General features: G+C 71.9%; 53 protein-coding genes (1 of these 53 only partly in view). 24 read left to right on the top strand and 29 right to left on the bottom strand.

Going from position 1 to position 53730, the window contains the following annotated elements; translation table 11 throughout:
- Positions 1–96: 96 nt before the first annotated feature.
- The 4 genes from ABEA93_RS23165 to ABEA93_RS23150 form a co-directional block, all read right to left on the bottom strand.
- Positions 97–243 carry a hypothetical protein gene (locus ABEA93_RS23165; RefSeq protein ID WP_345677618.1) on the bottom strand — a complete coding sequence of 49 codons (147 nt, stop codon included), beginning with the start codon at positions 241–243 and terminating at the stop codon, positions 97–99.
- 297 nt (positions 244–540) lie between these two features.
- Positions 541–1911, bottom strand: a complete 1371-nt coding sequence (locus ABEA93_RS23160) for a protein-L-isoaspartate O-methyltransferase family protein (protein ID WP_345677617.1) — start codon at positions 1909–1911, stop codon at positions 541–543.
- Between the two features lie 90 nt (positions 1912–2001).
- The gene (locus ABEA93_RS23155; protein WP_345677616.1) at positions 2002–2946 is read right to left on the bottom strand and encodes a helix-turn-helix domain-containing protein; all 945 of its coding nucleotides are present in this window, start codon (positions 2944–2946) and stop codon (positions 2002–2004) included.
- Positions 2947–3129: 183 nt separating this feature from the next.
- Entirely contained in the window at positions 3130–3801 is a 672-nt protein-coding gene (locus ABEA93_RS23150) for a hypothetical protein (RefSeq protein WP_345677615.1), read from the bottom strand.
- A gap of 511 nt (positions 3802–4312) precedes the next feature.
- Between ABEA93_RS23150 and ABEA93_RS23145 the strand changes: the two genes are divergently transcribed.
- A complete protein-coding gene (locus tag ABEA93_RS23145; protein WP_345677614.1) occupies positions 4313–5317 on the top strand; it encodes an alpha/beta hydrolase in 1005 nt (334 codons plus the stop codon).
- Position 5318: 1 nt separating this feature from the next.
- On the top strand, positions 5319–5519 hold the full coding sequence (locus ABEA93_RS23140) for a hypothetical protein (RefSeq protein ID WP_345677613.1): 201 nt from the start codon (positions 5319–5321) through the stop codon (positions 5517–5519).
- A gap of 150 nt (positions 5520–5669) precedes the next feature.
- Here the strand turns inward: ABEA93_RS23140 and ABEA93_RS23135 are convergent, their stop codons facing one another.
- The 5 genes from ABEA93_RS23135 to ABEA93_RS23115 all read right to left on the bottom strand — a co-directional run bounded on the left by ABEA93_RS23135 (position 5670) and on the right by ABEA93_RS23115 (position 10467).
- On the bottom strand, positions 5670–6230 hold the full coding sequence (locus ABEA93_RS23135; protein ID WP_345677611.1) for a GNAT family N-acetyltransferase: 561 nt from the start codon (positions 6228–6230) through the stop codon (positions 5670–5672).
- A 62-nt stretch (positions 6231–6292) separates the two neighbouring features.
- Positions 6293–7183 (bottom strand): ATP-grasp domain-containing protein, encoded by an 891-nt coding sequence (locus ABEA93_RS23130; protein ID WP_345677610.1) that lies wholly within the window; start codon positions 7181–7183, stop codon positions 6293–6295.
- Positions 7184–7388: 205 nt separating this feature from the next.
- Positions 7389–8435, bottom strand: coding sequence for an alcohol dehydrogenase catalytic domain-containing protein (locus tag ABEA93_RS23125; RefSeq protein ID WP_345677609.1), 1047 nt, complete (start codon positions 8433–8435; stop codon positions 7389–7391).
- Positions 8436–8440: 5 nt separating this feature from the next.
- Positions 8441–9238: an SDR family NAD(P)-dependent oxidoreductase gene (locus tag ABEA93_RS23120; protein ID WP_345677608.1), complete on the bottom strand. Its 798-nt coding sequence runs from the start codon at positions 9236–9238 to the stop codon at positions 8441–8443.
- Positions 9235–10467, bottom strand: coding sequence for an LLM class flavin-dependent oxidoreductase (locus ABEA93_RS23115; protein ID WP_345677607.1), 1233 nt, complete (start codon positions 10465–10467; stop codon positions 9235–9237). Before ABEA93_RS23115 ends, ABEA93_RS23120 begins: the two co-directional genes overlap by 4 nt.
- Before the next feature lie 161 nt (positions 10468–10628).
- Between ABEA93_RS23115 and ABEA93_RS23110 the strand changes: the two genes are divergently transcribed.
- The 7 genes from ABEA93_RS23110 (at position 10629) to ABEA93_RS23080 (ending at position 17228) form a co-directional block, all read left to right on the top strand.
- A complete protein-coding gene (locus tag ABEA93_RS23110) occupies positions 10629–11615 on the top strand; it encodes a helix-turn-helix domain-containing protein (RefSeq protein ID WP_345677606.1) in 987 nt (328 codons plus the stop codon).
- Positions 11616–11770: 155 nt separating this feature from the next.
- A complete protein-coding gene (locus ABEA93_RS23105; RefSeq protein WP_345677605.1) occupies positions 11771–12049 on the top strand; it encodes a hypothetical protein in 279 nt (92 codons plus the stop codon).
- Positions 12046–12291, top strand: coding sequence for a hypothetical protein (locus ABEA93_RS23100; RefSeq protein WP_345677604.1), 246 nt, complete (start codon positions 12046–12048; stop codon positions 12289–12291). Before ABEA93_RS23105 ends, ABEA93_RS23100 begins: the two co-directional genes overlap by 4 nt.
- A gap of 211 nt (positions 12292–12502) precedes the next feature.
- The gene (locus ABEA93_RS23095) at positions 12503–14188 is read left to right on the top strand and encodes an ABC-F family ATP-binding cassette domain-containing protein (protein ID WP_345677603.1); all 1686 of its coding nucleotides are present in this window, start codon (positions 12503–12505) and stop codon (positions 14186–14188) included.
- Between the two features lie 59 nt (positions 14189–14247).
- Positions 14248–14967, top strand: coding sequence for a flavodoxin family protein (locus ABEA93_RS23090; protein WP_345677602.1), 720 nt, complete (start codon positions 14248–14250; stop codon positions 14965–14967).
- Positions 14968–15066: 99 nt separating this feature from the next.
- Positions 15067–15873 (top strand): exodeoxyribonuclease III, encoded by an 807-nt coding sequence (locus ABEA93_RS23085; protein WP_345677601.1) that lies wholly within the window; start codon positions 15067–15069, stop codon positions 15871–15873.
- 140 nt (positions 15874–16013) lie between these two features.
- Complete coding sequence (locus ABEA93_RS23080) at positions 16014–17228, top strand: PP2C family protein-serine/threonine phosphatase (RefSeq protein WP_425585051.1); 1215 nt, start codon at positions 16014–16016, stop codon at positions 17226–17228.
- Positions 17229–17309: 81 nt separating this feature from the next.
- Here the strand turns inward: ABEA93_RS23080 and ABEA93_RS23075 are convergent, their stop codons facing one another.
- A complete protein-coding gene (locus ABEA93_RS23075; RefSeq protein ID WP_345677599.1) occupies positions 17310–18407 on the bottom strand; it encodes a zinc-dependent alcohol dehydrogenase in 1098 nt (365 codons plus the stop codon).
- Positions 18408–18523: 116 nt separating this feature from the next.
- The gene (locus ABEA93_RS23070) at positions 18524–19858 is read right to left on the bottom strand and encodes an aromatic ring-hydroxylating oxygenase subunit alpha (protein WP_345677597.1); all 1335 of its coding nucleotides are present in this window, start codon (positions 19856–19858) and stop codon (positions 18524–18526) included.
- Between the two features lie 306 nt (positions 19859–20164).
- Here ABEA93_RS23070 and ABEA93_RS23065 point away from each other — a divergent pair, with 306 nt between their 5' ends.
- From ABEA93_RS23065 to ABEA93_RS23045, 5 genes are all read left to right on the top strand, one after another.
- Complete coding sequence (locus ABEA93_RS23065) at positions 20165–20767, top strand: TetR/AcrR family transcriptional regulator (RefSeq protein ID WP_345677596.1); 603 nt, start codon at positions 20165–20167, stop codon at positions 20765–20767.
- Between the two features lie 148 nt (positions 20768–20915).
- Positions 20916–22148 carry a cytochrome P450 gene (locus tag ABEA93_RS23060; protein WP_345677595.1) on the top strand — a complete coding sequence of 411 codons (1233 nt, stop codon included), beginning with the start codon at positions 20916–20918 and terminating at the stop codon, positions 22146–22148.
- A 441-nt stretch (positions 22149–22589) separates the two neighbouring features.
- Positions 22590–23249 carry a maleylpyruvate isomerase N-terminal domain-containing protein gene (locus tag ABEA93_RS23055; protein ID WP_345677594.1) on the top strand — a complete coding sequence of 220 codons (660 nt, stop codon included), beginning with the start codon at positions 22590–22592 and terminating at the stop codon, positions 23247–23249.
- Between the two features lie 135 nt (positions 23250–23384).
- Complete coding sequence (locus ABEA93_RS23050; protein ID WP_345677593.1) at positions 23385–24026, top strand: hypothetical protein; 642 nt, start codon at positions 23385–23387, stop codon at positions 24024–24026.
- Between the two features lie 171 nt (positions 24027–24197).
- The gene (locus ABEA93_RS23045; protein ID WP_345677592.1) at positions 24198–24836 is read left to right on the top strand and encodes an excalibur calcium-binding domain-containing protein; all 639 of its coding nucleotides are present in this window, start codon (positions 24198–24200) and stop codon (positions 24834–24836) included.
- A 13-nt stretch (positions 24837–24849) separates the two neighbouring features.
- Here ABEA93_RS23045 and ABEA93_RS23040 read toward each other — a convergent pair whose 3' ends face one another.
- A complete protein-coding gene (locus ABEA93_RS23040; RefSeq protein ID WP_345677591.1) occupies positions 24850–26310 on the bottom strand; it encodes an MFS transporter in 1461 nt (486 codons plus the stop codon).
- Between the two features lie 103 nt (positions 26311–26413).
- Here ABEA93_RS23040 and ABEA93_RS23035 point away from each other — a divergent pair, with 103 nt between their 5' ends.
- Together ABEA93_RS23035 and ABEA93_RS23030 are read left to right on the top strand one after the other, a co-directional pair.
- Entirely contained in the window at positions 26414–27427 is a 1014-nt protein-coding gene (locus ABEA93_RS23035; protein WP_345677590.1) for a helix-turn-helix transcriptional regulator, read from the top strand.
- Positions 27428–27600: 173 nt separating this feature from the next.
- On the top strand, positions 27601–27777 hold the full coding sequence (locus ABEA93_RS23030; RefSeq protein WP_345677589.1) for a hypothetical protein: 177 nt from the start codon (positions 27601–27603) through the stop codon (positions 27775–27777).
- Positions 27778–27867: 90 nt separating this feature from the next.
- Here ABEA93_RS23030 and ABEA93_RS23025 read toward each other — a convergent pair whose 3' ends face one another.
- Positions 27868–28347, bottom strand: coding sequence for a DUF3037 domain-containing protein (locus ABEA93_RS23025; protein WP_345677588.1), 480 nt, complete (start codon positions 28345–28347; stop codon positions 27868–27870).
- A complete protein-coding gene (locus tag ABEA93_RS23020; RefSeq protein WP_345677587.1) occupies positions 28344–29123 on the bottom strand; it encodes a HipA family kinase in 780 nt (259 codons plus the stop codon). Before ABEA93_RS23020 ends, ABEA93_RS23025 begins: the two co-directional genes overlap by 4 nt.
- Before the next feature lie 363 nt (positions 29124–29486).
- Here ABEA93_RS23020 and ABEA93_RS23015 point away from each other — a divergent pair, with 363 nt between their 5' ends.
- Positions 29487–30311, top strand: coding sequence for an ATP-grasp domain-containing protein (locus ABEA93_RS23015; RefSeq protein ID WP_345677586.1), 825 nt, complete (start codon positions 29487–29489; stop codon positions 30309–30311).
- A gap of 91 nt (positions 30312–30402) precedes the next feature.
- On the opposite strand, the gene ABEA93_RS23010 is transcribed toward ABEA93_RS23015, so the two are convergent.
- Both ABEA93_RS23010 and ABEA93_RS23005 read right to left on the bottom strand, forming a co-directional pair.
- Positions 30403–32022, bottom strand: coding sequence for an ABC transporter substrate-binding protein (locus tag ABEA93_RS23010; protein WP_345677585.1), 1620 nt, complete (start codon positions 32020–32022; stop codon positions 30403–30405).
- A gap of 242 nt (positions 32023–32264) precedes the next feature.
- A complete protein-coding gene (locus ABEA93_RS23005; RefSeq protein WP_345677584.1) occupies positions 32265–32759 on the bottom strand; it encodes a L,D-transpeptidase in 495 nt (164 codons plus the stop codon).
- 433 nt (positions 32760–33192) lie between these two features.
- Between ABEA93_RS23005 and ABEA93_RS23000 the strand changes: the two genes are divergently transcribed.
- Positions 33193–33429: a hypothetical protein gene (locus ABEA93_RS23000; RefSeq protein WP_345677583.1), complete on the top strand. Its 237-nt coding sequence runs from the start codon at positions 33193–33195 to the stop codon at positions 33427–33429.
- Positions 33430–33472: 43 nt separating this feature from the next.
- Positions 33473–34030 carry a DUF4291 domain-containing protein gene (locus ABEA93_RS22995; RefSeq protein WP_345677582.1) on the top strand — a complete coding sequence of 186 codons (558 nt, stop codon included), beginning with the start codon at positions 33473–33475 and terminating at the stop codon, positions 34028–34030.
- A 492-nt stretch (positions 34031–34522) separates the two neighbouring features.
- On the opposite strand, the gene ABEA93_RS22990 is transcribed toward ABEA93_RS22995, so the two are convergent.
- On the bottom strand, positions 34523–35722 hold the full coding sequence (locus ABEA93_RS22990; protein WP_345677581.1) for an FAD-dependent monooxygenase: 1200 nt from the start codon (positions 35720–35722) through the stop codon (positions 34523–34525).
- Between the two features lie 134 nt (positions 35723–35856).
- On the opposite strand from ABEA93_RS22990, the gene ABEA93_RS22985 reads away from it, so the two are divergent.
- Entirely contained in the window at positions 35857–36588 is a 732-nt protein-coding gene (locus tag ABEA93_RS22985) for a TetR/AcrR family transcriptional regulator (protein ID WP_345677580.1), read from the top strand.
- 985 nt (positions 36589–37573) lie between these two features.
- On the opposite strand, the gene ABEA93_RS22980 is transcribed toward ABEA93_RS22985, so the two are convergent.
- The 5 genes from ABEA93_RS22980 to ABEA93_RS22960 all read right to left on the bottom strand — a co-directional run bounded on the left by ABEA93_RS22980 (position 37574) and on the right by ABEA93_RS22960 (position 43041).
- Positions 37574–38140: an NUDIX hydrolase gene (locus ABEA93_RS22980; RefSeq protein ID WP_345677579.1), complete on the bottom strand. Its 567-nt coding sequence runs from the start codon at positions 38138–38140 to the stop codon at positions 37574–37576.
- A 292-nt stretch (positions 38141–38432) separates the two neighbouring features.
- Positions 38433–39455, bottom strand: coding sequence for a hypothetical protein (locus ABEA93_RS22975; RefSeq protein WP_345677578.1), 1023 nt, complete (start codon positions 39453–39455; stop codon positions 38433–38435).
- A gap of 604 nt (positions 39456–40059) precedes the next feature.
- On the bottom strand, positions 40060–41319 hold the full coding sequence (locus tag ABEA93_RS22970; RefSeq protein WP_345677632.1) for a glycosyltransferase: 1260 nt from the start codon (positions 41317–41319) through the stop codon (positions 40060–40062).
- 682 nt (positions 41320–42001) lie between these two features.
- A complete protein-coding gene (locus ABEA93_RS22965; RefSeq protein ID WP_345677577.1) occupies positions 42002–42574 on the bottom strand; it encodes a dihydrofolate reductase family protein in 573 nt (190 codons plus the stop codon).
- A 107-nt stretch (positions 42575–42681) separates the two neighbouring features.
- Positions 42682–43041, bottom strand: coding sequence for a DUF6204 family protein (locus tag ABEA93_RS22960; RefSeq protein WP_345677576.1), 360 nt, complete (start codon positions 43039–43041; stop codon positions 42682–42684).
- Between the two features lie 204 nt (positions 43042–43245).
- Between ABEA93_RS22960 and ABEA93_RS22955 the strand changes: the two genes are divergently transcribed.
- From ABEA93_RS22955 to ABEA93_RS22945, 3 genes are all read left to right on the top strand, one after another.
- Positions 43246–43680: a hypothetical protein gene (locus ABEA93_RS22955; RefSeq protein ID WP_345677575.1), complete on the top strand. Its 435-nt coding sequence runs from the start codon at positions 43246–43248 to the stop codon at positions 43678–43680.
- Between the two features lie 467 nt (positions 43681–44147).
- Positions 44148–44573, top strand: coding sequence for a DJ-1/PfpI family protein (locus ABEA93_RS22950; RefSeq protein WP_345677574.1), 426 nt, complete (start codon positions 44148–44150; stop codon positions 44571–44573).
- Between the two features lie 343 nt (positions 44574–44916).
- On the top strand, positions 44917–45105 hold the full coding sequence (locus ABEA93_RS22945; protein ID WP_345677573.1) for a hypothetical protein: 189 nt from the start codon (positions 44917–44919) through the stop codon (positions 45103–45105).
- 45 nt (positions 45106–45150) lie between these two features.
- Here ABEA93_RS22945 and ABEA93_RS22940 read toward each other — a convergent pair whose 3' ends face one another.
- The 4 genes from ABEA93_RS22940 to ABEA93_RS22925 form a co-directional block, all read right to left on the bottom strand.
- Positions 45151–45897: a VOC family protein gene (locus ABEA93_RS22940; protein WP_345677572.1), complete on the bottom strand. Its 747-nt coding sequence runs from the start codon at positions 45895–45897 to the stop codon at positions 45151–45153.
- A gap of 275 nt (positions 45898–46172) precedes the next feature.
- Positions 46173–46601, bottom strand: a complete 429-nt coding sequence (locus ABEA93_RS22935; protein WP_345677571.1) for an ATP-binding protein — start codon at positions 46599–46601, stop codon at positions 46173–46175.
- Between the two features lie 181 nt (positions 46602–46782).
- Positions 46783–47853 carry a zinc-binding dehydrogenase gene (locus tag ABEA93_RS22930; RefSeq protein WP_345677570.1) on the bottom strand — a complete coding sequence of 357 codons (1071 nt, stop codon included), beginning with the start codon at positions 47851–47853 and terminating at the stop codon, positions 46783–46785.
- Between the two features lie 101 nt (positions 47854–47954).
- Entirely contained in the window at positions 47955–49139 is a 1185-nt protein-coding gene (locus ABEA93_RS22925) for an LLM class flavin-dependent oxidoreductase (RefSeq protein WP_345677569.1), read from the bottom strand.
- 215 nt (positions 49140–49354) lie between these two features.
- Between ABEA93_RS22925 and ABEA93_RS22920 the strand changes: the two genes are divergently transcribed.
- Positions 49355–50242: a PaaX family transcriptional regulator gene (locus tag ABEA93_RS22920; protein WP_345677568.1), complete on the top strand. Its 888-nt coding sequence runs from the start codon at positions 49355–49357 to the stop codon at positions 50240–50242.
- Between the two features lie 81 nt (positions 50243–50323).
- Here the strand turns inward: ABEA93_RS22920 and ABEA93_RS22915 are convergent, their stop codons facing one another.
- The 3 genes from ABEA93_RS22915 to ABEA93_RS22905 all read right to left on the bottom strand — a co-directional run.
- On the bottom strand, positions 50324–51550 hold the full coding sequence (locus ABEA93_RS22915; RefSeq protein ID WP_345677567.1) for a low temperature requirement protein A: 1227 nt from the start codon (positions 51548–51550) through the stop codon (positions 50324–50326).
- A 122-nt stretch (positions 51551–51672) separates the two neighbouring features.
- Positions 51673–52773: a calcium:cation antiporter gene (locus ABEA93_RS22910; RefSeq protein ID WP_345677566.1), complete on the bottom strand. Its 1101-nt coding sequence runs from the start codon at positions 52771–52773 to the stop codon at positions 51673–51675.
- 134 nt (positions 52774–52907) lie between these two features.
- Positions 52908–53730 carry the 3' portion of an NIPSNAP family protein gene (locus tag ABEA93_RS22905; RefSeq protein ID WP_345677565.1) on the bottom strand. Its footprint extends 56 nt past the window's final position, so the window shows 823 of its 879 coding nt (coding positions 57–879); its start codon lies beyond the right edge, outside the window; it ends in the stop codon at positions 52908–52910.

Raw genomic sequence — 53730 nt, 5'->3', positions numbered from 1 at the left:
GGAGAGTTGCACGGTGGCCCGCCCCGTTTTCAAGGGCGCGTCCACCGGCAGACGGCGCACACACCGGCACACGACCGGCGCGCATCCCCGCCAACATCAGCTACACCACTCAGCGGGACGCCATCCGAAGACCTCTCCGTTCCCGGCAGGTCCCGTCCAGCATGCGACGACGCCGTGGGAGGCGGTGTCGCGGTCGCCGAGCTTGTCGTAGTCGGCGAAGGAGAACCACAGTGCGGTATCCACGTCCTTCCTCGAAGGTGTCGAACAGTTCGTCTGGGTGACGCACTTGCTCGTCCTCGTCGGGATCGCTCCTCGCGGCAACTGCCAGGCCATGCCGTTTAGATCGCCGGCGACTCGGTAGACACACGTGCCGTACTTGGCGATGGCGACCGGCTTGCCGTGGGACAAGGCCTCGCCAAGGTCGGCGCGGAAGGCTTCGGCATTCCGCGTGACCCGATGCTCGGGCCCGGAGCTCCAGAGGCCCAACGCGCCCCACCAATACGGAAACTGCAGAACACCCCAGCGAGGATGAGCGTTCTGTTACCGCTCCCGCCCCGAACCCCGGTCGGGGTTCCAGTGGATCCGATACGTGTGATCCCGCCGGATGATCCGCCACGTCGCCCCACGCGACGGCCGACGGGGGAGCGGGCTGCCCGTGGGATAGGCGGAGATCTCCATCTCGGTCGGGTCGACGTCGGGACAGTCGGCGAGCCGCGACATGACGTCGTCCGCGACGCCCGGGTCCCCGTAGGACGTCAACCATCCGTCGATGGCGATGGCCAAACCGGCCTGTTCGGCGTCATACGCACCCCACGCGGCGGGCGCGCCGTGTGCGTCCGTGAACAGGACCGTGCGCGGCTCGGACAGCGCGAGCGCCCACCAGCGGCGGTCCGTCAAATCCGGGACGGGCCCCGCGGCCGTCCCCTTCCGGCCGGCCAGGAGACCGATCGTCTCGGTGTCCGCCCCCGACAACGCCTCGCCGACCACCCACAGGCCGATCGCCCCGGCACTCAACGGTCGCGCATGCGGCCCGGCCGCGTGCGGGCCACGCAACTGGAGGAACCCGCAGCGCGCGACGGACACGCTGCGCAGGACCGAGCCGTCGCGGCGCAGCGCCACCGACAGCTCCAGACCCGGCCGCAGCCACAGCGGGGCGACGAGCAACCCTCCGTCCGCCAACTGGGTCCGCCACGTGGGCGCGATGTCGTCGACACCGACGGTGGCGTGGATCCGGTCGTAGGGGGCGCCGTCCGCCGAGCCGCGCCAGCCATCCCCGTGCCGCAGATCCATCGGCGTACCACCGCCCGGCCCCAGCTCGGCGAGCCGCGCCGCCGCGGACGCCACCAACCCCGCATCGAGTTCGACGGACGTGACACGGCCCCGCGCACCGGCGAGTTCGGCGAGCAGCGCCGTGTTGTATCCGCTGCCCGTGCCGATCTCCAGGACACGGTGGCCGGGGCGCACGTCGAGTTGCTCGAGCATGATGGCGACGATCGACGGTTGGCTGAGTGTGCTCGTCGGCACTCCGGCCGCGTCCGCGGCAAGTACGGCGACGCGGTCGGCATACGCGGCATCCACCGGCGTGCCCGGCGGCGCGAACAGCTCCCGGGGCACCGCGTCGAACGCCGCGGCCACCGCGGCCGAGCGGATCAGGCCGTCGCGGCGCAGCGCGGCGACGAGGCGGCGCCGATGACGGGCCGCGCCGCCGGGGGAGACCCCGGCTCCGCCGCCGGCCTCGTCCCCGGCGACGCCCCCGCACGGAGAGGCGTCGTCGGTCGCCTCCCCATCCCCTGGCTCCCCGCCGCAACCGGCCTCCCCATCAGCCGCGGAGGTTCTGCCGCTTCGGTTGGAGGATGTCCCCGCGGTCGCGTCCTGCGGAGCATGCGGATCCCTGGCGCTGTCCTGGCTCACGGTCGACTTGTACCCGAATCTGCTTGCGTGTACTAGCGACTCGTCTGTACCGAAATGCGGGGCGGGGGCGCGCCGATGTGATGAGTGAATTCAGGGGCCGTCGAACGGCTGCGGGCAAACGCTGTCCTCGGTGCGCCTGGCGCCGACGATACCGAGCAATTGGAGTGCGTCGGCCGACGGCGTTCCCGCCTCGGCGGTGAGCACGACCAGGAGCAGACCCCGGTCTTGCGTCGGGCTGAACGCCTCGTAGGCCAAGGTCAGTTCGCCGACCACCGGATGGTGGTACGTGTGTGCCCCGAACGCCGCCGCCCGCACCGACGGCTCCGCCCACCAAGTACGGAACTCGGTGCTGTTGAGCGAGAGTTCCCCGACAATCGACGCCAGGCGCGGATCCTCGGGATCCCCAAGGGCACAGGCCCGGAACGCAGCTAGCACGGTTCGCGCGGCACACTCCCAATGCGCCCCGAACAACGCCCGCACCTCGTCGTCGCGGAACATCAGCAGCGCCGCGTTCCGCCGCTCCGCAGCCACCCGCCCCAGACGGGAAAACAGCGCGGCTGCGAGCGGATTCCACGCCAGCACATCCCCATGCCGGCCCAGCAACACCGCGGGCGACCCGTCAAGGGAGTCCACAAGCCGCCTCAGCCCCGGCCGCACCGGCTCCCGGGGCGCCCGCAGCCTACGCCCGCGCGGCGAACGCGTCGGCGCCGCACCGGCAGTCCCGGCCCCACCACCGCGCTCCACCACCATCGCGCCGCCCGCGGCGTCGGCGAGATCACGCAGCATCGCCCGCTCCCGCCGGTCGAGCTTCAGTGCTTGCGCGAGATCGTCGAGGATCTCCGTGGAAACCCGAGCGTGGCGGCCTTGTTCCAGGCTCGCGTAGTACCCGGCACTGATCCCGGCCAGCGCCGCCAGCTCCTCCCGGCGCAGTCCCGGAACCCGCCGGGGGCCCGCGCCGGACAAGCCGACATCGCCCGGCTGCAAAGCCGCCCGCCTGCCGCGCAGAAATTCTCCGAGATCGGTGCGTTGTTCCACGTCCAGCAGTATCGACGCCCGGCGGGATCCCATCCTGGGCCTGCTGATCCCAGGACTGGCAGTGCCCGGACAAGCGCGCTGCATCGATCGGGATGCCGAGCAGTCCGGGCGGGTCGACCGGGCCGTCGACGTTGTCAGCCCCACCGGGTCGCCCGCAACGCTCAACGCGCCCGAGCCCCGGGCTCACGCGCTTCCGTCCGCAGCCGCGGCAAAGCGCGCGCTCACCTCGTCGACGAGCACGGCATCGGGCGCGGTCCCGCTGTCGAACAGGCCCCCGACGGCATCGGCCACGATCCGCTTCGCGCGTTCCTCGTTCATGCCGTGATCGGCCAGGAACCAGGCGAGCACCTGCATGCAGTGCCGGTGCCAGCCGCTCTGGGCGCGTGTCCGGTCGGCGACGACGGTCACCAGACGAGTGCAGGCACGCTCCCAGCACCAGGGGTCCACCGCGGATTCCGGCATGTCCGCCGGGGGTCCCAAGGTCGCGAAGCGTTCCGCCAATTCCTCGAGCCAGCGCCGCCATTCCTGCAAGGCCTCGACCACCCGCGGCGCTGTCGCGTCCGCCGTCGTCACCGAATCGGAGGCACAGCACCACGCCTCGACGACTCCGCCGTCGAGGTCGCCCTCACCGACCGACCAATTCCACCCGCAGGCCCACCGTCCGCAGCGCTCCACCAGGAGCCGGGTCACGGCGTCCAGGGACCTGCCGCGGGACTCCGCCGCGACCTCGGCGGCGGGCAGCAACGGTGCGACCAGCTTCGCCAGCTCGACGGCCGCGTTCCAGTCCAGCGTGAACGGATGGCGGCCGGGGTCGACGTCCGACCACTGCAAAGCAAACGGGCGCACGTCACTCACCGCGCCACGCTGCCGTGGGCGGCCCTCGAGGTCCAGCGACTCACCGTCGACTGCACCTCCCCGCGCGCCCGGCTGCGGTGCCGTTCGCCGCCGCAGCACGCGACCCCGTCGGCGGGTGATCTCCCCGCGGTGTCTGCGGGGCTCGGCGGTGCGGGACGAGAAGGGTCCATCGGCCGGAAGCCGTCATCGCTGCGCGGGCGCGCATCCAGAGCGCCGCCGCGCGCTTCGCCACACCGGCGGCAAACCGAGCAGCCGACCGGGTCACCGCGGCCGTGACCCTGGCGTATGCGGTCCGATAGCGTTCCCTCCACTTGCTCTGACGCTGTGTCAGGCCTGTCTTGCGGAGGCTGTCGTGGCCGCACCTCGGCTCGGTGATCGCGGCGCGCGAGTTGCGTCGGCGTTTCTGCGTGGGGTCTTTGCACTTCCCGGGCCCCTGCTGCGTCCGCTCGCCGGACCGCCGATCCGGTCGGCCGACGGCCGACACGAAATTCCGGCGTCGAGCCGCGCGGTCATGCGGCTGATCCGCAACCAGATGCCGACCGGGCTCGCGCAGCTGGAGCGGCTCCGGACCGACAGCGGACGCGGCGGACCGATCCTTGCCGGGCGCGAGGGACGCGACCTGCGGATCTCCGACTACACGGTTCCCGGCGCGGCCGGACCGCTGCGGGCCCGCCTGTACGAGCCGGCCGCGGCGCCGGCGTCCGGACCGCTGCTGGTGTTCTTCCACGGCGGCGGATGGGTGCTCGGCGGCATCGACAGCCACGAGCCGGTGTGCCGATTCCTGGCCGCGCGGTCGGGCGTGCGGGTGCTGTCGGCCGAGTACCGGCTGGCGCCCGAGCACGCGTTCCCGGCCCAGTTCGACGATGCCGCGGCGGTCTTCCGGCACGTGTGTGCGGATCCGTCGCGGTTCGGCGCGGCCCCGGGGCGCATCGCCGTCGGCGGGGACAGCGCCGGCGGCAACCTGGCCGCGGCCGTCGCCCACGCCTCCCTGCGCACCGGTACCGCGCGACCGGCGTGGACGCTGCTGATCTACCCGGCAACCGACGTTCTGGGGGACTACCCCTCGCGCGCGGCGTACGGGAAGGGCTTCGTCATCGACACCGACACGTGGACCGGTCCCGAAGGCCTCATCGCGTCGCTGCTGCCGCATGCCGACGACCCGCGGCTTTCGGTAATGCGGGACCCGGACGTCGCCGGGCTTCCGCCGACGTACATCGCGACGGGAGGGTTCGACCCGCTGCGCGACGAAGGCGAGGCGTACGCCGAACGCCTCCGCGAGTCCGGCGTCGACGTGAAAGCACGGCGCTTCGACCGGCTGTTCCACGGGTTCGCGAGCTTCGCGCCGGTGGAACGCCATTGCGGTGCGGCGCTGGACGAGATCGCGCAGGAACTCCGCACGGCGATGGCGACCGAGCCGGCCCAGAACGCGCCGCAGGAACCGCAGCCGGCCGAGCCCGCGCCGCACGAGCCGGCCGCACCCGAGTCGGCCGCCGACGCGGCTGCGGAGCAGGCCTGAGATGCCGCGTAACGTCCGCCTCGGGATCGCTGCCGGGCTGTGCCTGGTCGCCGCAGTGGTGTTCGCGGCCCTGGGCCGGTGGGGTGACGTGGAGACGGCCGAGCAGATCGCGTCGCTCGGGTTGGGCGTGGTGGCGCTGGGAAGCGCGGTGCTGGTCATGTACCGGATGCTGCCACCGGACGACGAACCCGACAGCGACTGAACCGTCCGGCTGTGGACAACCGGTGGGCCCTCGCTCCGCCGCAGGGCCGCGCCGCCGAACTGGCCGATCCCGGGCTGCCCGACGGCCGCCCCGCGAGCGCGGCACTCGGCCGGTGGAGGGCGCGTCCGGCTTCGGCGCGCAGGCCGGCGCCTAGCGGAGCCCCCGCCACGCCGCCCGGGTCAGTTCGTACTCCACTTCGCCGTGCTCGGATCCGGGGATTGCCTCGGGCCAGTCGCCGGTGAAAGTCCGGAGGAACGACAGGCCAGCCTTCTCCATGACACGCCGCGAGCCCGCGTTCACCGCCATCGTGTTCGCCGTCACGCGTTCCACCCCGAGATCGGTGAAGCCCTTGCGGATCAGGGCGCGGGATCCCTCCGTGGCATATCCGCGGCCCCAGGCGGCCTTGTTCAGCCGGTAGCCGAGTTCGACCACGGCGGGGCTGTGCTCGTCCAAGGGACGGAATTCGAACCAGCCGAGGAAGACCCCCATGGTCTTGTCCTGCGCGGCCCAGTAGCCGGGATTCCCGGTGCACGGGTGGACGTGCAGGAGCCTGGGCAAGGTCCGTGCCCGGATCACCTCGCGGCTCGTCGGTCGGCCACCGCTGATGAAGCGCATGACGTCGGCGTCGCCGTCCAGTTCGACGAGATGCTCCACGTCCGCATCGGTGAAAGCGCGAAGCACGAGCCGCTCGGTCTCCAGGAAGATATGCACTCCGCGATCGTCGCTGCCCGCAGCCGCCGAAACCACGGAATATCCGCGTCGGCCGCCCTGCCCTACCGCTTCAGATACGCCGCCACAGCATCCGCGAACCGCTCCGCCGCACCCTCGTCATAGCGCAGGAACAGCGACGGCTCCGTCAGTTCAAGTTCCAGCAGCACCGGGTGGCCGTCCGGGCCCGGAATCAGGTCCACGCGGGCGTACAAGAGCCGCTCTGCGCCGCCGGGGACAGCGGCCAACGCCAGCTGGGCGGCGTGGAGTTCGCTGTCGGAGGCGGTGCGCGGGCGGATGTCCTCGACCTTGTACAGGCCGACCTCGTCGGCCGGGCCGTCCAGGAGCGCGCCCTTGCGGATGGCGTGGCTGTAGTGGCCGCCGACGAACAGCACCGCAGTTTCGCCCGCTGTGTCCACAGCCTCGAGGTACGGCTGCACCATCACCGTGCGACCTTCGGCGAGGAGCTGCGTCGCCAGGCCCGCGGCAAGGGCGCGCTGGGAGGCGTCCGCCATGTCGTACAACCCGGTGTTGCGCGAGCCCGCGCTTATCGCCGGCTTGACGACGTAGCGGCCATCGTTGGGCAGGGTGAGGGTGCTGTCGGGTTCGATCCAGATCGTCGGCACGACCGGGACGCCGGCCGCGGCCAGGTCCCGCAGGTACGTCTTGTCGCTGTTCCACCGCACCACGTCGGCCGGGTTCGCCAGCCGCGGCACGGTCTCCGCCCACGCCACGAACTCCGCGTGGTGGTCGGTGTAGTCCCACGTCGACCGAATGATCGCCAGGTCGTACACGTCCCAGTCCACCGACCGGTCGTTCCACACCGCAGGCTCGGCCGCGATGCCGCGGGCGGCGAGCGGGGCGATGGGGACCGACTCGTCCTCGTCCAGGTGGGGCAGCTCGGCGCACGTGACAAGTGCGACGCGGGCGGTGACGGCGGGGTTCTGAGCGGACATGCGGTCACGATATCCGGATGATCCGATCAATCCGCCGCCGCCCCGCCGAGCACCCGGAACACCACCGGAAAGCGTCCGAGACGGCACCCAAGGGGCGCCGTCTCGGACGGGCGATACCGCAGAAAGCGGGGCCGACGACCGGGCACGGGGGAGTGATCCCGGCCGTCGGCGCGCGTCGCCGCTCGGGGCCGCGGCGTCCGGGGTGTCAGGGGCCCTGGACGTCGACCAGCAGCTTGAGTTCTGTGCCCCGCTCCAACGCCGCGAAACCCGCCGCGACACCCTCCAACGGGATCGGTCGGACCCAACCGTCGAGCGGGTAAGAACCGTTCACCAACCCGTCGATGACCGCAGGAAAGTCGTTGCAATACGCGCAACTTGCGACGATGTCGACCCCGCCCAGAAATGCCGCCATCGGATGGAACGTCACCGGCTTCATGTACACGGCGACCGTCACCGCACGACCGCCCGGCCGGGTCGCCGCGATCGCCGCATGGAACGCCGGCTCGACGCCCGCCGCGTCGATCGACGCGTCCACGCCCTCGCCGCCCGTCAGCTCCCGCACCGCCGCCGGCACGTCCACCGCCGCCGGGTCGAGCACCAGGTCCGCGCCGCCGCCCGTGAGCGTCGCCAGATGTGCGATCGCCGCCCGCCGGTCCGGCGACGGCTCCGACACCACGATCCGCTCCACACCGCGCGCCCGCAGATCCAGGAACACCGCGATACCGATCGGCCCCGCGCCCAGCACCAGCGCGCTGCCGCCCACCGGAACCCGCGCCTTCGACACCGCGTGATGCGCCACCGAAATCGGCTCGACCAGCGCACCCTGCACCGCCGTCAACGACTCCGGCAGCACATGCACCATCGACGCCCGCACCACCGTCAGCGCGGACATCCCGCCGCCCTTCGGCGACAAGCCATGCCACACCATGTTCCGGCAGAAGTTGTACGTCCCCCGACGACACGGCGCGCACTGCCCGCACGTCCACATCGGCTCGACCGACGCCAACGCGCCCGGCCGGATCGCCGGATCGTCCACACCCGGACCGACCTCGACGACCTCCGCGGAGAACTCGTGGCCCAGGATCAGCGGATCCTGCACCACCCCCCGCAGCCCGCCCTCCCAGAAATGCAGGTCCGAACCGCACAGCCCGGCGAACCGGGGCCGCACCAGCACCTCGCCGGGACCCGGCGACGGCTCCGGAACATCCTCGATCCGCAGATCCCGCGCCTCGTGCAACACCGCAGCACGCATGCTCGTCACTCCCGTCCCATGCGCTCGAACGCGCCGATCAAATCCGGGTAGCGGCCCGTCCGGGCACCGCCGTCCACGCCGTACAGACTCCCCGACACGAACCCGGCCTCGTCGGACGCCAGGAACAGCACCACGCTCGCGATCTCCTCCGGCTCCGCGAACCGGCCCAGCGGCGCGTTCTCCACGTACTCCTCGACCACGCCCGGGAGTTGCCACATCGGACCGGTCGCCTGCGTACGCACCAGACCCGGCGCCACCGCATTGACCCGCACCCCGTGCCGGCCCATCTCCAGCGCCGCCACCTCGGTCAACGCCACCACACCGGCCTTCGCCGAGCAGTACGCGCCCATCCCGCGGCCCGCCTGCACCGCATTCAGGCTCGCCATGTTCACGATCGACCCGCCGCCGCGCTCCGTCATCACCCGGCCGGCATGCTTCACCGTCAGGAACACGCCGTTCAGACACAGGTCGACGATCCGCCGCCACTGCGCATAATCGTGCGCGACCAACTCCGACGACCCACCGCCGCCCGCATTCGCCACCGCGATGTCCAGCCCGCCGAAACGCTCGACGGCCAACGCCACCAGCGCCTCGACGTCCGCCTCGTCGGTCACATCGCAACGCCGGCCCGCCGCGGCCTCCGGACCCAGCTCGTCGAGCACGGCGTCCAACGCCTTCTCGTCGATGTCGCCGAGCACCACCCGCGCGCCTTCGGCAACCAGCCGCTGCGCCACCGCACGCCCGATCCCGGCACCCGCGCCGGTGACCAGCGCGACCTTGCCCGCCACCCGGCCCCCGGTCACGCCGACGCTCCGTCCGTGCCCGAACCGAGCGACGCCGCGGCCTTGTCCGCCGCATAGTCCTTGACCGCCTTGCCGAGCGCCTGCGCCGTCTGGTCGCGCCACCGCTCCGACAAACCGACCTGCCAGTCCTGCGAACCGAGCGGACCCGCCGACTGACCGGTGAAGTGCGGAATCACCTCACGGGCGATCAACTCGTACGACCGCTTCGTCGCCTCCGGATCCGCGAAGTCCGCACCCATGAACAGGTACGTGCCGAAGCCGCCGGACTTCTGCCACAGCCGCTCGATCTGCGCCACCGCCATCTCCGGCGTCCCGCAGATGAACGAACCCGACGCGTTGCCGTGGTCGATCCGCTGATCCAACGTCGCCGAAGCGTCGTAGGGGATCGGCAGCACCTTCGCCTGGTAGTCCTGGATGTCCCGCAGCCCGTACGCCACCTCGCGGCGCGCCTGCTCCTCCGTCTCGGCGATGTGCATCATGCCCATCAGCCGCCACTTGCGCCGGTCCATCGACTGGCCGTACTGCGCCGCCACCTCGTTCGCGACACCCCAGTGCGACCCCAGCGCGTCGAAACCGCCCTCCTGGCTCGCCGCGATCGACAGCAGACCCGCCCCGAACCGGCCCGCGGTGCGCGGCCCGGCCGGCGAGAACGTCGCCGCCACCGCGATCTCGAACGACGGGTCCTGGAACGGCCGCAGCTGCAACTGCGCGTCCTGCAGCGTGAACCAGTCCGTCTTCCGGGTCACCGGCTCGCGACCCGCCAGCAGCGCGTCGATCGCCTCCAGCGACTCCTCCATCATTTCCCGCTGCCGCGCCGTGTCGATGCCCAGCATGTGCGCGTCCGACGCCAACTGGCCCGGGCCCACACCCAGCATCACGCGGCCGCGCGTCAGGTGGTCCAGAAGCACCATGCGGTCCGCCACGTGCAGCGGGTGGTGGTACGGCAGCGACACCACGCCCGTGCCCAGCCGCAGGTGCTTGGTGCGTGCCGCCGCCGACGCGATGAACAGCTCCGGAGAGGCGACGATCTCCCACCCGCCCGAGTGGTGCTCGCCGACCCACGCCTCGTCGTAGCCGAGCCCGTCCAGGTGCTCGAGCAGCCGCAGGTCCTGCTCCAGCATCAGCGTGGGGTTGCGGCCGGCCTTGTGGAAGGGGGCGAGGAAGACCCCGAACTTCAGCGGCCACCGCTCACCCGCGGCGACCTGCCCGGCAATTTCGTACGCCGACACGCGGCCTCCTGACGTTCTGTCACCCCACCGGGCGACGTTGTGCGAACACCCGCCGGACCGATCGTGCTCCGACGTGCCGTCACCTTGACAGGACGCGATACGCGAATCAAGAGTCGCACTATGCGAACAGATGGGGCAGATGCGCTACGCTGCCGCCCACCATGAGCCGACCCTCCCCGCAGACCGACCGCCTCATCGCCCTGGTCGACCTGCTCGCAGCCCGCCCCGCCGACGACTTCAGCCTGGCCGAGATCGCCCGCGGACTGGGCGTCGGCAAGGCGACCGTGCACCCCATGCTCACCACCCTCACCCGCGCGGGCTGGCTGCTGCGCCACCCCGTCCGCCGCACCTACCGCCTCGGCCCCGCCCTGGTCGCCGCGGGCCGCGCCGCCGCCGAAGGCGACCCCGCCCTCGACCTCGCGCGCCCGGTCATGCGGCGCCTCGCCGCCGACACCGGACTCGGCGTCCTCGCGCTCGTCCCCGGCGGCGACGCGGCCGGCGAGGACGACCTGCGCGTCGGCGAACTCGTCCGCACCCGCGGTACGGGCACCACCCTCGGCATGCGGCTCGGCGACCGCGTCCGCCCCCGCCCCCCACTCGGCTCCGTCACCGTGGCGTGGGGCGGGCCGCACGCCGTCGACACCTGGCTCGCCCGGCTCGATACCGAGCCGACCACCCCCGGCGCCGACTCGCCGGCCGTCTCCGCCGCCCGCACCGCCCTCGAACCCGCGCTCGCCGGCATCCGCGCCCGCGGCTGGGTCGTGGAAACCGAGAGCCGCATGCGCGACCGCCTCGACAGCCTCGTCGCCGACCTGGAAATCGAACTCGGCACCGGAGACTGGGACTCCACCGGCCACGCGGCCGCCCTCCGCCGCGCCATCGCCGACATCGGCAGCACCTTCGACCCCTCCGACGCACTGCCCGCCACCGTCGAACCCGACACGGTGTACCGGGTCTCGTCCGTCAACGCCCCCGTCTTCGACCCGGACGGCCAGGTCGCCGTCGCCCTGTGCCTCATCGACCACCCCGACCCGCTCACCGGCCGCGACGTCAGGGCCCTCGGCGAACGCGTCCGCGCCGCCGCCGACGAGGTCACCGCCGCCCTGCACGGACACGAACCCGACGCGCCGCCGCCCGCAACCGGCTGAGACCGGTGGAGACCCGCGCGGCCGCGGACCGAAGCACGGCCCGCCTCTGCCCGACCTTGTCGGGTTTCTTGCGATGGTTGACCGGATTTGGGGTTCCGCCCCAGGCGGTTGCCCTCTCGGGGTAGCGTGAAAGCTCCGCTGAAAGGAGCCGCTCCATGGAGCACGCCCTGCGCACCACCGTGCGCGGCAGACGGGTCGAATTCCCCGGCACCATCGACGATATCCGGGCTTCCCTCCCCGCAGAGCAACGTGCCGAATTCGACCGGGAGATCGGCGCCGCACCCATCATGGACGTGCCGCTCATCGCGTTCCGCTGGAGCTACCCGCCCGAAGCCCGGGAGGAAGACGACGAGATCGTCGCGCGTATCAAAGCGGGGGAGTTCGCCGGAGTGACCTACCTCGATGTGGACGGCGACGCCTCGGCGGCCCCATGAGCCGCTTCCGGATCGAGTTCTCCAACGAAGCCCGCTCCGCTCTCGCCGTTCTCCCCGCCGACCGCCGCCGCCACTTCGACCGCGGCATGACCGACCTCGCCGACGACCCGTACGGTGCCAACTCCCGTGCCATAAAGGAACACGACTACCGCGAAGCGCTCGTCGCCGACTGCCTGGCCGTCTACTACATAGCCGAAGGCGTCCTGGTGGTCACCGTCGTCCGGGTCATCCCAGCACCCTAGCCCGGACGCATGCGCGTATCGCCCGACCACCGTGCGGGGCGGGCCGGCCACCGACCGGCCCGCACGCCCGCACCGCACACGCCACCCCCTCCCGGCGCTCCCCGCCGGCCCCGCCGCACACCGCTCCGGCGATATCCGCTGGCGTCCCGCCCCCGCGCGCGATAAGAAGTCCGGATACATCCACACCACCCGGATTCGGAGTACGCGCGCCGTGGGGCATCTCGACATCAACACGGTGAGCTACTCGCTGCCCGACGGACGGGTCCTGCTCGACGAGGTCGGCTTCCGCGTCGGGGACGGGAACACCACGGCACTCGTCGGCGCCAACGGAGCCGGGAAGACGACCCTCCTGCGGATCGTCACCGGGGAGATCAAACCCGACGCGGGCGCCGTCACACGCAGCGGCGGTCTCGGCGTGATGCCGCAGTTCATCGGCCGGATCCGGGACGAATCGACGGTGCGCGACCTGCTCGTGTCCCTCGCGCCGCCGCGGATCCGGGACGCCGTCCACGCCGTCGACGCCGCCGAGCTGGCGCTCATGGAAACCGACGACGAACCCACCCAGATGGCCTACGCCGGAGCCCTCGCCGAGTTCGCCGACGCGGGCGGCTACGAACTGGAACCGATCTGGGACCAGTGCTGCACCGCCGCCCTCGGCATCGGCTACGACGTCGCGAAATGGCGCCGCATCACCACCCTCTCCGGCGGCGAACAGAAACGCCTCGCCCTCGAAGCACTGCTGCGCGGACCCGACCCCGTCCTGCTCCTCGACGAGCCCGACAACTACCTCGACGTCCCCGGCAAGCAGTGGCTCGAAGGCGCGCTCCGCGACACCTCCAAAGCCGTCCTGCTCGTCTCGCACGACCGCGAACTGCTCGCCAACGCCGCCGACCGCATCGTCACCATCGAACTCGGCGCCGCCGGCAACACCGCCTGGGTGCACGGCGGCTCCTTCGCGACCTACCACGAGGCACGCGAAGCCCGGTTCGCCCGGTTCGACGAGCTGCGGCGGCGCTGGGACGAAGAGCACGCCAAGCTCAAGGCACTCGTGCAGATGTACAAGAACAAAGCCGCCTACAACGACGGCCTGGCATCCCGCTACCAAGCCGCCCAGACCCGGCTGCGCAAATTCGAGGACGCCGGACCGCCGCAGAACATCCCCCGTGAGCAGAACGTCAAGGTACGCCTGCGCGGCAGCCGCACCGGCAAGCGCGCCGTCATCGCCGAATCCGTCGAACTCACCGGACTGATGCAGCCGTTCGACCTCGAGGTCTGGTACGGCGACCGGGTCGCCGTGCTCGGTTCCAACGGCTCCGGCAAATCGCACTTCCTACGGCTCCTCGCGGCGGGCGGCAGCGACCCCGACGTCGAACACCGCCCCGTCGACGCCACCGCCGTCGCAGCCGTCGCCCACACCGGCAACGCCCGGCTGGGTGCCCGCGTCCGACCCGGCTGGTTCGCGCAGACACACGAGCATCCCGAATTCGACGGCAAGACCCTCGCCGACATCCTGCACCGGGGCGACGCCCACCGCTCCGGACTCGGACGGGAAGCGGCGGCGCGCGTGCTCGACCGCTACGAACTGGCCTACGCCGCCGAGCAGACCTTCGACACCCTGTCCGGCGGCCAACAGGCACGCTTCCAGATCCTCCTCCTGGAACTGTCCGGCGCGAACCTGCTGCTGCTCGACGAGCCCACCGACAACCTCGACCTGGTCTCCGCGGAAGCCCTCCAGCAGGCACTCGACGTATTCGACGGCACCGTGCTGGCGGTGACCCACGACCGGTGGTTCGCCAAGGCATTCGACCGGTTCCTCGTCTTCGGCAGCGACGGGCACGTCCGCGAATCCGACCAGCCCGTGTGGGACGAGCGGCGCGTGGCCCGCAAACGCGGCTGACCGGCCGCACTCCGGGGTATCCGTCCGCGGAACCACCGCCGACCCACCCCGGAGCCACCGTGACCACCGCGCCGCCCGCCCGCTACGACGACCTCACCGCGCTGTACATCAACTGCACCCTGAAACGTTCACCCGAACGGAGCAACACCGAGGGGCTCGTCGCGATCAGCCGGCACATCATGCGCAAGCACGGCGTAACCGTCGACGAGTTCCGCGCCGTCGACCACGACATCGCCACCGGCGTCTACCCGGACATGACCGAGCACGGCTGGGCGAGCGACGCGTGGCCCGGCCTGTACGAGCGCGTCATGGCCGCCGACATCCTCGTCCTCGCCGGCCCGATCTGGCTCGGGGACAACAGCTCGGTCACGAAACGCGTCATCGAACGCCTCTACTCGTGCTCGAGCGAGCTGAACGACGCCGGGCAGTACGCCTACTACGGGCGCGTCGGCGGCTGCCTCATCACCGGCAACGAGGACGGCATCAAGCACTGCGCCAGCAACGTCCTCTACAGCCTTCAGCACATCGGCTACACGATCCCGCCCCAGTCCGACGCCGGCTGGATCGGCGAAGCCGGGCCCGGCCCGTCCTACCTCGACCCGGGATCCGGCGGTCCCGAGAACGACTTCACGAACCGCAACACCACCTTCATGACATGGAACATGCTGCACCTCGCCCGCCTACTCAAGGACGCCGGAGGCCTCCCCGCCTACGGCAACCAGCGCACCGCCTGGGACGCCGGCACCAGGTTCGACTTCGAGAACCCCGAGTACCGCTAGCACCCGCGCTCGCCGCGGGCGAACCCGGTCGTCGCGACGCGCCCAGGCAGCACCCCGGGCGCGGACCGGGTTCGCCCCCGTTTGGGTTACCCTGCCGGGATGTTCACCGTGACCTCGATCAACGTCAACGGCCTGCGCGCGGCCTCCGGCAAGGGCTTCACCGCGTGGCTGGCGGGCACCTCCGCCGACGTCGTCTGCCTCCAGGAAGTCCGCGCCGAGCCGCACCAGCTCGCCGACGAGGTACGCGAGCCCGAAGGCTGGCACACGGTATACGCCCCGGCCGCCGCCAAGGGCCGCGCCGGAGTCGCGGTGTACTCGCGCATCCAGCCGTCCGCGCACCGCGTCGGCTTCGGCTCCGCCGAGTTCGACGGCGCCGGGCGCTGGATCGAGATCGACCTGCCCCGCGTCACCGTCGTCAGCCTCTACCTGCCGGCCGGCGAAGCCGAGACGCCGAAGCAGGACGAGAAGAACCGGTTCATGGCCGAGCTGGGCGCGCACCTGGTCGTGCTGCGCGAGAAGGCCGCCGCGGACGGCCGCGAGGTCGTGGTGTGCGGCGACTGGAACATCGGACACACCGAAGCCGACATCAAGAACTGGAAGGGCAACCTCAAGAAGAGCGGGTTCCTGCCCGAAGAGCGCGCCTGGCTCGACGGCGTATTCGGGTCCGTCGGCTACATCGACGTGGTCCGCTCCCTGCACCCCGGTGTTGCCGGCCCCTACTCGTGGTGGTCCTACCGCGGGAAGGCCTTCGACACCGACACCGGCTGGCGCATCGACTACCACGCCGCCACCCCGGGCCTCGCCAAGACCGCCGCCACCGCCGTGGTCGAACGCGCCGCCACCTACGCCGAACGCTGGAGCGACCACGCCCCGGTGACCGTCGCCTACGACTTCGCCGCCGAGTAACCGAGTAACCGAGTAGCCGGGCAGCCGGGCAGCCGAGCTGTCAGCGGATCCGGCGAGGCTGCCCTCGACAGCGGCCCCCGACGTGCTGCCCACGTGACGCGAGGGAAGCCGGGATCGGTGTGAGACTGGGCACGGAGGGGGTGATCCCCGTGACGGATCCACCGCACCCGCCGCCCGGTCCCGGCCCCGCCGTCGACGAGAGCCGACTGGAACAACTGATCAGCGAAGCGCAGACCGACCGGCCCGTCGACCTGCCGCCCCTGGCGAACCGGTGCGCCTCGGCCCTCGGCCTCGACGCCGCGGCGATCTACCTCGTCGACCTGCAACAACAACTGCTCATCCCGCTGGACGAGGCCGCGCAGCCCCTTCCGGTGGACGGCTCGCTGGCCGGCTGGGCGTACCGCACGGTCTCGCCGCGGGTGGCCGAGTCCGGTGACGGCGTGGTCGCCTGGATGCCGCTGCTCGACGGTGCGGAACGGCTGGGCGTCCTGGCGGTGCGGACCGCCGTCCTCGACGGAGTCCGGATACGTCGCAGCCGGATGCTGGCCCACCTGCTGGCCATGCTGATCACGTCCAAACGCGCCTACAGCGATTGGCTTGCCTCCCGCACGCGGGTGGCACCGATGCAGTTGCCCACCGAGATGCTCCGGGCCTTCCTGCCGCCGCGGACCATCGGCACCGTCAGGTGCGTTTCGACCGCAGTCCTCGAACCCGCGTACGACATCGCCGGAGACGCATTCGACCACTCGGTGCTCAAGAACGTGCTGCACACCATGATTCTCGACGCCATGGGCCACGACCTGATCGCGGGCCTGACCTCGTCGGTGGCGATGGCAGCGGCAAGGAACGCCCGCCGCAGCGGCGGTGATCTCGCCGACGTTGTCGGAGCTGTCGACGAGGCGATCACGCGGTGGCGGCCCGACCAGTTCTGCACCGGAGTGCTGTGCCGGTTCGACGTCGAAAGCGGAGTGCTGCGCTGGGTCAATTGCGGCCACCCCGCGCCGCTGCTGATCCGTGCCGAGCGGGTGATCGCCGGGGCGCTGGACAGCCCCCCGCAGCCGCCGATCGGCTTGGCCGGGCCGTTCCGCTCGGCGGGGTGGCAGGTGCACGAAGCGACACTGGAGCCGGGCGACTGCGTCCTGCTCTACACCGACGGCGTCGTCGAGGCCCGCGACCAGGACGGTGCCGAGTTCGGCCTCGACCGCTTCACCGACTTCATCATCCGCTCCAAGGCCGCCGGCGAGCGCCCCGCCGAAGTGCTGCGGCTGCTCATCCACGCCATCCTCGACTACCAACGCCACCGGTTGCGCGACGACGTGACCATCCTGCTCTTCGAATGGCACCCGCCGCAGTAGCGGCCCGCCGCCACCGCCGACCCGACACCGGCACGGGCCGCCTCCCGGCCGTCCCTCCGGAAGGCAGCCCGCGAACCCGGGTCAGTCCTCGTGCACCAGGCTCACGTGCACCGCGTCCTCGCCCGCGGCACGCCGCTCGAGGAGCGCGATGCCGTGCTCGACGTCGTCCAGGCCGACATGCGTCCCGGCCATCGTGCGGGCGATCTCGGGGCGGTCGGCGAGCAGACGCACCGCCTGCTCCATCGACGACGGAGTCGAGCCCGCGCAGCCCTGGATCGACATGTTCTTCAGCGAGATCAGATCGACCAGGACGCCGTCGACGGGGGTGAAGTGCTTGAGCCCGGCCAACGCCACCCGGGCCCCCGACAGCGCGGTCAGGTCGAGCGCCGTGCGGAACGCCGCGGGCACCGGCGTCAGGTCCATGACGACGCTCGCCATGCTGCCGCCGGTCAGTTCGCCCACGCGGGCGACGACGTCCTCGGCCTCCACGTCGATCACGTGGTGCGCGCCGAGCGCGAGTGCGGTCTTCAGCCGCAGCTCGTCGGCGCCGGTACCGGTCACGATGACCTGGCTCGCCCCGCACGCCAGCGCCGCCGCCGCACACAGCAGGCCTTGGTGGCCGGGGCCCTGCACGACCACGCGGTCGCCGGGGGAGACCCGCACCGACGCGACCCAGTTGAGTGCGTTGGCGAGCGGCTCGAACACGGTCAGCTCGGCCGCGGTCAGCGACTCCGGCGCCTTCATCAGGTGCGTGTTCGGCAGCAGCCGCAAGTACTCGCCGTAGCCGCCCCACAGGCCGCCTTCATGGTCGGCGCCCATCGTGTAGCCGTACAGCCGGAGGTTCGTGCACAGCCCGGCACCGGCCAGGCACGTCTTGCAGCGCCCGCACTTGACGATCTCGTCGACGCACACCCGGTCGCCCTCGGCCAAGCCCCACGCGGCCGCGGACTCCGGGGTGATCGCGTGGATCCGGCCGACGATCTCGTGTCCGGGCACCACCGGGCTCGCCTCGCCCGGCACGTGCTTCTGGCCGTGGAACTGCATCACGTCGCTGCCGCACATGCCGACGGCCTCGACCTTGAGCACCGCACCGCCGGGCGGCGGCGCGGGGATCGCGAACTCCCGGACCTCGTATGTCCCGTCCCCGAGGAAAACCGCCGCCCGCGCCGTGCCGCCCATCGCTGCTCCTCCGCTCGCCACACTGCCAAAACCGATCACGCGCGTCGACTTGTCGAACGCGCGTGACGATTATTCGAAATATCGGCGGCGAGCGCCAGCCCCGGACCGCGCCCGGCTCAGTCCGCCGGGCCGATCCCCAGGTACCGCTCCAGGTTGCGGTGCGTGTTGATGACCCGCTTCTCCTCCTGCGACAGCACGATCTCCGTCAGCCCCGGCTGGTTCAGCCCCCGCTGGATCCCGGCCAGCACCGCGGCGTCCTGGTTCAGCACATAGCCCAGGTCGAGGTCCTCGAACGCGACCCGCAGATCCATCGGCTTCGCATACGGCGCCTCCGCCGACGCCCGCCGGAACGCGAAGATGCCCATCTCCGCCATCCCCGGCACCGCCCCGGGCCGCGCCACCAGCGCACTCAACGTGTCCGCCGTCACCAGCACCGAACAGTTCGGGAACAGGTTGTACTGGTGCAGCCGCATGATCCGGTCCGTGTCGAACCCCGACAAGTCCGACCCCTGGGTCGCCGCATGCACCCGGATCCGCTCCGCGATCACATCGGCGAGCGTCGACCCCTCCGGCACCTCCGGCACCGAACCCGGCTCGGACACGCCCATCCGCCCGCCCTGCGTCACCACGAACGAATCCCACACCTCGGCATCGCTCAGCCCGCCCGCGAACCGCGGACTCGCCAACCCGTACAGCTGCTCCGACTTGCCGGTATGCCCCCACAACCGCTGCGGCGCGTTCACATCGTCGATGTTGCGCAGCAGTTCGGGATGCAGCGTCTGGATGTGGTACGTCTCGCTGAACCCGTCCGCCACCGTCTTCCAGTTCGCCGCCACCTCGCCCACCACCGACGCCGTGCACCGGAATTCCTCCAGCCGCGCCCACGACACATCCGCCGGCACGCCCTCCAGATACACGTCCAGACCGGGCGCCTCGAGGTCGAGGTTGACGAACACGAACGGCCCCCACGTGTCGACCTGCGCCGACAGCAGCGGGAATTCCGACAGCTTCAGCGAACCGAAGCCCTTCCGGCCCGGCACCCGGCGCAGCTGCCCGGCCAAGTCCCACGTCCACCCGTGGTAGCCGCACTTCAACTCCGCAAGCCCCGAACCCGAGCCGCTGCACAGGCTGTTCCCGCGGTGCCGGCACGCGTTCTGGAACGCCCGCAGCGTCCCGTCGCCGTCCCGCACGATCAGCACCGAGAACGGGCCGACCCGGTACTCGAACCAGTCCCCGGGCTCCGCGACATGGTCCACACAACAGGCCAGCTGCCACGTCCGCGGCCACAAGCGGCGCAGTTCCAGTTCCGCGAACTCCGCCGAGGTGTAGCGGTGCGCCGGAATCCGCACAAGACCGGCACCAGGGTCGACCGGCCCTGTAGCGGTGCCGTCGTCCACCCCCTGGTGCAGCCGTGCGTCGGCGATCGCCGGATGGTCCTGGGGCGCGGTCATCGGGGCCTCCTGCCGCGCCGCGTCGGGCGCGCGGCGCTCGCGGGGCGCAGAGTGCCACGGGCTCGCGGAGCGTACAAGGGGCGCGCTGTGCGACCGCGCAGGTCGACACGTGTGCACCTGGCCATCCGCCCGATAGCAGGCCGATCCGCACTAGCCACACGGCAAGTAAGAATCCCCGAAGAATCAGGGATCCCAGCAAAATTGACGCGGCATCAGGCTTGTCATCCGGCAATCCACGACGTACGTTCTGACACACAGCCCCACCGCACGACCCGCCCGCACACGACCCGGGGGAGAGAACCCGCGATGGCCGCACCGGCACCCGAAGACACCTACGGCAAGGTGCTCTCGGCCGCCGTCGACCTGTTCGGCGAACACGGCTTCGCCGGCACCTCGCTGCAGGCCATCGCGGACCGCGTCGGCGTCACCAAAGCCGCGCTGTACTACCACTTCCGCACCAAAGACGAACTCCTCGACGCGCTCATGCGGCCCGCCCTCAACGACCTCGAACGCGTCCTCGACGACGCCGAACGCCGCAAAGGCGACGCGGCCCGCCAACGCGTCCTGTTCGAGGGCTACGTCGACTTCCTGCTGCGCTACCGCGCGCTCGCGGTGATCCTCCACCACGACGTCTCGGTCGGCACCCACCCCGCCGTCCGCCCCCGCCTCGGCTCGATCACCGCCCGCGTCGACGGCGTCCTGCAGGACCCCGCCCGGCCGGTCGAATACCGCGTCGCGGCAACCGTGGCCCTCGGCGGCTTCTACTCCGCCATCGCCACTTTCCCGCACCTGCCCGACCCCGAACTGCGAGCCGTGCTGCTGGACATCGTCCGCCGCCTGCTCACCCCCCGGCGCATCCGCAGCACCGCGCCCGCACCCTCCGTGCGCGCCGTCCCCGCGCACGGCTGACCGTCCCCGCCGCCCCGCGGCACCCGCGCGGCCCGCGACGCACCGCGGCCGCGCCCCCGCACATCCGCACCACGGCTCCACGGCTCCACCGAACGCAGATCCACCGATCCACAGGTCACACCGACCGCCCCGGCAACAGGAGGCTCCCATGACGTGTCCGGTCATCCCGGCAGGCTTCGACCCGACCGACCCGGACCTGTACATCGAGCGCCTCCCGCTCGAGGAGTTCGCGTCCCTGCGCCAGACCGCGCCGGTGATCTGGGTCCCGCAGACCCCCGAGGTGTCCAACTTCGGCGACGACGGCTACTGGCTCGTCACCCGCCACGCGGACGTCAAGGAGGTGTCCACCAAGCCCGAGCTGTACTCGACGAACCGCAAGACCGCGATCATCCGCTTCGCCGAAGGCATGGACGTCAGCTCCATCGACGCCCAGAAGCTCATCATGATCAACATCGACCCGCCGGAGCACACCCGCCTGCGGTCGATCGTCCAGCGCGGCTTCACCCCCCGCGCCATCAACGCCCTCAAGGACGCCCTCACCGAGCGCGCCGCGCGCATCGTCCACGACGCCCTCAAGGCAGGCAGCGGCGACTTCGTCACCCAGGTCGCCTGCGAACTTCCCCTCCAGGCCATCGCCGAACTCATCGGCATCCCGCAGGAGGACCGCGGCCGCATCTTCGAGTGGTCGAACCAGATGCTCGGCTACGACGACCCCGAGTACGCCGCCGACTCCTCCGTCGGCGCCCAGGCCGCCGCCGAGGTCATGATGTACTCGATGGGCATGGCCGAAGAGCGCAAGGCCTGCCCCGCGCACGACATCGTCTCCAAGCTCGTCGCCGCGGAATCCGAAGGCTCGCTCTCCTCCGACGAGTTCGGCTTCTTCGTGCTCCTCCTCGCGGTCGCCGGCAACGAGACCACCCGCAACGCCATCACCCACGGCATGCTCGCGTTCTTCGACAACCCCGACCAGTGGGACCTGTACAAGCAGTCCCGCCCGGACACCACCGCGGACGAGATCGTCCGCCACTCCTCGCCGGTCATGTCCTTCCAGCGCACCGCCACCGCGGACACCGTCCTCGGCGGCCAGGAGATCAAGGAAGGCCAGCGCGTCGGCATCTTCTACAGCTCCGCCAACTACGACCCGACCGTGTTCGAGAACCCGGAGAAGTTCGACATCACTCGGGACCCGAACCCGCACCTCGGCTTCGGCGGCGGCGGCCCGCACTTCTGCCTCGGCGCCAACCTCGCCAAGATGGAGATCAACCTGATGTTCGAAGCCATCGCCGACGCGATGCCGAACATCAGCAAGGCCGCCGAACCCCGCCGCCTCCGCCACGCATGGATCAACGGCATCAAGGAACTGCAGGTCAAGTACGCCTGACAGTCCGGCCCGCGGCGCCCCGCGCCCACCCCGGAACCCCGGCCCGACCCGGCCGGCCCCATGAATGCCCCTCCGCCTACGGGAGCAGCGGAGGGGCATTCGTGTGTCCGCGACTAGGTATAAGTAACTGGCCCTTGCTGGTATATCGCATAACCAACCCCCACAACCCCTCACCAGCAAGAAGAAGGGGAATCGCGCGGCGAGCGGCTCCGAGCGCGCCGGAGGCCGGCGGCCTGCCAAGTGGCGGTGTATCCGGCACACCACCGCTCGATGGCTCCGCCGCCGGCGGGTGATCCGGTGGGTGATCCCGCGGAGGAGCGGGCGGATGCATTGCGGGCGTTGGTGGCGACGGTGCGGAGGCAGCCGACGGCGACCGTCTTGCACCCCCGCGACCGCCGGAATGTGTTTGTCCGCCTGTGCCGGCCCCACTAGCGTGCCGTCGTGGACGATCTCTTCTCCCCGTCGTGGGCAGCCCTGCGTGAAGCCGTCGCCGCCCTGGAAAACGAGGACTTCGCCCGGCCGTCGGGCTGCCGTGGCTGGCTCGTCCGCGACCTCGTGTGCCACTTGGTCATCGACGCGCAGGACGTCCTCATTACCTTGGCCACCCCGGCGGGCGGCGCGCCGACCCGCGACGCGGTCACATACTGGAGCGTCACCCAGACGCCGCCCGACGGCAGCGACCCCCTCGACGCGCTGATCGTGCGGCTCGCCGCCGCGTACCAGGATCCGGCACTGCTCGCCTTCCATCTGGACGACGTCGGCTCCGCCGCCGGCCGCGCCGCCGAACTGGCCGATCCCACGGTGCGCGTGGAGACTCAAGGCCACGTGCTCACGGTCCGCGACTACCTGGGCGCGTATGTCCTGGAATGGACACTGCACCACCTCGACCTGGTTGCCTACCTGCCCGACGCCGCTGCGCCGCCCGCCTCGGGCCTGGCGCGGTCCCGTGCCATGCTCGAGCAGATCGCGGGCGCTGCCTTCCCGGCTTCGTTCTCCGACACGGACGCCCTTCTCGTGGGCACCGGGCGCCGTGCCGCGACCGCGGCCGAGGAGGCCGGACTGGGGGAGTTGGTGCGGCAGCTGCCGTTCGTCGTCGGCTGAGGTGCCGTCCGTCGGGACGCTGCGGGATGATGCGGCCAGGGCCGACTCGCCTCGCCTCCCGAGGAACCCCGCTGCCGCGCCCGCGACATCGTCGTTCTCGCGGACGTGCACGAGGTCGTGCGGCGGCGCACCGGGATGTTCTTCGGTGCGGAACGGGACGACCCGCTGCTGCCGCTCCACGTGCTGCGGCGCGCCGTCGACGATGCGCTGTGCGAACAGCCCGTCGGACCGGTGCTGCACGTCGGCGTCGTAATCGCGTCGGACGACCGCTTCCCCGCCGACGACGGCCCTGGATTGCCGGCACAGCCCCGCGCCGACGGAACCCCGTGCGCGGTGGCGATGTTCCGCCAACTGTTCGCAGGCAGGAACCCGCCCCGCGGTGTGGGCTTGGCGGTTCCGATCGCATTGTGCTCGGCGGTGACGGTCCCGCTGCGCCATCTCGGTCGCGCTTATCGGCTCGACTCGGGCTACCGGCGCGGTACCGGGCTCACCGATTTCGGCCCTGCCGAAGGGCATGGCACCGCCGTCGAGTTCGTGCTCGACCGGACCTTCGTTCCGGAAGGCTTGCCGGTGGACGCCGTGGACGCTCTCGCGAGCCCCCGTCCTGGTGGCGAGGGCGTATCCACGGCCGCGTCGACCTCTGTATCGAGGACCGCCGTTCGGGCGTGCTCCTCGCGCGTCATCTGCTCCCCGGGTGATCCGGCCGAGCGTGATCCGTCGTTCCGTTCGGGGACATCGCGGACAAGCCGGGGCGCTGTGCCGCGTTCCGCGGATTGACGGATCCGGCGGCGGGGGTCGGCGCGTCTTGGGAGGGGATGTGTGGGGCCGGGTGCCCGGGCGGGGCGGGTGGCGGCGTCGCTAGGGTTTGCGGACGGCCCGGTGTGACGGGCGGCCCCCGGGCGGTTCCGGGGCCTCCGGGACCGACAGTGGTACGAGGAGATGCAGACGATGCGTGACCATGCCGCAGGCAAGGCGGCGGTGCTGATAGCCGCTTCGACGTTGCTTTTGGCCGGGTGCAGTGGTGGTTCGGGCGGGTCGAAGGCGACGCCCAAAACGGCTGCGAAGGACACTCCCGGGCAGGGCGGGGCGCAGGCGATGGTGGAGCTTCCCGATTTGACCGGGAAGGATTTGGCGACGGCGACGGCGACGGCGAAGCAGTTGGGGTTCGCGTCGATCGGCTATCACGATGCGGTCGGGAAGAATCGGGCGCCGGTGCCGGACAAGACGTGGAAGGTGTGCGACCAGACGCCGAAGCCGGGTCCGTCGAGTGTGCAGGACAAGGTCGATTTCGGTGCGGTGCCGAGCAAGGAGAATTGCCTCGCGCAGCCGACGGTGAGTGCGCAGAAGCCGACGGGTGCGCCGACGAAGGCGTCGTCGACGGGTGGGGTGACGACGCCGCCGAGGAACGAGCCGACGCGGCCGGATCCGCGTCCGACCACGAAGAACCCGTTCCCGACGACGATCGTGTTCTACCGGAACTGTGCGGAGGCGCGGGCGGCCGGTGCGGCGCCGCTGCATGTCGGGGAGCCTGGGTATTCGCGGATGTTGGACCGGGACGGCGACGGGGTGGCGTGCGACCGCGGCTGAGTCGCGGGTTGGGTCAGGCGTGGCGGGTGCCGTGGTGGAGGACGGCGGCTGATGCGGTGGCCGCGAGGGATGCGGCGGCCATGCCGAGTGCGGTGATCCATGCGGCGTGGCCGGCGCCGTTGCCGGCTTGGCCGAGGTAGAGGCTGCCGAAGACGGCGACGCCGAGGACTTGCCCGAATTGGGTGACGGTGGCGAGGAGCCCGCCTGCGTCCGGGGCGTCGCCGGGTGCGACTTTGCGGAGGCCGAGGGCCATGACGGGGCTGTAGGCGGCGCCGAGGGGGATGCCGACGGCGGCGAGGGCGACCATGATGACGGCTTGGTTGGCGTGTTCGTGTTGGGCCCAGCCGAGGGCGAGGTAGGCGGCGGCGACCACGGGCATGGCGAGTGCCGGGAGCAGGGCGTGGAGGCGTGCCGGGGTTTTCTGCCAGTTGAGGCTGACGAGGGCGAAGGCGGCGGCGCCGGAGACGAAGACGAGTCCGGCGTGGAGGGCGGTGTAGCCGCGTCCGTTGTCGTGTCCGGCGGGGCCGGTGCCTTGGAGGTAGAGGGCGAGGGTGAAGAGGAATCCGGCGTAGGCGGTCATGGTGAGCAGCAGGGTGACGGCTGCGGGGGTGACGCCTGGGGTGCGGAGGAGGCGGCCGGAGACGAGGGGTGTGCCGCCGTGTTTTTCGGTGGTGTGTTCGATGCGGGCGAAGGCGGCGAAGAGGATGCCGCCGGCGGCTATGGAGAGCCATCCCCAGAGGGGCCAGCCGTGTTCGTGGCCGAGGACGAGGGGGACAACCGTGAGGAGCATGGCGGGGGAGACGACGAGGAGTCCGGGGAGGTCGAGGCCTCGTAGGCGGGTTCGGGTGGTGGTGGGTGCGGGGGTGTCGTCGGGGAGGAGTCGGGGGGTGAGGGCGAGGAGGGCTAGTCCGACGGGGACGTTGACGAGGAAGACGGGGCGCCAGGACCAGCCGAAGAGGTCGGCGCTGACGAGGAGGCCGCCGAGGATTTGGCCGGCGACGGCGCCTCCGGCGATGACGGCGGCGTAGAGGCCGAGGGCGCGGGCTCGGGCGGTGCCGTCGAAGGTGCGTTGGATGAAGACGAGGACTTGGGGGACCATCAGCGCTGCTCCGGTGCCTTGGATGGCGCGGGCGGTGATGAGGGTGCCGGTGCCGGGGGCGAGGCCGCAGGCGAGGGATGCGGCGGTGAAGACGGCGAGTCCGGTGAGGAAGAGGCGTCGGGTGCCGAGGGTGCGGCCGAGTCGGGCGCCGGTGACGATGAGGGCGGCGTAGGCGATGGTGTAGCCGGAGACGACGAGTTGGAGTGCGGATCCGGTGGCGTGGAGGTCGGTGCGGAGGGTGGGGCCGGCGACGTTGACGACGGAGACGTCGAGGAGGGCCATGAATTGGCCGGTGAGGACGGCGGTGAGGAGGAGTGCGGGGCGGGTGCGTGGTGGTGTGGTGGTGGGGGTGGGTGGGGTGGTGAGGGTGGTCATGGCGGCCACTTTTGCGGGTGGCGGGTACCGGTAACAGGAGTGCGGTTATCCGGGTATGGGTGGTACCTGGATGGCGGGTCCTGGGTGGGTGAGGATGGCCGGCATGAGTGCGGGTGAGCGTGGCGTGGCGTCGGGTTCGGTGGTGGGGTCGGCGGTTGGTGGGGATGTGCCGGTGGCGGGGCATGTGGTGCGTCGGGGTGAGTTGTCGGCGTTTTTGCGGTCGCGGCGGGAGCGGATCGGTCCGGCGGAGGTGGGGTTGCCGGTGGGGTCGCGTCGTCGTACGCCGGGTTTGCGGCGTGAGGAGGTCGCGCAGTTGGCCGGTGTGGGGGTGACTTGGTACACGTGGTTGGAGCAGGGGCGGCCGATCAAGGCGAGTGCGCAGGTGTTGGATGCGGTGGCGCGGACGTTGCGGATGGATGTGCCGGAGCGGGAGCACTTGTATCGGTTGGCGGGGATTCCTTCGGTGGCGTTGCCGGAGGTGGGGGATTGTGTGTCGGTGGAAGTGCCGGTGATTTTGGCGGCGTTGGATCCGTTGCCGGCGGCGGTGTACAACGCGCGGTGGGATGTGCTGGCGTGGAATGCGTCGTATGCGGCGCTGTTTCCGTCGGTGACGATGGCTCCGCGTGGTGAGTGCAATGTGATGTGGCATGTGTTTACGGGGGCGTTGTGTTGTAGTCCGTTTGTGGATGCGCCGGCGGAGATGCCGCGGTTGGTGGCGTCGTTGCGGCCGGCGTTCGGGCGGCATATCGGGGAGCCGGCGTGGTCGGCTTTTGTGGCGCGGTTGTGTGCGGCGAGTGGGGATTTCGCGGCGATGTGGGCGCGTCAGGATGTGGCGGCGGCGGAGTCGCATGTGAAGCGGATGCGGCATCCGGATTTGGGGGAGTTGCGGTTGATGTCGACGCAGATGGCGTTGGCGGTTCCGGAGACGCGGATGACGGTGTACACGTCGGTGGACGAGGCGACGCGTGCGGAGTTGCTGCGTTTGCGGTCGGTTCCGTGGTTGCGGACGGGGTGTCCGGAGCATGGGTATCGGCGGTATCGGAATCCGGTGGGTCCGGATGCGGATGGTGCGGCGGGGGTGGCGCCGGGGGTGTCGGCTGCGGTGACGATGGTGTGAGCCGGTGTGCGGTCGGGCCGCGGTGGGGCGGTGTCGGGGTGCGGATGGTGCGGCGACACTGCGGGGTGACATCTTCGGATCGGTGCCGTCGTGGCGGGTTGGCGCGCTAGCCTGCAAAGACATGGCAAGGGGCCGCGTCCCGGCCCGTCAGCCGCTGTTTCCGGGGAGGGCCCATGGCCACCGGTGTCACCCCAGGCTCGCAGACGCGCGGCCTTGTGATCTGCACGCTTGTCTATTTGGTGATTGCGTCGTTGTACAGCGCGTTGTACGAACCGGCTCCGTGGATGTGGTTCGGCTGGAGTGTGATGGCGATCGTTTCGGCGGTCTTTCTGGTCACCGAACGCGACTGACGGCGACCCTCCGCAGAAACGATCGTCCACGTCGGCCGGGAGCCCGTCCGGCGGCGTTCCCAGGCCCGCGGGCCGCCGGTCTTCCGGGGGTCACAGCACGAGCAGGTCGAACAAGCGGTCGAGTTCGGCGGCCGGGTTGGCGGTGAGGCCGCCGTGTACGGGCCCGGGCTGGACGACGGCGCTGCGCGGCGCCGTGAGCCAGCGGAAGCGGCGGCCGAGCGGTTCGGTGCCCGCGGGTCCGGCGCCGGGCGCGCCGGCGCAGACGAGTTCCCAGGCGGCGAGCGCGGCGCGGGTCTGCACGGTGTCCGCGGCGGGGTCGAGTACGCCGAGGCGGGCCACGTCGAGGTGGGTGCGTGCGCCGAGGAAGTCGAACGCCTGGCTGTAGAGGACGACGCCGGCGTTGATGCATTCGCCGCGGTCGACGCGGGGGATGAGCCGGATCAGCGCGTACTCGAAGAACTCGCGAGGCCGGGCCGGGGCTTCGGCGGTCAGCGGGGCCGCGGCGGGCGCGGCCGCGGGGACGGTGGCGGGAAGGTCCGGGACACCGGGGGTGGTGGGCGTGGAGGTCATGCGGCATCGACCTCGGGGAGCCAGGCCGCACGGTGGTCGATCCGTGCGAGCAGGTGGTCGGAGTATGCGGCGCGGAGCGCGTCGGGGGAGTCGAGGCCGAGCGCGATCTCGTTGTCGCCGGGTTGCAGCCAGGCGTCGGGGACGAGGGCGGTGACCTCGGCCAGCAGCTCGGGGGTGATCTGCGGGGCGAGGACCTTGTCGGCGTCGTGCAGGTGCCCGGCCGCGGTCGGGGCGAGCACGTGGTCGGACGCGTCGTAGGGCCGCGCGGCGGCGGCCTTCGCCGCCGACCAGGCGTGGTGGAACCACAGGGCGGCGCCGTGGTCGATGAGCCACAGCTCGCCGTGCCACACCAGCAGGTTCGGGTTGCGCCATGTGCGGTCGACGTTGCTGGTGAACGCGTCGAGCCACAGCACGCGTGCCGCGGTGACCGGGTCCGGCTCCCACGCGGCCGGGTCGAAGCCGACCGCGCCCGGCAGGAAGTCCATGCCGAGGTTCAGCCCGCCGGACGCCTGCAGCAGGTCCTGGACCTCCTCGTCGGGCTCGCTGCGGCCGATCACCGGGTCGATCTCGAGACCGACGAGGTCGGGCACGCGCAGACCGAGCCGGCGCGCGAGTTCGCCGACGACGACTTCGGCGACCAGGACTTTGGGGCCCTGGCCGGCGCCGCGGAACTTGGCGACGTACGTGCCGAGGTCGTCGGCTTCGACGATGCCGGGCAGCGAGCCGCCTTCGCGTAGCGGCGTGACGTAGCGGATGGCGTGGACGAGGGGGAGCACGAGGCCAGCCTAGGGCGTTCCGGGGTGATCTTGATACCGCCGCGGGGGCGGGTCGGTGGCGGGGGAGCGGGGACCGGGCCGAGGTACCGCGGTGGCGGTGCCAGGCCGGCGGCTGTGCCGGTCCTGCGGTGAGGGAGGTGCCGAGCGCCGAGTGCGGGAGTGAACGAAACCCTCGGGCGCGCCGGTTCGCGGCGGCGGGTAGCTTCGGACGTCGGGCGGGGTGGGCTTTCCTGCCGCGTCATGGGCGGTCCGTCGGGCCGCGCCGTCGCAGCCGGTGCCCGTGGGGTGCTTTCCCATGGCGGACCCTGCGGCAGCCCCGCAATTTCGCTTTCCCCGCCAGGCCGTGTCCGTCACCCTGGCGCCATGTCCGTCCTCGTCCTGGCTCCGCGCAGTACCGAAACCGACCGGCAGCTGGTGGGTGCCGCGCTGCGCCGCGGCATGCGTGCCGAGCGTTTGTCCGGCTGGCGTGTTCCGCCGGAGCTGCGCGGTGTGGCGGCGCATGTGTACGCGGGTCCGTTGTTCGCCGATGCGGTGGCCGGCGCCCTGGGTGTTGCGCTGCTGGAGGTGCCGGAGACGTGGCTGCCGGGTGTGCCTGCGGAGTTCCTGGGGCGGCGGGTGTGGGCAGCGACGGCGGCGGAGTTGCGGGCCGGGTTCGCGGGTCCGCTGTTCGTGAAGCCGCCGAACGAGAAGCTGTTCGCGGCCCGCGTGTATGCGGATGCCGGTGCGTTGCCGTCGCCGGAGCTGGTCGACGCGGACACGCTTGTTTTGGTGTCGGATGTGGTGCGCTTCGGTGCGGAGTTCCGGGCGTTCTGCCTCGACGGGCGGGTGGTTGCGGTGAGCCGGTACGCCGTGGAAGGCGATCTGGCGGTGGCGCCCGCGGACGAGTGTCCGGAGGGTGCGGACGCGTGGGCGTTCGCGCAACGCGTGCTGGACGCGGAGGCGGCACGGTTGCCGAGTGCGGTGGTCGTCGACGTCGGGCGCACCGGCGCGGTGGAGCCGGGCCTGCCGCGGAGGGCCGGTGGCGGCGGGTGGGCGGTGGTGGAGGCGAACGCCGCGTGGGCTTCCGGCGGGTATGCGTGCGATCCGGACGCCGTGCTGGAGGTGGTGCTGCGCGCGGCCGGTCCGGCGGGGGAAGTGCGTGCCCGTGACGCGGGCTTCGTGCGTGCGGCGGCGGTCGTGGAGGGCTGAAGGCCTGCGGTGGGCGCGGTGCCCGGGCATGCCGCGGGGGCGCGGTCGGTGACCGCGCCCCCGGGGCGTGTGCCTGTGGGGTGTGCCGGGGTCAGCCCCGGCGTCCCAGGCGGTCCATGATGAGCACGCCGTCGTTGCTCAGCAGGAGTCCTGCGGTGTTCTTGCCGAAGTAGGCGGTGATGCGGCCTTCCTGGTACGGCCACAGGGGCACGTCCTGGGCGAGCTGCTTGGCCAGTTCGGTGTACGCGGCTTGGCGCTGCGCCGGGTCGCTGGTCTTGCGGCCCTGGTCGAGGGCGGCGTCGGCCTGTGGGTTCTTGTAGGAGAGGAAGTTGCTGGGGCTGGAGGAGTACAGGTAGCTGTACACCGTCGGTTCGACGTCGGAGACCGTCCAGTTGTGCATCGCGGCCTGGAAGTTGCGCTGCACGCGGACCGTGTTGGTGTACGTGACGATCGCCTGGGTCTCGGTCTTGACGCTGATGTTCTTGAGGGTGTTCAGCTGGGTGAGGATGTATTCGCCGGTCTTGCCTGCCTGGTTGTTCTGCGGGAGCAGGTAGGTGAAGCTCAGCGGCTTGCCTTCGGCGGCGAGTTCGTCGAGGAGGCGTTGGGCTTCGGCGCGGTTGGCGGCGGGCATGCCGGGGGTTCCGGGGGCGACGAGGGGGCTGTCGCTGGGGAAGATGCTGGTGCCGGGGACGCCCTGGTTGGTGAACGCGATCTTGTTGATGTCGTTCGGGTCGAGGGCGAGGGCGACGGCCTTGCGGGCGCGCGGGTCGTCGAACGGCGGGCGCGAGGCGTTGAAGACGATGGCTTCGCCGACGATGACGGGGACCTGGGTGATGCCGAGTCCGCGGTCCTTGGCCTTGGCGGCGTCGGTGGAGCTGACGGTGACCTTCAGGTCGCCGCGGCCGGCGGCTATGCCGTTGAGGGCCTGCTCGCTGTCGCTGAGGACGCGGAAGGTGACCTTGTCCAGGAGCGGCTTGCTCGGACCCTGCCAGTAGGTGGGGTTCTTGGCGAGGGTCATGTGGCTGTCGCGGACCCATTCGCTGATGGTGAACGGTCCGGCGCCGACCGGGTGCGCGGCGAAGCCCTGCGGGTCTTTCTGCAGTGCGGTCGGCGAGGGGATGAACGCGAGCGACGAGGCGACGACGCGGTCGAAGTTGGCGTTGGGTGCCTTGAGGGTGACCTTGAGGGTCAGCGGGTCGACGACCTCGGTGGAGGCGATCGGGGCGGCGGCGCCGGCGACGAGGGAGCGCCGTTCGGGGTTCTTGTGCTCGTCCCAGGTCCACTTCACGGCGGCGGCGTCGTAGGGGGTGCCGTCGGTGAACTTGATGTTGGGCTTGATCTTGAGCGTCCACACGGTGCCGGTGGGGTCCGCGGTGAGGCTTTCGCCGGTCTGCGGAATCGCTTTTCCGGTCTTCGGCTCGCTGTAGAAGAGCGAGTCGTAGATGGCGTTCAGGCGCGAGCTGTCGACGTAGTAGTTGCTGATCGCGCCGAACGGGTCGATCTTGGCCATGTCGGTGACGGCGATGATCTCGAGGGAGCCGCCGGGCTTCGCGGCCGCGGTCGCGGCGGCTTCGGCGCCGGCCGGGCTGCCGCTGTTCTTGCTGCTGCCGCCTCCGCCGCAGGCGGTGGCGACGAGGGCGAGGGCGGCCACGCCGGCGGCCAGGGCGCCTGCTCTGCGCTTGCGGCGGCGTGGGGTCGGTGCGTGGTGCATGGGACGTCCTTCCGGGAGCTGGCGCACGCGGTCGGGGACGCGACAGAAACGGAACCGGATATTCCGTTTCCGTGGCATGCCGCAGGAGCCGCGCTCTCAACTGTTCGGGCATGCCTAACTGACGGAGCGTCAGAAGTCCAGGTCCCGCGCGGATGCGGGCAGTTGTTGGCACGCCGTGCCAGCCCGTGGGCCCGGAATCGGCACCGATTCCGGGCCCGACAGCGGTCCCAAGGGGGCGGAGGCTACGGTTTGCGGCCCCAGATGTACACCTGGTCACCAGTGCGCGTCACCGAGAACAACGCCTTCGCATCCGAGTAGCGCATGTTCACGCAGCCGTGCGACCCCGGCGGATCCGACATCGCGCCCGCGTACGCGTGGAACGCCTGCCCGCCGTCGAAGTACTGCGAATACGGCATCGACACGTTGTACAGCGTCGACCACTCCTTGACCTTCTTGGCGTAGATCTTCTTCATCCCCGCACGCGTGGGAAAAGCCTTGCGGCCGCTGCGGATCGGCACGGGCCCGAACGTCCGCTTGCCGGCCTTGTCCTGCACCCACATCGTCTGGTGGGTCAAATCCACACACACGATCCGCACATACCCGCGCGGACACGACTGCGGCGGGGACGACGCCGCCTCCGCCGCCGGAGCCAACGCGAACACCAACGCCCCGGCCACCGAAGCCGAAACCAGCGCATGACGCCACGGCCGAGCCGCGGAACGCGCAACGAGACGCATGGGCAACAACTCCAAAACTCGCACTCGCAACCGACACCACGATCCCGGCCTCGGAACAGCCACCCGAGGCGGCCCCGGCCGGAAAGGCCACCAGCATCGCGGCCCGAACCGACGTGACGCACCTCGGCGTTCACCCGCGAGGATGACGTTCGGCCAGTCGGCGGCGCGATCCGGCCGAGACCGAGACCGAGGCCGAGGCCGAGGCCGGGGCAGGAGGGAGAGGCGGGGCGGCGCCGGACCCAAGGCGGGCGGAGCCTTTGCGGAGGCCGACGGAAGCGAGTCGGGTGTGGTGCCGAGACGGGCGACCGGCGGGCCGCGGCCGGCCCGGGGCTCGACGGGGGCCTCCATCGGCGATCCGCCCTGCTACTTTCGTCGGTCCACTCGTCGACCTGCGGCCGTAGTCGCCACCCCGCCCCGCGGCCAGCATGGAACCATGAAAAAGCTCCTGGAAACCGCCGGATTCGTCCTGGCCGTCATCGGCCTGGGCGGCATCGTGCACCACTTCTTCGGCTGGTTCCGGTTGTGGACGGTCCTGCACCACATCCCGTTCCTGCACGGCACCGTGCTGCTGTGGTCCAACATCGTCCTCGTCGTCATCGGCGCCGCCCTGATGGTCGCCTCCGACTCGGTCGGCGACCGCACCGACCACCCCCGCCCCTCCATACCGTGAAAACCCCTCGCGCCCTTGCCCGGCGGCCTGGCACCGTCGCCGAATGACCGCGCCGTACGCGATCCGCGCCGACCACGACGCCCGCACCATCGTCGTCTACCAGGCCTACCCCACCGCCGTCGCCGATGCCGCACTCGCCGCCGGCCGCTTCGTGCCGCCCTTCTCGTTCGGCCGCATGACCTGGATCAAACCCTCGTACCTGTGGCTCATGCACCGCAGCAACTGGGCCCGCAAACCCGGCCAGGAACGCATCCTCGCCATCCGCATCACCCGCACCGCCTGGGACCACGCCCTGACCCACGGCACCCTCACCACCCGCCACCCCGAGGAGGTAGCCCGCGCCGACATCCACATCCAATGGGACCCCGAACGCTCCCTCCGCGGCGCCGCCCTCAACCACTACAGCATCCAAGTCGGCATCGGCCGCACCCTCATCCGCGCCTACGCCGACGACTGGACCACCGACATCACCGACCTGACCGCCCGCACCCGCACCATCGCCGACCTGCTCCGCACCGGCCGCCACCCCCAGGCACGCCGACTCCTCCCACCCGAACGGCCGTACCCCAACCTCCCCGCGAGCCTCACGGCCGGACGCTGACGACCGCGGCAACTCCGGACAGCGGACGCTCCGGAAGAACAACGGCGCGGCCTGCAACGGAGGAGGCGGCGTGGATTACGCAGGGAGTGGTGCGTGCCGGCAGGTTCCCGCGCCGAGCATGAAGGAGCGCACTTGCGTCGCCGCGGAAGAACGGCACTCGTCCGGTGCGGGTTCGTGGCGTCCGGCCAGGCCGGGGGCGGTCTATCCGGGTGCCCTGCGCGGCGGCCGGCCCGGCGACCCTGCGTCGCGCAGCCGCGCACCGCACAAGGTGCGGGCCCGGCACGCCCGGACCGCTACGCGGTCGTCCTCGCACAGGCCTGCAAAGCAGCCTCGAGAGTTCGGAATTCGCCGATGCGGCGGTGACGGCGCCGGCGGCGCCCGGCACGGCGCGGACGCGATGCGCGGGCCCGACGGACGCAATTGCGCTGAGCCGCGGTGGCCCTTGCTGCACACCAGCCGACCGAACGACCCCACAACCGAACCACCGCCCGCTCACCCCCCGACGCGACCACACCCGACCGCATACTCCGGCAGCGCCACCGTGCTGCTGATCCTCCGCCCCATCCGCAGCATGCCGTTCAAGAACAGGGGGCGGGAAAGCAGCGCGTTGCGCAGCCGTATGCCGGTGGTCGTGGCGGGGGCGAGGAACTTGGCGGTGCGGTCGCCGCCCGACTGGCAGGCCTGGGCGTACCTGCGCAGCCGGCTCTCGTAGCGGGTGAACGCCGTCCGGTGGTCGCCGCGGGCCTCGGCCAGCTCGCCGGCCAGCACGTAGGCGGCGACGATCGCGGTTCCGGTGCCCATGCCGCCGATGGTGGCCCCGCAGGCCGCGTCGCCGACGAGGCACACCCGCCCCTGCGACCAAGCGCCCACGTCCGCGCGGCTGATCGCGTCGAAGTACAGGTCGGGAGCCTGCTCGAGGGCGGCGATCAGGCGCGGCACTTCCCAGCCCAGGCCCGCGAACGCGTCCGCGATCAGCTGCTTGTGCCGGTCGGGATCGTGCCGGTCGTACCGCAGGGGCGGCGAGGCGAAGACGGCGAACGCGCCCGCGCGCGCCGGGTCGCGGTGGTCGGCGCCGACGGAGACGAACCGGCCCGGTGTGCTGTAGCCGACCGAGCCTCGTCCGAGCCCCGGGCAGCTGTTGCCCGGCATCGGCCAGGTGGCGGCGTAGTAGCCGAGATGGCGGACGTAGTCCTGCTCCGGTCCGAACGCGAGCCGGCGGACGTTGGAGTGCAGCCCGTCCGCCCCGATCACCAGGTCGAAGTCCCGTACGGTGCCGCTGCGGAACTCGACCCGCACGCCGGACGCGGTCTCGGCGAGGCCGGTGACGGAGTCGCCGAAGACGTACTCGGCATACGGGGCGCTGTGCTCGAACAACAGCCGGGCCAGGTCTTCGCGGAGGACCTCGATCTCGCCTCCGGCGAACTCGGCCGGCAGATGCAGGAGTGTCCGGCCGGTGGCGTCGACGAAGCGGATGGGGCTGCCGCCGGTCCGGAGACGGCGCAGCTTCGGGAGCAGGCCCATGCGGTCCAGCACGGTCAGGTGGGTGTCGCCGCGGAAGTCGACGGCGTGGCCGCCGCTGCGCAGGGCCGGGGCGAGTTCGACGACGGTGGGGGTGAAGCCGTGGCGTCCGAGCCAGTAGGCCAGCGCCGGGCCGGCGATGCTCGCGCCGGAGATGAGGACGTTCCGGTTCACGGGTTGCGCGGAAGGCCTGGGATTCACGGGATGCCCCTCACGGAGAAACTGTGTCTGGTGGACACTGTTGATTACTGCGTACCATAGACACAGTTGAAGAGCCGCGACAAGACTGAACCCGGGGAGAGGGCGACGTGAGCGACGACAAGCCCGACGAGGCCGCGGCCGCGGCGGTGCGCCTGCTGTGGGGGCCGCACCCCAAGCCCGCACGGGGCCCCCGGCCGACGCTCGACCTGGCGCGCATCGCCCGCGCCGGCATCGCCGTCGCCGACGAAAGCGGCCTGGCCGAGGTCTCCATGCAGCGGATCGCGGCGGAACTGGGTGTCACGAAGATGGCGCTGTACCGGTACGTGCCGGGCAAGGCCGAACTGGTCGCCTTGATGGTGGACGGCGCGATCGGCCCCTACCCGGCGTCGGACGAGCCGGTCGGCGACTGGCGCGGGCAACTGCACGCCTGGGCCCGCGGGCTGCTCCTGCTCTTCCGCCGGCACCCCTGGGCGCTGGAAGCCACCGTCGGGCTGCGGGTCATGGGGCCCGGGGAACTGTCCTGGATGGAACGCGCCGTCTCCGCCCTCGACGGCACCGGACTGACCGGCGCGGAACGGATGGACGCCGCGCTCCTGCTCTCCGGTCACGTACGGGCGATCGCCCAACAGGCCCGCGCCGCAGGCCCTGCCGGCAACCCCGAAGCCCAGCTCGGCGCCGTGCTCGGCGAGCTGATGCAGACACACGGCGAGCAGTTCCCCGCCCTCACGGCGGCCCTCGCCTCGGCAGCCGGGTCCGCGGACCAGGACCAGGCCTGGGACTTCGGCCTCGACCGCATCCTCGACGGCCTGGCCACACTGATCGACGCACGCAACCGGTAACCCCCCCGCAGGAGCCGGGCGGTCCCACCCCCACTCGCCCCGAGTGCGGTGCGCAACCCGCCGGAGAACTTCGCGATCACGACGTCGGAATCCGGAGCGAGCCACAGGTACGGGCCGAACATCCCCACGCCGCACATGCGCCGCGGCCTGTCGGCAGGCATCCACCACTGGTTGGTGGAGGTGCCGAGCACGCCGCTGTCGTCGTCACCGGTGCCGAACGGGCCACCGCGGAAGGTCTGTCCGATCCACGCCGCGGGCACGACCTGGCAGCCGTCGTAGACGCCGCCTGGCGCATCCCCGACGACACGGCACCGCCACGCGCGTCGACGTGACACCGGAATGCGTCTTCGACTTGGCCCCGGCGGTTGGAGCTGCTGCGCTCGCATGTTCAGGTGCCGGGTATGCGCAGCCGGGCTTCGATGGGGCTTACGCCGAGTGATCTGCGCAGGCACGGCGGCACGGGCAGTGTGCTGCTCCGCGTTTCCCGTGTTGGTCGGCGGCAAAGTCCCAGGTGTCCCCGGAGCAGCCACTATGGCGTTCCCGAGCGGCCTGGCCGAACGGGGGTGTGGCCCCCCTGTGCCGGCGGTCCGCGTCGAACGGCTCCGGTCCGGTCTGACCGTCGACGACGCGGTCGAAGCGGCTGACACGCACAACCGGACGAAGGCCGGCGAGTCTGCGCGGGACCACGCGCCCTTCGAACCGTGACGTGGAAGGCCGGGTTCTTCGCGGACAAACGCCCCACCGTCGGCGACACTCGGCGCGGCTGAACGCGCGACGACGGTGCTGCCGTCTTGCCAGGCGACTGGTCTCGCACGACGACCGCGCGAGCATGCGTGCTCGTTGCCGTCGATCGTGCCGACGAGTCCGCCGACGACATCCTCGCGCATGCCGGCAGCGACGCTTTGAGCCTTCTCCGCCACGTCCTCACCTGCGTCCCCGAAGGGGAGGAATACGACGTCGTGTTCCGCCTCGTAGGGCGACGAGGTCAAACCTGCGGCGGCTCCGAAGGCGACTCGCCCGCGGACGGGACCCCGACGTGCGCGACCAACGCCGCGTGCAGCGGCAGCCACGCCGCACCCGCGCACCGAGCCGCGACCTCGTCCGGGGACAGCCACGCCGCCTCCACGGCCTCCGTTCCGGACGGGGGAGCGGTCGGCGATCCGACACCGTCGAGTCGCGCGGTGTGGAACGCCAGGAAGTCCCGCGCCGGATAGCGGTGCCCCGGCGGGGGAGCATCCAGCAGCTCGATCGTCTGGCCGCCGAACAACCGCAACGCGTCCAACGGCAGCTCCAACCCCGTTTCCTCCGCGAGTTCCCGCGCCGCACCCTCGCACGGCGACTCCCCGGGCTCCAGATGCCCGCCCGGAACCTCCCACACGCGCCCCGGCACCGCGACCCGCGTCACCAGCGTCCGCCCCACCGCATCCACCACCAGCGTGAACGCCGTGGTCACCGCGAACCCGTCGGGAACCGCGTCACACACCACCACTTCCATCCGATGCGGCAACGCCAACCACGGCACCGTCCCCGCCACCAACACCCGAGCCGTCACACGTCCTCCCACCACCGGCAACCCGGGGCGCCCCAAGCGCCCACGCCGAGATCCCTTCCCGACGCCCCGACCACCGCACCGAACCAGCGGCGCGCTGCGGTCGTTCGATGTCGGACCCGCGGCCGGAGAACGATCGCTGATCGAGATCCCCCGTCCCCGTCCCGTCCTCAGGATCGGAAGCCGTCCCCGCAGGCGGGGCCGGCTCGGCCCACGGCCACTCGGAGCCCGAACGCCGCCACGAGCCCAGACCGGGCCGCGGACCCGCACGGCGCGACCGAAAGCCCGCCCCCGGCTACTCCCGCCCCGCCTCCGCCGACGCCGCCCCAGCGGCCCGCTGCGTCAGCCCCGCCGTCAGGTGAATCAGCTGGTCGGTCAACTGCTCGATCCGCGTCCGCGAACGGTCGGCCTCCCCGCGAGCCGTGTCCAGCGCCGCCTCGGTCGCCGACAAACGCGCCTGCAACGCGGCGAGTTCCGCACGCGCAGCGTCCGCGTCCGTACGGACCCGCGCCGCGTCCGCGGCCAGCCGCTCCGCTTCCCCACGCGCCGCCGTGGCCTGCCCCACCGCAGTGTCACGCTCGGCCAGGGCGTCCCGGGCCGCGGACTCGGCCGCACCCCGCGCCGCTTCCGCGTCGGCCGCCGACGCCTCCGCCGCGGCCCGCGCACGGGACGCCTCCTCGGCACGCGACCGCGCCGCGTCACGCTCCACGCCTGCTTCCCGAGCCGCCGCCTCGGCAGCCTCCGCCCGGGACTCGGCCTGGCCGCGCGCCTGCTCGGCGTGGTCCGCGCGCGCCGCCGCACGCGCGGCATCGTCACGCGCCTGCGCCGCACGCGACTCCGCCCGCTCGCGCGCATCCCGTTCGGTGGCGGCGCGGGCCGCCGCCAAGTCCCGCTCGGCACGTGCGGCTTCGGCCGCCTCCGCGGCGCGGTCCGCCTCCAGCAGCGCACCGTCACGCGCGGTGTCCGCGGCCGCGGCCTCGGCGCGCGCCGCGTCGGCAGCCGCCTGCGCCTCGTCGCGTTCCGCGAAGGCCAGCTGTGCTTCCGCGCGGGCCGCCTCGGTCTCGGCGAGCGCGGACTGTTCGGCCTCGCGGGCCGCCTCCCGCCCCGTGTGAGCGGCGGCCACCTGGCTCGCGGCCTCGGCACGCACCTCCGCGATCTGCCGTTCCACACCCGACGCGCTCAGTTCCCCGGACAGCGCGTCGGCGAGCGCGTCGGCGAGCTGCTCCATGCGCTCGACCATCTCCCACGTACGCGCCACCTGCCCGGGCAGCCCCGGCGCGTACCGCTGCCGCTGCCGGGCGTTGCGCGCAGCCTTCAAACAGGCCCCGTCGTTGTCCTGGCAGTACCGGAACGGCCGCCCCGCCCCCGGCTTTTGCACCACGGGCCGCCCGCAATGGGCACACGGTCGCGTATCGGTCGTCTCGTCCACGGTGATCACCCTAGAGCCTGCGTCACCCGACTCCCGCGGTACGGCACAGGACCTCCCGCGCCCGCGCCGTACCGCCCGACAGCACCGAACCGATGCGTGCAGCCACAGCGCACGACGGTCCGGAATCGCTCCGCTCCCAGGAGACCTGCTCGCCGCCGTGTCCGCGTGTTCCGCGGCGGGGGCGGCACCGCCGCCGCGGCCGTTCGACGAGTCGGCCCGTTTCCGGGAGTGCGTGCGCCAGGGGAGCGGCCGAGGGCGCTTCCCGGACCGGCCGGTGATGAGGCCGGGGCCCGGGGAGACGCACATGCCGTCGATCGAGCGGGCCCCGGAAGCCCCGCGTACCCCTACCGCCGGGCGGTGAAATCTGCGGCCACGCCCGCCCCCGAGAACGCCGGCGGCGGCAATACCCGGAGGGCGCACCGCCCACCCGCCCGTCGACCCCGCCGCCGCGGCTCCCCAGCCAGACCGCGGTCAGACCCCCGGCAGACGGCCCTCACCCCACCCGGTACATCCCTCCGACCCCGCCGACCCGTCCCGCCGGGCCGCCGTCCGCGACCGCCTCGCGCAGCAGCTTCGCCGCCACCCCGGTGCCGTCCCCGCGCACCGTCCCGGCCACATCCGCCGCCCGCGCCCGCATCTGCCCGGCCAGCGCCGTGTCGAGTGCCGCGGTCAGGGACGCCGCGGTCGGCGCGGGACCGTCGTGGGCCACGCCGATCCCCAGATCCGCCACCCGACCGGCCCAGTACGGCTGGTCGGCCAGCTGCGGCACCACCACCTGCGGGACGGCCGCGCGGGCCGCCGTCATCGTGGTGCCCTGCCCGCCGTGGTGGACGACCGCGGCCACGCGGGGGAACAGCGCCTGGTGGTTGGCCTCGCCGACCACGAAGCAGTCGTCCGCGCCGTCCGCCGCCGCCAGGTCCGCCCACCCGCGGCCCAGCACCAGCCGCCGCCCGTGCGCACGCGCCGCCGCGATCGCGGCCTGGGCGACATCACCGGACCCGTGCAGCGGCATGCTGCCGAAGCCCACATACAACGGGGCCTCGCCCGCGTCGAGGAAAGCCGCCAAGTCGTCCGGCAGCGGTCGCTCGTCGGGCAGGATCCACGACCCCGTCTGCACCACGTCCAGGCCCGGCGTCGCAAACCACGGGTCCAGTACCGGGTCGGTGGCCAGCCACGGCCGGGCGCCGACGACGTATTCGCGTACGTCGTCCACGGGCGCCAAGCCCAGCGTCTTCCGGGTGGCGTTGAGCGCCCGACGGAACAGGACGTTGTTGCTCTCCGCGTCCATCTCCCACAGCACCGCGGTGTCCGTCACCTCCGGCGGGAACGGCCGCCCCGCATAAGCCAACGGACGCCGCCGCAGCGACGGCAGCGTCAGCTGCTGGAACGTCACCGACACCGACCGGATCCCGACCTTCTCCGCCACCGACAACGCACCCGCCGCCGCCGGCACCATCCCGGTCGCCACCAGCACGTCACAACCCTCGGCGGCGTCCGGCAGCACCTCCGCCTGCCCCGCCATCAACGCGGCCGCACGCTGCGGCATCGACGACGGCGACGGTCCCGAAAGGGTCAACGCCCGCGCCGACGGGCCGACCGGCACCAGCGGTACATCGACGTCGGCCAGCCGCTGCGTGAAATCGTCGTCCGGCGGCGCGCAAACCCGTACCTCCGTGCCGAGTTCCCGCAACCGCACCGCCAACGCCACCAGCGGTTCCACGTCCCCGCGCGACCCATATGTCGACAACAGCACACGCACTTCGAAGCACTCCCACGTCGCCTTGATCCGGCCCTCGGCCCACGATTCTCCGCGACGAACAGCCCCTTGCCACAAGGCCCCTGGCCCGCGATACCTTGATCGGGGCGGGAAGCGGCAGACTTCCCGCCTTCGCCATCACCCCGGACACAACCCGCGCGGGGCGCCGCCACGCCACGAAATCCGCGAACGGCGAACCGGGTTGCCACGCGGCAACCCGACGGATCACGCGAGCCGCCCACGCATTCCGGACGACCTGCCGACGCCGCTCCCACCACCGCGAGCAAGCCCCAGGCGGCGACCGGGACTCCGCATACAGCCACCGCCCACACCACGGCGCCCCACGGACCGACACGCAACCACCAAGTCAGCGCCCCCGGTTACCGTGCCCGCCATGGACCCCCGTCTCCTCGTCGCCCACCTCTCCGGCTCCGCGGAACGCATCCGAACCGCCCGCGACGCCCTCGCCGCACCGGGCGCCGCCGCCCGTGGGACCCGTCCTTGAGGTGCTCTGCGACGAGCAGTCGCCCGTCGACTGGACGGCCTCGGCGGACACCCTGTGCCGGATCCGCGAGCCGGCCCTCCTGCCCCCGGCGGACGCCGCCGCGTTGGCAGGCACACCCGAGACCGCGCGGGGCGCACTGTCCGCCGCGTGCCATGCCGGAAGGGGCCGCGCCCGCTACCGGACCACCCGATGGTGGAGAAACAGGGCTCCCGACTCGAACGTCCGCGACTCGACCAGCTCCAAATCCACCCGGCGTTCGTCACGGGCGAAGTACGGCTGCCCGCCGCCGAGCAGTACCGGGAAGACCCGCACCAGGTACTCGTCGATCAAATCCAGCTCGGCCGCCTGCGTGGCGAGCGTGGCGCCGCCGATGGCGATGGAGCCCGCGGCCGGCTCGACGCGCAGCTTGGCGATCTCCTCGGCCAAACTGCCCGACGCCAGCCGGGCGTTGCCTTCCACCGTCGACAGCGTGCGGGAGAACACCACCTTGGGGACCGCTTTCCACAGCGCCGCCCACGTGAGCCGGTCGGCGTCGAGTGACGGATCCTGGTCGGCGGTCTCCCAGTACAGCATCGTCTCGTACAGCCGCCGCCCCATCAGGTGGACGCCGACATCGCGGATCTCCGCGATCGAATGCCGGAAGATCTCGTCGCTGGGCGTCGTCCACCGGAAATCGCCGTCCGGCCCGACGACATAGCCGTCGAGCGACATGGCCATCGAATAGGTCACCTTGCGCGTCGCAGACATGCGGAACCCTCCTCGGAAACACGTCCGACCTTACGGCCGCGGCACCCCCGAGACCCGCCGCGACGCGCCCCGAGACGCCCACCACGCGCCGCGGACCCGGAAGTTCGTCAGCCGTCCCCGCGCGCGGCCGCACGCCGCTGCCGCTTCGCGAGCGGGGCCTGCGAAAGGTCCTCGCACTGCGAGCGCAGGTTCTTGTAGCCGTAGCCGCGCTCGTCGAGCCACGCCCGCGCCTTCTCCTCCGCACGCTCGGCGGCCTCGAGGATGTCCTCCTCCGCCTCACCCGAGTCCGCGAACCGGAACGTGAACGCCGGACGCACCGCGATGTCGTACGACAAGTGCCCCTCCGGCGTGAACGCCGCGCGCAGAACGTCGTGGTCCGCCGCCTGCGCCTGCAACTCGGCGCGCTGCTCGGCGGTGAGGCCGTCGAAGACCCCGCGGACCATGATGCGGAACGTACGAGTGCTCATACCCCGGACCCTATGCGCCCGCGCGCCCCCGCCACCAACCGGTTTCCGCCACGCACCGCCGACCCGACCCGACCGGACGGCGCATGAGGCCGGCTGCCGTTGCCCGTGGATGTCGCCCGCGGGGAACTGACACGTCCGCGTGCCACCTCTGTGCGTTGTGCGGTCACCCCACGCCCCTGGCTGCCGGTTGGTTCCGCTGGTGCGGTGACGGCCCGGCGGCGAGTCGAGTGCGCGTGCCGGCACGCGTTCGTCGAACCCCTGGCCCGGCTGCTCACCGCCGACGGCTGGCACGGCCGCGCGTTCCCGTGCATCAACGCCGAGATCAACACCAACCTGCGCAGCCACCGGCCCGAGATCCTCGAACTCCACCGCGCCACCGCAGGCTTGGACGCCTACCAGCGTCTGTGGAGCGCGCACGACCTGTCGTCGACAGCCCCGGTCCCGGAGTCCCTGCGCGACGAACGCACCCGCGTCGGCGCGATGATGCTCCTGCACGCCCTGGCCGACCAAGCCCGCCTGTGGAGCGACACCGAACCCTCCGAAGACGACGGCGCAGCCTGCGCGGCCAACCTCACCGACATGTTCCTCGGCGCGACCCTTGCTCCCGCCACGCCCCGACCGCCCAAGCCCTCGCCGTAACCCGTCACCGCTGGCGCGGTGACCCCACCGGTTGCGGGCGTGGTCATGCTGCTGCGGCGAAGGGCGCCGCCGTAGCGGAGCCCGCACGCCGCGTCGACCCCTTCAGGTTCAGGCGCCGGAGCGCGCCGGACCCGGCACTCCGCAGGCCACGACAGCTCATGGCCGGACACCGCACAGCCCATCCCTGCCTACCGTGCTCGGTCGCGCCGACGCGGCAGGCGGGACGGATGCCCCGCACGGTCTCCCGATCGTGCCGTCGCACCAGCGCCGGGTGATTGCCACGCGACATCGGCGGTATGGCCCGGCCGTCCAGCGGGTACCGGCGGCGCAGCGGTGGACCAGAGCGGAGAGAGCGCGTGTCGGCGATGAACGAAAGCCCAGCTACCCGGGCGAGGCGGCCCAGGCGTCACCGGCCCTGGCGCGGCACCGCCTGTGCGGTGGCCCGCGCCGGGGCCGGGGCCCCGACTGTGGCCGTCCTGGTTGCGGACGGCGCCGACACGGATGCCCTCGCGGACGTGATGATCGCGATGTCCGGCCACGGGGTGGTCTGCGACGTCCTGCTGCCCGACCGTGTCCGCATCGACACCGCGGACGGGCCCGTCGACGTGGTCCGTTCGGTGCGGACGGCAGCGCCGACCGCATGCGACGCCGTCCTGGTCGCGGGCGGGCGACCCGCGGCGGACCTGCCGGCCCGCGACCAGGCGGCCGTGGCGTTCGTCGCCGAAGCCTGGTCCCGGGGCAAACCCGTCGCGGCCTTCGGAGACGGCGTCCGCCTCCTCGACACCGCGGGCGTACCGCGCACTGCCCCGCGCGTCGTGGTCCTCGACGACCAGACTGCCCACGGGGCCGCGACGATGTTCGCGGACGCCTTCGTGGCAACCCTCCTCGGATGAGCACGCGAGTCCGCGCCGGCGATCCCGCCCGCGCGCACGGCCGGGGACGAACCCGGCACTTCCCCATGTCCGTTGCAGGCGCCCCGCACCGGAGGCGCTCGGCCGGGGCGTAGGGGCGTTGCTCCTCGGCGTGGCAGGCGCTCAGCAGCAGATCAGCAGGTCGTCGGGCCGGTGGCCGGCGACCCTTCCCCTCCGGGACCCGCCAGCGGGCGCCGAACGCCCGCTCCGGTGTTGCCCGGTGCGTCTTGCGGCGGGGTGGGACGGCTGGGAGGCCCCATGACCTCGCATGTCGCAGCGGTCACGTGCAGGCGGGCGCCGGCATCACGGCGGTACAGTCGACCGCATGGACACCCCCGACCCGTACTGCGCAACGCCCGCCCGTCCCGAGCCGGGGCCGGTGGCGGCGGGGGAGCGGTTTGCCGACTGCGTCCTGTGTGGGAAGGCCACCGAGTATCCGGCCTCGCATCCCGGTGTCACGTTGTGTCCGGTGTGCGAGTGGCAGGAAGACCAGCGCGGCGCCTGCTCGGGTTGACCGGACCGGCGGTCAAAGCACGCCAGGCCGCAGGCCGCGCCGGATTCAGCGCCGGGCCTTGCCCGCGTCCGCCACCCAGAACTCGTTGCCCTCGGGATCGACCAGCGCCGTCCCCGGCTCCGCGCCAGCACCAGCGTCCGCATCCGCCAAGAGCGTTGCGCCGGATGCCACGAGTCCCCGTATCGAATCCTCGACCGGGCCGTCCGCCGCCGACAGGACCAAGCCCAGTCGGTTCGCCCCCGCCTTCGGTGCCGCCGGGGGGCCCATCACCAACGTGGGTGCGGTGTCTTCGCGGCCGGACAGGCGTACCGCCCACGCGTCGCGGACCGCGAACGTCCAACCCGTGGCTGCCGCCCAGAACGTCTCCTGGCGGTTCATGTCGGCGGCGTCCAGGCAGATCTGCGCCAACCGGCCTACGCCGCTGTCCCGGGGCGGTCCGGCGTGGGGGAGGGGAGGCCGCGGGAGGACGCAGAACTCGTTGCCTTCGGGATCGGCGAGTACGCGCCACGGCACCGCGCCTTGGCCGATGTCGGTGTGCTGCGCCCCGAGGACGATCAGCCGCGCCGCTTCGGTGTCGACGTCGCCGTCCGGGGCGTGGTCGAGGTCCAGGTGCAGCCGGTTCTTCGCGGTCTTCGGGCGCTGCGACGCGGTGAACAGCAGATCCGGAACCCCGGGCACCGCGGACCGCGCGGCGGTTCCGTCGACGTGCCATCCGAGGGCCTCGGCCCAGAATCGGGCCAGTTCCGTGGGCGCTGCGGACTCGACTCGGATTCCGACCAGTTGCGTCGCCACGCGCACCCCCTGTTTCGCACGGCCGCCCGCGGGCGGCCTGGACAGGCCACGCACCCTAGCCCGCACCCGGGGAGTCCTACCACCGCATTTCCCGTATCTTCCACCGGTTTACATAACGGGCCCTTGCTGTCTCCTGTCTGTCCACAGACAGAAAGCACGCACCAACAAGCAGGGAGCAAAGCCCGCGCCGGCGCACCCGATTCGCCGGTTCCGGGTTCCGTCGGTCCGATTCGGTGCCTGCCCGGGCGCCGGAGTCGGGGGCGGGATTGCGGGGGTCAGTAGAGCGGCAGTGTCACCCATACCGTTTTCCCGCCGTCGTCCGCGTCGGGTTCGATGCCGGCGGTGCCGCCGCATTCGTCGACGAGGGCTTTCACGATGTGCAGTCCGCGGCCGCTGTCGTCGTCGACCGGTTCGAGGAGCGCCTTCGGGCGGAAGGGGTGGCGGTCGTGGACGCCGATGCGGAGGTCGCCGAGTTCGTCGAGCCGCATGACGATGTCGATGCGGGGGGAGAGCATGCCCGCGTGCTTGACCGCGTTGGTGACGAGTTCGGAGACGATGACGCGCAGGGTGTCGGCGCGGTCGTGGTCCGGCGGGAGGCCCCATTGGGCGGCGATCTGGTGGGCGGTGCGGCGGGCGTGGGGGACCGCCGCGTACTCGGGTGGGATCTCGAAGCGGCAGGACGGCGTCGCGGGCATGGTGCGCATGTGGCGCAGCGTACCGCCGGATAGGCGACGGTGTGTGCTGTTTCGATTACTCGGTGTAGGTTCCCGGCCGTAGTGCGGGGGCTTGTTCGGGGCGCGCGTGGTGCGCCCCGTGCCCCGGCGTGCATCCGCGCGGGGACGCGCGCCGGAGCGCGAGGGTGTGCCGTGTGGTGCGGCGGGTGGTTCAGCGGCTGAGGTCGGGTGTGTGGACGCGGTCGCCGTCGAGGTGGGGCCGGACGAGGACCTTGACGTGGTCGTCGGGGTGCTTGAGCGTCTCGATGGCCGCGGCGACGCCGCCGTAGCCGACTTCGCCGGTCACGAGCGCGGCCGCGTCGACGGTGCCTTCGGCGATGCGGCGCAGGGTCGCCGGGTACTGCTCCGGCGGGTAGGTGAGGCACATCTTGACGGTGAGGTCTTTGTAGATGCCGACGACGGGGCGGAAGGAGTCCATGGTCATGCAGACGCCGATGAGCATGACGGTGGCGCCGCGCGGGACTTTGTAGAGGACGTCGTTGAACATGCCGGCTTTGCCGGAGCATTCGAAAACGGTGAGGGGCTGGCCGGGTTCGGCGGCGGTGCGCCAGGCGTCGAAGGGGTCTTGTTCGGCGGGGTCGACGACGATGTGGGCGCCGAAGAGGCGGGCGAGTTCGCGGCGGCGGGGGGAGGGTTCGGAGACGATGACGGGGGCGACGCCGCGTTCGACGAGGCCGCCGATGGCGCCGAGGCCGATGGGGCCGGAGCCGATGACGATGGCGCCGCCGCCTTTTTCGGCGCCGGAGCGGGCGACGTTGCCGAAGCCGACGGCGAGGGGTTCGGTGAGGGCGGCGACGGGTGCGGGGACGCGGTCGGGGACCTTCACGAGGGCGGCGGCCTGCATGACCATGCGTTCGCCGAAGCCGCCGGGGAATTGGTTGGAGTAGCCGATGGTGCGCAGGGTGCCGCCGGTGTCGAGGGCCCAGGGGAGGCCGACGACGACCTGGCCTTCGGTGAAGCCGTCGACGCCGGGGCCGGTGCGGATGACGCGGGCGGCGAGTTCGTGGCCGAGGACGAGGTCGGCGTCGGGGTCGAAGATGAAGGACGGGGTGTCGGAGTCGATGGAGGCCTGGAGGAATTCGGCGGTGTGCTTGTAGGCGGACAGGTCGGATCCGCAGATGCCGCAGGAGACGGTTTCGACGAGGACCTGGCCGGGGCCGGGGGTGGGCTTGGGGATGTCGTCGACGACGAAGTGGCCGTTGCGGAGGACGGCGGCGCGCATGGGTTCTCCTCGGGGGTCGTGCGGGGTTTCGGTCGGGGCCGGGGGTCCGGGTGCGGCGGGGGCGTGCGGTGCCGCACCCGGGGGCTGGTGCCGGTGTGGGGTCAGTCGTCGGTGCCGTGGTGCTGGGCGAAGGCGGCTTCGACGGCTTGGCGGAGTGCGCCGATGAATTTTCCGCTGTTGGCGTTGGCCCAGGCCATGGAGGCTTCGCGGGGGCGGTTGGCGCCGGTGAAGTGCGGGACGACGTATTCGGCGAAGAGTTCGTAGCTGCGGCGCTTGGCGGCGGGTTCGGCGATGGGGAGGTCGAGGAGCAGCAGGGTGCCGAAGCCGCCGGATTTCTCGGCCATGGCTTCGATGCGGGCGATGGCGTCGTCGGGGGTGCCGATCATGGCGACGCCGAAGGTGGGGAAGCCGTCGGTGGTCCATTGGCGGATGGCTTCGGTGGCGGTGCTGCCCCAGGGCATGGTCATGCCGGAGAGGCCTTCGATGTAGCGGACGAGGTGGAGGACGCCGTATTCGGCTTGGCGGCGGGCTTCTTCCTCGGTGTCGGCCAGGTGCATGGGGACGACGAGGCGCCAGTTGTCGCGGCTGGGGGTGTGGCCGTGGTCGGCGCTGGTTTTGGCGTAGATGTCCCAGTTGCCGGCGAGGGCTTCGAATCCGTTGGGGTCGGAGGCGGCGAGGGAGAGGAGGGAGAGTCCGTGGGTGCCGGCTTGGACGCTTCCGGAGGGGGAGACGGTGGAGGCGCAGGCGATTTCGATGCCGTGGGGCTGGTAGGGGGCGAGGTGGAGGCGGGCTTCGTCGAGGGTGAACCAGTCGGTTTTGGCGGTGACGGTTTCGCCGCGGAGGAGTGCGGCGATGGCGGCGAGGGCTTCGGCCATCATGCTGCGTTGCTTCATGGGGTCGATGCCCATCATGAAGGCGTCGGAGGCGAGTTGGCCGGGGCCTGCGCCGAGCATGATGCGGCCGCGGGACTGGTGGTCGAGTTGGACGATGCGGTCGGCGAGGACGAGGGGGTGGTGGTAGGGGAGGGAGTTGACGCCGGTGCCGAAGCGGATGCGGCGGGTTTTTTCGGCGGCGGCGGCGATGAAGAGTTCGGGGGAGGCGATGGTTTCGTAGCCGGCGCTGTGGTGTTCGCCGATCCAGGCTTCTTCGTAGCCGAGGTCGTCGAGGTGGGCGACGAGGTCGAGGTCGCGGCGTATCTGCAGGGTGGGGTTGCCGTTGATGCCGTGGTACGGGGCGATGAACGCGCCGAAGCGGGTGGGGCGTTGCGGCGTGGTGGGGTTGGGCACGGGGCGGGCCTCTCGCTCGGTGTCCGGGACGGGGCGGCGGGGCCGGTGGGGGTGTGCCGCGCGCTGGTCATTGGACGTAATCTTTGATTGATCTGTCTTATGTCCTATCGCTGGGGGCGTGGGGAATCAAGGGGCATCCGGGAGGTTGCTGACATCGCGGCGTGGATCGGGGATCATCGTCGGGCCCCGATGCCCCCGTCCCGGCCAGGAGCGCCATGACCACCGCACCGCGTACGCGTCGCCGCAGCGACGGCAGCCCCAGTGCCCGCACTCTGTTGTTGACCGTGCTCGGTGAGTACGTCGGTTTCGCGGGTCGTGACCGGGTGTGGTCGGCGGCGGTGGTGGACGCCTTGAAGGCGTGCGGGGTGGAGGAGACGGCGGCGCGGCGCGCGATCACGCGGTTGACGCACGAGGGCTGGTTGGAGACGGTGCCGGCGGGCCGGTTCACGGTGTTGGTGATGCGGCCGCGGTTGGTGCGGTTGCTGCACAGCTGGACGGCTCGGTTGCGGCGGGCGATGGAGGAGGAGCTGCCGTGGGAGGGGACGTGGCAGCAGTTGCTGTTGCGGATCCCGGCGGCGGCGCGTGCCGAGCGGACGGCCGTGGAGGAGCAGCTGGCGTTCCAGGGCTTCGGTGCGCTGGGCCAGGGGGTGTGGATCGCGGCGGACCCGGGTGGTGTGGGGGCGTTGCGGGAGTTGGTTGCCGAGCTGGGGTTGGCCGGTCATGCGACGTGGCTGACGTGCCGGGCGGGTGGTGGGGGCGCGGATGCGGCGTTGGCGGCGCAGGCGTGGGATCTGTCCGCGGTGGCGCCGCTGCATGTGGATTTCCTGGCGCGGTTCGGTGGTGCGGTGGTGCCGCCGGCCGGGGGGTGGTCGGACGAGGAGGCGTTCGTGCTGCGGACGCGTCTGGTGCATGCGTGGCGGTTGACGTTCGAGCGTGATCCGCGGTTGCCGGGTGTGCTGCTGCCGGAGGGGTGGCCGGGCCGGGAGGCGACGGCGTTGTTCGTGCGGACGTGGCGTTCGTGCCACGAGGCGGCGGACCGCTGGTGGGAGCGTTTGGACCGGGACCCGCGCGGCGCGGGTGCCGGTTTGGCGGCCCGCGCCTGACGTTCGGCGCGGCTCTCCTGGTGCGCGGCGCATCGGCGCGGCGGGAGAGGCGCAGCGGGGTGCGGTTTCCCTGGTTCGGGGTCAGGCCGTGTGGTCTTGTCGCCGGGTGCGGGCGCGGCGCCGGTGGGCGGGTGTTTCGGCGGTTGCGGTCGCGGCGACGACGGTGGCGGCGGCGGCGAGCAGTGCGGGGACGGGGACGTGCGGGGCGAGGCCGAGGAGCGCGAGGGTGGCGGCGGCGCCGGTGAGGCGGACGAGGACGGCGGTTTCGCGGGGTCCGGTGAAGGCGGCGCGGATGAGTGCGGTGGCGGTGAGGTAGAGGGCGACGCCGCCGAGGAGGCAGGCGGCTGCGGCGTTGTCGAGGTGTCCGGTGGGTTGGGCGACGGCGGTGCCGAGGGCGGAGGCGGCTACGGCGACGCCGAGTTGGGCGGGCAGGTGGCCGAAGACGTAGGTGTCGCGCAGGCGCCATTGGGTGGCGATGCCGTCGTGGGCGCCGGGGCGTTCGAGTCCGGCGTTGAAGTAGGTCCACCACAGTCCTGCGCACAGGGCGAAGGCGGCGGCGCCGGTGGTGGCGGTGGAGGCTTCGGCGCGGGTGCCGCCGACGAGGCCGGAGGTGAAGCCGAGGACGGCTTCGCCGATGACGATGATGGTGAACAGGCCGAAGCGTTCGCGTAGGTGGTCGATGTCGACGGGGGCGGCGGCGACGCGGCGGCGGGCGAGGAGGGGGAGGGCGAGTTCGCCGGCCATGGCGGCGGCCCACAGGGTGTGGCGGGCGGGTCCGGAGGGGAAGGCGAAGGCGCCGGTCCACAGGACGGCGGTGGCGGCGGATCCTGCGGTGAAGGAGCGGAGGATGGGCCGGAAGAGGGCGTCGCTGCGGGCGGCGACCGCGTAGGCGAGGGCGATGGCGGCGCGGGCGGCGAGGTAGGAGGCGACGAAGCCGATGTCGGCTCCGGTGCTGTGGCCGACGCTGCCGACGAAGATTGCGACGCCGGATACGGCGGCCATGCCGGCCATGGTGATGAGGCGGTGGGTGGTGTCGTCGGGGTCGAAGCGGTTGGCGCGGACGGCGTTGAGGACCCACAGCCACCACACGGGGACGAACAGGGCGGCGGCGCCGGCTGCGGATGCGGCGGTGGGGTGTTCGCCGACGCGGTGGGTGACTTGGCCGACGGCGGCGACGAATACGAGGTCGCAGAACAGTTCGAACCAGGTGGCGCGGCGCTCCGCGGCCGGTTTGGCGGCGGGTTCTTCGGCGGGTTCGCCGGGCGGCGGGGGTGCGGTGGTGGCGAGGTGGTCCGGCGGCGTGGCCATGCGTGTGTTTCCCCCAAGGTGTCCCGGTGGTTCCGAACGCGTGTCCGAGCCGCGGTCGGTGCGACGGGGACCCTATCGCCCTTGTGGGTGAGAGGGGGTGCGGCGCGGGGTGGGGCATGCGTTCAGGGGCTGAGGGCGAGGACGACGTAGGCGGCGAACAGTGCGATGTGGACGCCTCCGTGCAGGACGGTGGCGCGGCCGGGGACGATCGTGAGGATGCCGACGGCGACGGTCATGGCGAGGAGTGTCATGTGGCTGGCGCCGAGTCCGAGGACGAGGGGGCCGGACAGCCAGACGGAGGCGAGGGCGACGGCGGGGATGGTCAGGCCGATGCTGGCCATGGCGGAGCCGAGGGCGAGGTTGAGGCTGGTTTGGACGCGGTCGCGCAGGGCGGCGCGGACGGCGGCGATGGTTTCCGGGAGGAGGACGAGCAGGGCGATGACGACGCCGACGACCGAGGCGGGCAGTCCGGCGTCGGCGACGCCGCGTTCGATGGTCGGCGACACGCCTTTGGCCAGGCCTACCACCGAGACGAGGGCGAGGCCGAGGAGGGCGAGGCTGGTCCGGGCGGTGCGTGCGGCGGGGCGTTCGGCGTGGTCGTCGTCGACGATGTCGCCGCCGAGGGTGACGGGGAGGAAGTAGTCGCGGTGCCGGACGGTCTGGGTGGTGACGAACAGGCCGTACAGGACGACCGAGGCGATGGCGGCGAACACGAGCTGGGTGGCGGAGAACTGGGGTCCGGGCTCGCTGGTGGTGAACGTCGGCAGGACGAGGCTGAGTCCGGCGAGGGTGGCGACGGTGCCGAACGCCGCGCCGGTGCCTTCGGCGTTGAACACGGCCAGGCGGCGGCGGATGGCGCCGAGGAGGAGGCAGATCCCGACGATGCCGTTGGTGGTGATCATGACGGCGGCGAAGACGGTGTCGCGGGCGAGGGTGGCGTTCTTCTCCGCGTTGTCCGTCATGAGGGTGACGATCAGGGCGACTTCGATGACGGTGACGGCGACCGCGAGGACGAGCGAGCCGTAGGGTTCGCCGACGCGGTGCGCGACGACTTCGGCGTGGTGCACGGCGGCGAGGACGGCCGCGGTCAGGAAGAAGGCGACGATCGCGACGAGATAGCCGGGCAGGTCGCGGCCCCACGTGAACGCGAGCAGGACCAGGGCGAGCGGCGGCACCACGGCCGTCCAGCGGTCCAGGTGCAGGCGCGAGGCGACACGGCTCATTCCTGAACGGTGCCAGAGGGCCCCGGCCCGCACCCCTCGGCGACACGCGCGGTAGGCCGCACGGGGAAACACGAGGTCACCCGCACGGGGCGCAGCGGGAAGACCGGGTCGGGACCGGGTCGGGGCGTCTGGGGTCAGGCCTGGGGTGCGGGTTCCCCGGCCAGGTGCAGGACGCGGCGCATCCGGTCGTCGTCGAGGACCGCGCCGTCGGGGGCGGTGGTGGCGATCATGTCGATCAGTGCCCACAGGCGGGCGCGGGGGACGAGCATGACGTTGAGCCAGGCGCTGCGGCCGTCGCGGTGGCGGAAGCCGAGAACGAGGTTGGCGGGGCGGCCTTTGGTGGTGACGGTCGGGGCGTAGGCGGCGGCGAGGTCGGCGTAGGGGATGTCCAGGACGGTGCGGAATTTGCGTATCCGGATGCCGGCGGCGTTCGCGGTGACGTGGTGCGTGGCGGTCCACACGGCGAGAAAGGCGAAGAAGGCTGCTTCGGCCGCGATCAGCGGCCACCGTGCCCACGCGTGCAGGTCCGATCCCGGCTGCACGGCGTTGAGGAGGGGCGCGGAGGTGAGCAGCAGCATGATCCCGGCGACGCGCCAGAAGCTGGTGCGTATCCGCAGTCCGCGGATCGGGAGGACGCCGGGGCTCGGGTGGGTGCCGGGTTCGGTGCGGGTGCCGTGGGCGGCCGGGGTTCGCGGGTGGGGGAGTAACCGGTGCGCGGTGGTGTCGGTCATGAAGACTTCCTCCACGCTGGTGAACAGTTCCGGGAGGGTGCGGCGCAGTTGCAGGGCGGCCCGGGTGTCGGGGTCGGCGCGGACGGCGGCGTCGATGCGGTCGTGGGCGGCCCGGTCGTCGTACTCCCAGACGGCGACGACGCGGGCGTCGTCGGTTTGCCAGCGGCCGACCAGGCGGGCGCCGTGGCGCAGTCGGACTGGGAGGAGGTGGTCGCGGAAGAATGCG

The organism is Yinghuangia aomiensis (genome assembly GCF_039542225.1).
GTDB classification, from domain to species: Bacteria; Actinomycetota; Actinomycetes; order Streptomycetales; family Streptomycetaceae; genus Yinghuangia; species Yinghuangia aomiensis.
This window is presented reverse-complemented; position numbering and strand designations above follow the sequence as displayed.

Coding starts and splice junctions, on each gene's coding strand:
- ABEA93_RS23100 (WP_345677604.1), top strand. CDS start 12,046: ATGAGCCGCTTCCGGATCGAGTTCTCCAACGAAGCCCGCTCCGCTCTC.
- ABEA93_RS23140 (WP_345677613.1), top strand. CDS start 5,319: ATGCCGCGTAACGTCCGCCTCGGGATCGCTGCCGGGCTGTGCCTGGTC.
- ABEA93_RS23060 (WP_345677595.1), top strand. CDS start 20,916: ATGACGTGTCCGGTCATCCCGGCAGGCTTCGACCCGACCGACCCGGAC.
- ABEA93_RS23025 (WP_345677588.1), bottom strand. CDS start 28,347: ATGACCTCCACGCCCACCACCCCCGGTGTCCCGGACCTTCCCGCCACC.
- ABEA93_RS23130 (WP_345677610.1), bottom strand. CDS start 7,183: ATGTCCGCTCAGAACCCCGCCGTCACCGCCCGCGTCGCACTTGTCACG.
- ABEA93_RS22935 (WP_345677571.1), bottom strand. CDS start 46,601: ATGCGCACCATGCCCGCGACGCCGTCCTGCCGCTTCGAGATCCCACCC.
- ABEA93_RS22930 (WP_345677570.1), bottom strand. CDS start 47,853: ATGCGCGCCGCCGTCCTCCGCAACGGCCACTTCGTCGTCGACGACATC.
- ABEA93_RS23015 (WP_345677586.1), top strand. CDS start 29,487: ATGTCCGTCCTCGTCCTGGCTCCGCGCAGTACCGAAACCGACCGGCAG.
- ABEA93_RS23065 (WP_345677596.1), top strand. CDS start 20,165: ATGGCCGCACCGGCACCCGAAGACACCTACGGCAAGGTGCTCTCGGCC.
- ABEA93_RS23005 (WP_345677584.1), bottom strand. CDS start 32,759: ATGCGTCTCGTTGCGCGTTCCGCGGCTCGGCCGTGGCGTCATGCGCTG.
- ABEA93_RS22910 (WP_345677566.1), bottom strand. CDS start 52,773: ATGAGCCGTGTCGCCTCGCGCCTGCACCTGGACCGCTGGACGGCCGTG.
- ABEA93_RS23030 (WP_345677589.1), top strand. CDS start 27,601: ATGGCCACCGGTGTCACCCCAGGCTCGCAGACGCGCGGCCTTGTGATC.
- ABEA93_RS23070 (WP_345677597.1), bottom strand. CDS start 19,858: ATGACCGCGCCCCAGGACCATCCGGCGATCGCCGACGCACGGCTGCAC.
- ABEA93_RS22995 (WP_345677582.1), top strand. CDS start 33,473: ATGACCGCGCCGTACGCGATCCGCGCCGACCACGACGCCCGCACCATC.
- ABEA93_RS23145 (WP_345677614.1), top strand. CDS start 4,313: ATGCGGCTGATCCGCAACCAGATGCCGACCGGGCTCGCGCAGCTGGAG.
- ABEA93_RS22945 (WP_345677573.1), top strand. CDS start 44,917: ATGGACACCCCCGACCCGTACTGCGCAACGCCCGCCCGTCCCGAGCCG.
- ABEA93_RS23035 (WP_345677590.1), top strand. CDS start 26,414: ATGAGTGCGGGTGAGCGTGGCGTGGCGTCGGGTTCGGTGGTGGGGTCG.
- ABEA93_RS23000 (WP_345677583.1), top strand. CDS start 33,193: ATGAAAAAGCTCCTGGAAACCGCCGGATTCGTCCTGGCCGTCATCGGC.
- ABEA93_RS22960 (WP_345677576.1), bottom strand. CDS start 43,041: ATGAGCACTCGTACGTTCCGCATCATGGTCCGCGGGGTCTTCGACGGC.
- ABEA93_RS23040 (WP_345677591.1), bottom strand. CDS start 26,310: ATGACCACCCTCACCACCCCACCCACCCCCACCACCACACCACCACGC.
- ABEA93_RS23105 (WP_345677605.1), top strand. CDS start 11,771: ATGGAGCACGCCCTGCGCACCACCGTGCGCGGCAGACGGGTCGAATTC.
- ABEA93_RS22965 (WP_345677577.1), bottom strand. CDS start 42,574: ATGTCTGCGACGCGCAAGGTGACCTATTCGATGGCCATGTCGCTCGAC.
- ABEA93_RS23125 (WP_345677609.1), bottom strand. CDS start 8,435: ATGCGTGCTGCGGTGTTGCACGAGGCGCGGGATCTGCGGATCGAGGAT.
- ABEA93_RS23085 (WP_345677601.1), top strand. CDS start 15,067: ATGTTCACCGTGACCTCGATCAACGTCAACGGCCTGCGCGCGGCCTCC.
- ABEA93_RS23010 (WP_345677585.1), bottom strand. CDS start 32,022: ATGCACCACGCACCGACCCCACGCCGCCGCAAGCGCAGAGCAGGCGCC.
- ABEA93_RS23075 (WP_345677599.1), bottom strand. CDS start 18,407: ATGGGCGGCACGGCGCGGGCGGCGGTTTTCCTCGGGGACGGGACATAC.
- ABEA93_RS22920 (WP_345677568.1), top strand. CDS start 49,355: ATGACCACCGCACCGCGTACGCGTCGCCGCAGCGACGGCAGCCCCAGT.
- ABEA93_RS23050 (WP_345677593.1), top strand. CDS start 23,385: ATGTTCTTCGGTGCGGAACGGGACGACCCGCTGCTGCCGCTCCACGTG.
- ABEA93_RS23045 (WP_345677592.1), top strand. CDS start 24,198: ATGCGTGACCATGCCGCAGGCAAGGCGGCGGTGCTGATAGCCGCTTCG.
- ABEA93_RS23110 (WP_345677606.1), top strand. CDS start 10,629: ATGAGCCGACCCTCCCCGCAGACCGACCGCCTCATCGCCCTGGTCGAC.
- ABEA93_RS22915 (WP_345677567.1), bottom strand. CDS start 51,550: ATGGCCACGCCGCCGGACCACCTCGCCACCACCGCACCCCCGCCGCCC.